Source organism: Cognatishimia activa (assembly GCF_026016445.1).
Lineage (GTDB): Bacteria > Pseudomonadota > Alphaproteobacteria > Rhodobacterales > Rhodobacteraceae > Cognatishimia > Cognatishimia activa_B.
Map to the genome: position 1 here is coordinate 2501 of NZ_CP096147.1, position 57671 is coordinate 60171.

Here is a 57671-nt window from a genome sequence, read left to right on the forward strand (position 1 = left end):
GCTGAAACGAACAGAGTTGTCCAAGTCAAGTACACTAACCCGAGCAATCGAGAGATTGCTCATTTGTTCTTTGCCTTCCAGGCGGGGCCGACCGACATCGGCAGTCTGGGTTCCAAGGTAAAGAGCGGGAAATTATGTATGACTTTTGGTTCAGATCGAAGATCTTAAGCTTGCCAGCTCAAAGATCACCGTCAGACATGATGAGTTACCAAGCGCTCAAGTAGCGAAGCGGTAGCGCATCAGATTATGTCTTTCTATTTCTGGATCAAATCAAGCGCGAGAAGGGCGTTTGGTGGATGCCTTGGCAGTAAGAGGCGATGAAAGACGTGATACTCTGCGATAAGTCATGGTTAGCTGAGAATAAGCTTTGACCCATGAATTTCTGAATGGGGGAACCCACCTGACAGTTTGTTATAAAATGCTCTGCATTTTATAACTTGCTGAACCAGGTACTTAAGACCTGAATACATAGGGTTTTAAGAGCAAACCCGGGGAACTGAAACATCTAAGTACCGGAGGAAAGGAAATCAATTGATACTCTGCTAGTAGCGGCGAGCGAACGCGGACCAGCCAAGCCTTGAATGTGACTAGAACCTGTTGGGAAGCAGGGCCATAGCGGGTGATAGCCCCGTATAGGAAGCATGATGGGATGTATTAAGTAGGGCGGAACACGTGAAATTCTGTCTGAAGATCGGAGGACCACCTTCGAAGGCTAAGTACTCCTTACTGACCGATAGCGAACCAGTACCGTGAGGGAAAGGTGAAAAGCACCCCGACAAGGGGAGTGAAACAGTACCTGAAACCGAACGCCTACAATCAGTTGGAGGCCCCTTGAGGGCTGACAGCGTACCTTTTGTATAATGGGTCATCGACTTAGTGTATCTAGCAAGCTTAAGCCGTTAGGTGTAGGCGCAGCGAAAGCGAGTCTTAATAGGGCGATTGAGTTAGATGCATTAGACCCGAAACCGAGTGATCTAGGCATGACCAGGATGAAGGTAAGGTAACACTTACTGGAGGTCCGAACCCACACCTGTTGAAAAAGGTCGGGATGAGTTGTGCCTAGGGGTGAAAGGCCAATCAAACTCGGAGATAGCTGGTTCTCTGCGAAATCTATTTAGGTAGAGCGTCATCCGAATACCCCGGGGGGTAGAGCACTGAATGGGTAATGGGGGCCCACAGCCTTACTGATCCTAATCAAACTCCGAATACCCGGGAGTACTAGATGGCAGACACACTGCGGATGCTAACGTCCGTAGTGGAGAGGGAAACAACCCTGACCTACGACTAAGGCCCCTAATTCATGGCTAAGTGGGAAAGCAGGTGGGACGACCAAAACAACCAGGAGGTTGGCTTAGAAGCAGCCATCCTTTAAAGATAGCGTAACAGCTCACTGGTCTAAATAAGTTGTCCTGCGGCGAAGATGTAACGGGGCTCAAGCCATGAGCCGAAGTCTAGGATGCACATAGTGCATGGTAGCAGAGCGTAGTGTGACATAGTTCCAATCCTCTTTAGCATTCTTCGGAATGTCATGGAGGATATGGAGCTTTCGATGAAGCGGGCGCGTGAGCGATCCCGTGGAGAGATCACTAGTGAGAATGATGACATGAGTAGCGACAAAGAGTGTGAGAGACACTCTCGCCGAAAGTCCAAGGGTTCCTGCTTAAAGCTAATCTGAGCAGGGTAAGCCGACCCTAAGGCGAGGCCGAAAGGCGTAGTCGATGGGAACCAGGTTAATATTCCTGGGCCAGATGGAAGTGACGGATCGTGAAGGTTGTTCACCCTTATTGGATTGGGTGGGCCGCTAATCGGTTCCTGGAAATAGCTCCATCATGAGATCGTACCTAAACCGACACAGGTGGACTGGTAGAGCATACCAAGGCGCTTGAGAGAACGATGTTGAAGGAACTCGGCAAAATACCTCCGTAAGTTCGCGAGAAGGAGGCCCAGTTTCTACGCAAGTATTGACTGGGGGCACAAACCAGGGGGTGGCGACTGTTTACTAAAAACACAGGGCTCTGCGAAGTCGCAAGACGACGTATAGGGTCTGACGCCTGCCCGGTGCCTGAAGGTTAAAAGAGGGGTGAGAGCCTCGAATTGAAGCCCAGGTAAACGGCGGCCGTAACTATAACGGTCCTAAGGTAGCGAAATTCCTTGTCGGGTAAGTTCCGACCTGCACGAATGGCGTAACGACTTCCCCGCTGTCTCCAACATCGACTCAGCGAAATTGAATTGCCTGTCAAGATGCAGGCTTCCCGCGGTTAGACGGAAAGACCCCGTGCACCTTTACTACAGCTTCACACTGGCATCAGGCCATGCATGTGCAGGATAGGTGGTGGGCATTGAAACCGGAACGCCAGTTCCGGTGGAGCCTCCCTTGAGATACCACCCTTGCATTGCTTGATGTCTAACCGCGGTCCGTTATCCGGATCCGGGACCCTGTGTGGCGGGTAGTTTGACTGGGGCGGTCGCCTCCTAAAGCGTAACGGAGGCGCGCGAAGGTTGGCTCAGAGCGGTCGGAAATCGCTCGTTGAGTGCAATGGCAGAAGCCAGCCTGACTGCGAGACTGACAAGTCGAGCAGAGTCGAAAGACGGCCATAGTGATCCGGTGGTCCCGAGTGGAAGGGCCATCGCTCAACGGATAAAAGGTACGCCGGGGATAACAGGCTGATACTGCCCAAGAGTCCATATCGACGGCAGTGTTTGGCACCTCGATGTCGGCTCATCTCATCCTGGGGCTGGAGCAGGTCCCAAGGGTACGGCTGTTCGCCGTTTAAAGAGGTACGTGAGCTGGGTTTAGAACGTCGTGAGACAGTTCGGTCCCTATCTGCCGTGGGTGTAGGATACTTGAGAGGAGTTGCCCCTAGTACGAGAGGACCGGGGTGAACGATCCACTGGTGGACCTGTTGTTGCGCCAGCAGCAGTGCAGGGTAGCTATGATCGGACAGGATAACCGCTGAAGGCATCTAAGCGGGAAGCCCCCCTCAAAACAAGGTATCCCTGCAGGCCGTGGTAGACCACCACGTCGATAGGCCGGAGATGTAAGTGCAGTAATGCATTCAGTTGACCGGTACTAATGGCCCGATAGCTTGATTTGATCCAGTAATAGACAGACATCACTGGAACCAAACAAGTCATACACAACACAATCAGTAATACTGACTTGGACAACACCGAATAAGTTTGAATTGGCTAAAGCCAATATCAAACTGCTTATCTATTTACTCGGTTTGGTGATCATAGCACGAGTGAAACACCCGGTCCCATTCCGAACCCGGCCGTTAAGCACCGTTGCGCCGATGGTACTGCATCTTAAGGTGTGGGAGAGTAGGGCATCGCCAAACCTAGTAAATAGATAAACAAAAATATGTATCTCTCATAAACGATGATACATCTATTCGACCTTGACGCGGGATGGAGCAGCCCGGTAGCTCGTCAGGCTCATAACCTGAAGGTCGTAGGTTCAAATCCTACTCCCGCAACCAGGTCGAATATCCAATACACAGCCCGTTAAGACTACAATTGACCCCCCAGATGTTCCGGCGGACATTGGTCCTCCTGACCAACTCCTAATCGCCTACACTGCTTAACGCCTTCACCTCCTCAGGCGCATAACCTGAAGGTCGTAGGGTTGAGCAGCCTCATCTGACTGGTCCAGTTTGATTGTTAGTGCATGATCGGCCTCTGATCCATCGGTATGATGGTTTCTCGCCAGCTATGTTTACCGGAAACGAGATTTCAACTTCTCCGACTGCTAAGGACGCGTGGGATTGCGAATTCCGCGCAAGTGCTGGAGGAACTTGATCGCTTGCGATCGAGAGTTCGGAGAAAGTTGGCTTCGGAGCGACGACCGTTTCTCCACGCTCTCACCTAGCCGCCACGCACCATTTTCGAACGAGGCATTCATCGCCCCAATCTCAGCGGCGATGGTTCCGATGTGTTGGTCTTCATCCAGAATCCGCCCTACCACCTCTCTATTTAGGTCATATGGCCAGATATATTTTCCATTGGGTGAGGTCTCGACCTCAAATCCCCAGATCGTGCGCTGTGTCATGATACCATCCTTTTGGGGCAAGGTATCAGGTGCTGGTTTTCCACATTAGTCAGAATGATAGGTATCTTTTGCAACGCTTACCTCAAAACAACAAATGCAACTAATGAAAATCGCGGTGTGAGGTCTTTTGTGGCTCGAAGAGGATTAATCGAAAGGCAGTTGGCGCGGTTTAGCTCTACGCAACAAAATCAAATCTTTAATTCTACCCTTCAGGCTTCTCGGTGGCAGAATTTCGGTGTTCATTTCAAATGTTGTACCGGTCAAATTGCGTTGCTTTTGCAGAGCCAGATCAACGCCCCACTCAGCTGCGATTTCAGGAGATAACCCTTGTGGTATTCCCATTTGAGTGTTGAGCATTCCAGGCATCCACTCATTGATTACGATATCTGGAAAGCGGTCTTTTAGATCAGCAATCATCGCCTTCGTGAAAAGGCGTGAAGCGCCTTTGGACACGGAGTATGCAGAAGCTCCGGGCAGGGGGTGCTCTCCTGCAAATGTTGAGACATTCAATATGCGCCCTTTACCACTTGCCTTCATGTTTTCCAAAGCAGCAAGCGAACAGGAAACAACTCCACCAAAGTTCACGTTGCAGGTGCTGAAATAGCTTTCAGCCGTTTCATCCAGAAGATCACGCTGCGGATAGATGGCAGCGTTATTGATCAGAAGGGAAATGTTGCCGTGTTGATCGATGATTTGTCTGAAAACCTGTCGTACAGCTTCAGGGTCGGCGACATCCAATTGGTAAGCAAAGGCTCGATCCTCCGAGAGTGAGACTGTTTCATCCAATCGCTCTTTTTGACGTCCAATTGCCACACAGCGATAGCCCTTTTCACTGAGCTTCAGCACCATTGCGCGGCCCAATCCCGAGCCTCCGCCAGTGACGATGACGATACCTTCATCAGGCTGGATCATCATAGTTCCTCCTTTCCTGCATCCACAATTTTTGAGGCAACGCGCAGGGCGTTCGCAGCGATGGTTAGGCTCGGATTCACGCCCATCGATGTGGGCATGAACGACGCGTCTGTAACCCAAAGGTTCCTTAGACTATGACCCCGGCAGTTTTCATTGATGACCGACGTCTTGGGATCAAATCCAGAGCGCAGCGAACCGCATGGATGTCCAAAATTTAGTTGGGGCGAAAGGTTGAGGGGAAGTCGCTTCAAACCCTTGGTTCCCTTCCAAATAGCACGTCTGAATGCCTTGCGGCGGGCGTGAAATTCATCGTGATAATGGTATTCGATTTGAATGCGGTCCGGGTCAGAAGGATCATGAAGCACGCGGTTTTCCCGATAGGGCAGGTCTTCAAGCAAACCGACAAAGATTTGCGCATCGCCAAACAGCTTTTCCGAGATGACAGCAGGTAGGCGTAAAAAATCACGACCCATCCGCCAATTCTTCAGGCGGGATCGCGACATCATCTGGCAAAGATAGTGATGAATTTCGCCATAAGAGGCCTTCACCCCCATTGATTGGAAGCTGCCCTGTCTACGGTTGCCCGACAAATAGAAATCTCGCAACGCGATTGCTTTGGTAGGCATTTGACCGTGCAGCTTTTGTTTTGGCCAGAGTGCATAGAGCTCATTGGCATGAAACATGATGTGCCGGCCAACCAAATCCATCTCATTACATGGTCCTGCTGGCCATAGTTCGCACGCAGAATTCAAAAGAATTTTAGGGGAGCCATAGGCACCAGCAGCGAGCACGAAATGATCTGCGGTGAGCTGCAGCGCTTCGCCATGCAAGTTGATTTCTATGGCCTGAACAGAAGAATCCAACCCTATAAGACGAGTGACCCTCGCTTCGGACAGCAGAAATGCATTGCCTGTTGCCAAAGCAGGCTCTACGCCAGCTGAGCGCGCATCTAGTTTCGGGTGATCAGAGAGGCAGGACGTATTGTCGGTTGGATCAGGAGAGCCTGCAGTGTGCGCGTGATAGGGGTGAAGCCCTGCGCTTTTTAAGCTCTTAATGAGGTTAGCTTCGCCCTCCGTAAATGATGGGGCATTTTCTAGGTTTGATTGGCTTTCGGGCGATAACGGGTCTTGAGAACCATAAACCTCAAATTGACGTGTGGCGCGATCAAACCACGGGCGCATCTCATTATATGAAGTCGGCCAGCCATTGGTCGGGTGGGGAATATCTTCTGAATGGTCGAGGTCATTCCGCGTAGGGCGCTCTAATGTACCCGCATAAAAGGTTGATGAGCCACCGACGCTTGCACCGACCGGGCCGAAGAACTCTGATGTTTCGCCATCAATCTTGGCTGAAATTGGTTGGGGCCAAAGCCCACGCGCAAGCCTTGCTGCTGGAAGAATGGCGTCTGACAGTTGGTTGGTTTGCGCTCTTGGAAGGGATTTTCCATATTCAATAAACAGAACCTTTTTCCCAGCCTCAGCGAGCGCACGTCCAGCTGAGCCGCCGCCAATTCCTGCGCCGATTACAATGACATCCCAATGTGTGTCTGCGTATGGATGGCTCATTTTCCATCCCCCCCAAAGATCGGGTCAAACACGGACCTTACGCGAATTGCAGCACTATTGGTGAGGTGGTTGTTGTCAAAGTACTGTCCTACGTTTTCATGTACGGCAGAGCAAAGCCCGTCATCACAGAGTTCATCCCAAATACTTATCAACTGAAGCTTTCCTTGGGTCTCAAGCATTTCCCATACGCGATTGGGTTCGGTTTGGCGCGCTTCAGTAATTGGGACTGGAATGGTCGGATTTGCACGTTCGATGCGTGCGAGTGGTTGATCCTTCAGAGCCAAAGATCGAGCGGCGATGCGACTGTCGTAGTCTGCGATTTCGGGTGGCTGCTGCATCACATAGATGTTCAGCCCTAGAGCGTTTAATTTGGTCACCGTGGCATCAGCAGCGAATGTCAACGTGTCCGCTTGTTCGTTTTCTGGATGCTCGGGAGCCCAGACACGGATCTTATTGTGTTGGTCGAGCCCTGTTCCGGTACCGGTCCAGTAATAGGACCAGCGGCCAATGAGCAAAACGCGTTTCAGACCGGGCATTTCTGCAATGGCAGCCTCGATCTGCTGATTAGACACGCCACATTCCGCGTTTTGACTTGGTGTCGCTGCGGTTTCTTCTTTTTCGATCCCAAAGAATGGAGCGCAGCCGGCACGCCAAATGATGACGCCTGGTACCTTGGCCTCAAGGCTCGCAAGATCCAATCCTTCGCGCATGGCGCGCACATGGCTGTCGCCCCAGACCAGAATCTCTGGATCGCCTTCCGGGCCGATGGGGCAGAGCTCAATGCCTTCCAGCGCCCCATTTTCTGCGATGTAGCAACGGCTCCAATCTTGTAAGAAGTCCGCAGTGGCGTTGATGTGAATCTGCGCTTGGTCAGAGAAACGCGTGACGATGCCGTCGCGTTTGAAAATCACGCCTGACGCAGCAAGTGCGAGCACCGAGAGTGCGGCAGTGCCCAGGAATATCTTGCGACCACTGATGCGAGTGTTTTGACGAACGGGAGTTTCAATATAGCGCCAGCTTAGAGTGGCGATAAGGATGCTTATGAGCAGCCAAAGTGAAAGCTCAAATAGGCCCAGCTCGTCGCCACGCAGGTAGAGAGCCAATACGAGGATCGGCCAATGCCAGAGATAGAGCGAATAAGAAATACGCCCGAAGAAAGTCGCAAGTTTTCCTGAAAGGGCGGTGTTAACGACGTTATTGGCGTTACCATTGAGGAGCAACAAAACCGTGCCGACTACTGGGAGCAGGGCGAAGTAGCCGGGAAAATATGCCCCGGCCGGGATGATCAGAAATCCTAAGCAGATACTCAAAAGACCAATCAGTGAAACACTGGCATGCAATGTCGGAGCTGAAGAGCGCTCAGCAAAAAAGATTGCAAGCAGGACGCCAGAGAGCAGTTCCCACGCACGGAAGGGAAAAAGGAAGAATGCAGCAGTAGGGTAGCTCGGAGTTAGCAATACACATGCTAGAAGTGATATGATCCATAGAAGAACGAGCGTCGCGAGGAAGCTTCTTCTCGCCCATGCCAGACCCAAAAAGAGCAACGGAAGAACGATGTAGAATTGTTCTTCAACCGCCAAAGACCAGGTGTGCAATAGGGGTTTTTCTTCAGAAGCGGTGTCGAAGTAGCCAGCGCTTCTGAAGAAAAGGACATTGGAAAGATAAACCGTTGTGGCGATCGCAGATTTTGCGAATTCTCGATATTCGAATGGTAAAAGGATCAGCCAACCGATCGCCATTGTCACAAACAGCATCGCGAAAAACGCCGGGGCTAGCCGTCGAAAACGGCGGATGTAAAACGCGAAGATATCGATCCGGCCAGTTGCGCGATGTTCTCGCAAGAGGATGCCTCCGATCAGGAATCCTGAAATAACAAAGAACACGTCAACGCCGGTAAAACCGCCCTGAATTGGTGCGCCATAATGGTAGAGCACGACCGACAAGACCGCGATGGCGCGCAAGCCATCAATCTCCGGTCGATATGGCAAATGGGGTTGCTCTGTCATCACTCACTCGAACGCCTCAAAATCATCGCCCTCATGGGCATGTGTTTGACGCTTAGATTTCTTATTTCGCTAGAGATTAGCTGGATGCAGCTCTACAAATCAATTGAGACGAAGATAAGTCAAGAAACTGCGATTTCTGCAGCCGAGAGCGAGGAGCTTGGATGTTCTAATTGGAAACGAAAACGGACCCCCGATGAGGGAGCCCGTAAAGTACTCATTCAGATGGCTTAGTGGCCTGCAATCTGCTTGGCTTTTTCCACCAAAACTTCGGCCTGGCGAATGGATGCGTAATCGATCAGGCGGCCGTCCAAAGATACCGCACCTTTGCCTGCTGCTTCGGCTTCCGCCATGGCTTCCAGAATACGCTGCGCCTTGGTGATTTCCGCGTCAGATGGGCTCATGACTTCGTTGGCCAGAGCGATCTGGCTTGGGTGAATTGCCCATTTGCCTTCACAACCCAGAACTGCTGCGCGTTTCGCTGCAGCGCGGTAGCCGTCTGCGTCTTGGAAGTCACCGAATGGACCGTCGATTGGGCGCAGACCGTTCGCACGTGCCGCCACAACCATACGTGCCAGAGCGTAGTGCCACATGTCGCCCCAGTGGGTTTCACGAGAGCCGTCATCTGCAGGATCGGTCAAGACGGAGTAGTCTTTGTTTACGCCGCCGATGATGGTGGTACGTGCGCGTGTTGATGCCGCGTAGTCTGCAACACCAAAGTGCAGGGACTCGTTGCGTTTGGAGGCTGCAGCGATCTCGTGAACGTTCTGCATGCCAAGCGCAGTCTCGATAATGTGCTCAAAACCAATGCGCTTATTGTAGCCTTTTGCGTCTTCGATCTGAGTAACCATCATGTCGACCGCATAGACGTCGGCAGCTGTACCAACCTTCGGGATCATAATCAGGTCAAGGCGTTCGCCTGCCTGTTCAACCACATCAACAACGTCGCGATACATGTAATGGGTGTCCAAGCCGTTGATACGCACGGACATGGATTTGTTGCCCCAGTCAATCTCGTTCAGCGCTTGGATGATGTTTTTGCGAGCCTGTTCTTTTTCGTCCGGCGCAACTGCGTCTTCCAGGTCGAGGAAGATCACGTCCACATCGGACTCAGCCGCTTTTTGGAACATGCCTGGCTGGCTGCCTGGTACGGCCAGTTCGCTGCGGTTTAGACGCCCTGGCGCCTGTTCAATTGGGTGAAAACTCATGGACCTAACTCCTCCGACAATTCGGTGTTGCTCTCGCACGGTGCATTCCGGCTGGTCACGGAAAGTAGGTGTGATTCTCATTTTAGAAGTATCAAAAAGCGTACCACGATACCGCGTCTGCGACAGATAACGTTAACGCTGAGGGTGATCTTGTATGATTATTTCCTGTCGGAAACAACGTGCACAAATGCATACAAAAAAGGGCGGATGCGAGGTCCGCCCTTAGGGTCAATTTGTGATTCCTTATGCCTCGAGTTTTTCGAGGTGACAGGCCTTTTGACGATCCCCGAAGTAGGCTGGCTCCGGGCGCACCTCCAAGCAGCGATCAAACCGTTTTGGGCAGCGTGATTGGAACAGGCAGCCAGTAGGCAGGTTCAATGGACTTGGAAGGTCGCCGTCCAGAATTTCTGGATCAAGCTTGGCATCTGGGTCGGGGACTGGGACTGCTGACAGAAGCGCACGCGTGTAAGGGTGCTGTGGGTTTTGTACTAAGACATCCGCCTGCGCCTTTTCCATCATGCCACCCAGATACATCACAAGGATTTCGTCAGAGATATGGCGCACGACACCAAGATCATGTGCGACAAAAATCAAAGTGAGCCCCATGTCTTGCTGCAAGTCCTGAAGCAGGTTCACCACTTGCGCCTGGATGGATACGTCCAAAGCAGAGACAGGTTCGTCACAGAGCAGCACCTTGGGTTCTGCCGCTAAGGCGCGTGCGATACCGATCCGTTGGCACTGGCCACCAGAAAACTCATGCGGATAGCGGTTGGCATTGCGGCGCGGAATGCCGACGCGGTCGAGCAGGGCATGCACACGGGTCGCGCGTGCGGCTGCATTCATCTCTGGAAAGAACATGACCAGCGGTTCGGCTATAATCTCACGGATAGTCATGCGCGGGTTCAGGGAGGCTACAGGATCTTGAAAGATCATCTGTACCTGACGCCGCAGGGCCTGCACATCTTTGCGAGAATTGTAGTCGACCTGTTTACCTTCCAAATGCACGGTGCCGCCGGAAGGTTTCACCAGACCGGCAATGGATCGAATAAGCGTGGACTTGCCACATCCACTTTCGCCGACAACACCCAAAGTCTGCCCTTTTTCGACAGAGAAGGTCACACCATTGACCGCTTTCAGAACCGAAGCGGTGGACCACGGCCATTTTTTGGATTGCAGCAGTTGAAACTGGACCGAAAGATCCTGAACAGAGAGCATTTCAGTCATCAGTTCAACTCCTCAACTGGGCGCAAGCACGCGCGTTGGTGGCGGCCGATATTCAGTTCCGGCAATTTATCAAAGCAAGGTTCACGAGAATCCGAACAACGATCCGCAAAAGGACATCCTGTTGGCGGCGTTAGCTGATTGGGTGGCTGACCTGGGATGCTCTGTAGCTTGGCGTCATGTGCATTGATGTTTGGAACGGCCCGCATCAGACCACGGGTATAGGGATGGCTTGGCGCGGCAAAGATTTCACGCGTGTCAGCGCGCTCCATTACGCGACCGCCATATAGAACTAGCGTCTCATCGCAGAAGCCTGCGACCACGCCCAGGTCGTGGGTGATCAACATGATCGAGCTGCCATATTCCTTTTGAATGTCATCAAGCAGCCGCATGATTTGAGCCTGTACGGTCACATCCAGAGCCGTTGTCGGCTCATCTGCAAGGATTAGCTTCGGACGGCAGAGCAGAGCCATTGCAATTACGATCCGCTGACGCATGCCGCCGGAAAACTCATGCGGGTAGCTTTGCAGACGGTTTTTTGCGTCTGGGATTTGCACCGCATCCATGGCTTCCAGCACGCGCGCGCGTGCAGCGCGACCGCGCAAACCTTCGTGCAGCTCCAGAACCTCATTTAGCTGGCGCTCAACCGTCATGTAAGGATTGAGCGAGCTCATCGGGTCTTGGAAGATAATCCCAATTTCCTTGGCGCGGATTTTGTTGATCCGCGACACCGGCATATCCAGCAGGTTCTGGTCGTTGAACAGGATGCGACCGCGAGTTTCGGCGTTTTTCGCAAGCAAACCAAGGATCGACAGGGCGATCTGTGATTTGCCTGACCCACTTTCCCCCACGATGGCCAGCTTCTGCCCCGCCTCGATGTCAAAGCTGACATCATTTACAGCGTGCACAAAGCCATCGGGTGTACGGAAACGGATCGATAGATCTTGGACAGAGAGCATGGTCTTAACGCTCCTTCGGATCAAGCGCGTCCCGAAGGCCGTCGCCGATGTAGTAAAGTGAGACCTGCGCCACCACAAAGAAGGCCGCCGGGAAGGCAAGCTGCCAGAGTGTGCCGAAGGTCATGGTTTTTGCACCCTCAGAAATCAACGCACCCCAGCTGGTGTTCGGTTCTTGAATACCAACACCCAGGAAGGACACGAGGCTTTCCATCATGATCATCTCTGGGATCGAAATCGACATGTAGATCACAATCACCCACAGCATGTTGGGCAGGATGTGTTTGAAGATGATCCGTGCATCGCTCATGCCGAGCATACGGGCTGCGTCTACGAACTCTTTGTTTTTCAGAGTCTGCACTTGACCACGCACGATCAACAGACCCGCGGTCCAGTTGATAATGATCATAACGATAATCATCTGCTCAATGGAACGACCAAAGAAGGCCTGCCAGACGACGAAGAAAATGATGTATGGGATCGACAGGGTGATGTTGAAGGCACCCATAATAATCTGGTCAATACGACCGCCATAATAGCCTGCGATTGCACCCATGGTGGAGCCAATACAAACCGCTACAATGGCAGCGACAAAGCCGACAAGCAAGGATACGCGGGAGCCCTGAGCCACGCGGGCATATAGGTCGCGTCCCAGTTCATCCACGCCAAAGTAGTGGCCGTTTTCCCAGTTCGGGCCGCCCTGTTCTTTGACTTTGCCCAGAACAGACCAGTCGATCTCTTCATAGGTCCACTGTGCGAAGTATTGCCCGAAGGTCGCAAACAGAGCCAAAAGGATTAGCATGGCCATAGAGACCACTGCCATTCTATTTTTGAAGAAACGCATCCTTGCGTCAGCCCAGAAAGACCGGCTATTGATCATTTCTTCGGCCGCAGCGTTGGCAAACGCCGGGCTGTTCATGACTTTTTTAGTTCTCATTTCAAGCCGCTCCGGACTTTTGGATCAATCCATGCGTAGATCAGGTCGACGATGAGCGTCAGAGCGAACGTCAGCACGGAATAGAGAATGGCGAGGCCGAGGATCACCGAGTAATCTCGGGTATATGCGGCATCGATGAAGTTTTGCCCGATACCACCGGTCGAGAAGAAGATGTCGATGAAAACCGATCCGGTGATCATGTAAACAAAGACCGGCCCCATGTAGGAAATCACGGGCAACAAGGCAGGCTTCAGTGCGTGGCGGATCAGAATGGTCCGCTCTGGCAGGCCTTTGGCGCGTGCGGTTCGAATGTATGGAGCGGAAAGTGTTTCAAGCAAGCCACCGCGTGTCAGACGCGCGACAGAGGCCATGTAGGATGTACCCAAAGCCACGGCCGGCATAATCACGTATTGCCATTGCCCTCCGTTCCAACCGCCGCCCGGTAACAAGCCCCAAGCCAGAGTGAACAATAGCACCATCAGCGGTGCGAGAACAAAGTTCGGGAAGATTTGCGAAAAGATCGCAAGGCCGGTCATCACATAGTCCCAGAAGGAGTTATGTCGTAGCGCTGCCACGACGCCAAGCGGAATGCCAAGCACCAGAACAAAGACAGCTGAGAAGAAACCGTAAGTCAGCGTCACAGGGAAACCCTGTGAGATCAGATCGTTCACGGTGCGATCTTTTTGCGAGAAACTTGGACCGAAGTCGAAGTAAAACACGATGTTTTTAATGTAAGTCCACAGCTGCACGTAAAGCGGCTCATCAAGACCGTAACGTTCCAGAACGTTTTTCATCACAGCAGGGGGCAGGGGGCGTTCTGATGTGAATGGTCCACCCGGCGCGAGGCGCATCAGGAAGAAACAAATCACAATCAAGATTAGAACAATTGGGACAACCGCAATCAGGCGGCGGAGTGTGTAGCTAAGCATGGAAACCTCAAGACCCCGCCGCTTAAAACTGCGGCGGGGATTGGCTGCACAATTTACGAAGGATTACTTCGCGACTTTGTACATATCTTTCGAGTAGTACTTTTGCTGAACGTTGTTCACTGGCCAGCCTTTAACGTCAGCTTTCAGCATCATGTTCGCAGAATAGTGGTAGATCGGAATAACCGGCATTTCGTCGGCCAGGATCTGTTCTACTTCTGTGTACAGAGGTGTTGTGTCGCTGGAAGACTTCGCTTCAGCCAACAGCTCGTCTACACGTGCGTTGTTATCCTTCGCATCGTTGTAGCCAGAGTCAGACTGCAGCAGGTCCAAGAATGTGGAGGCTTCGTTATAGTCGCCACACCATGCACCACGTGCCATTTCAAAGTTCTGCGCGCCTCGGTTTTCCAGGAACACTTTCCATTCCTGGTTTTCCAGGCTCACATCCACACCCAGTTTTTGCTTCCACATTTGGGTCGCAACAATCGCCACCTGCTGGTGAGATTCAGAAGTGTTGTAGAGGTATGTGAAGGACAGAGGCTCGCCGCCTTTGCCGTAGCCCGCTTCCGCCATGAGCTCCATCGCCTTCGCATCACGCTCGGACTGAGACATACCGGCATATGCGATTTCTGGGGATTCAAAGCCCGCTGTCGCCGCTGGAGTGAAGTTATACGCTGGGAACTGGCCACCCTGAAGCACCTGATCCACGATCACATTACGATCAACCGCCAGAGCCAACGCTTGACGTACACGCACGTCTTGGAAGGCTTCAGGGCCGGATGCCAGGTTGAAGGAGAAGTAATAGTTACACAGACGTGGCACCGCGATGGCCTCATCAGGCAGTTCAGCCTTCAGAGTTGGGTACTGACCCGCTGGAGTATCAGTCTTGTCCAGTTCGCCCGCACGGTAACGTGTCAGAGCTTGGTTTTCATCACCAATCACCAGCGCAACAACAGTGTCCAGAACAGTGTTCTCGTTGTTCCAGTACATTTCGTTGCGCACGCGCGTGGAGCGCTCTTTCAGAACGTGCTCGGTCAGCTTGTAAGCGCCGTTGCCCACGATGTTTTCTGGCAAAGTCCACTTGTCGCCATGCGCTTCGATCGCCCATTTTGGCGCAGGGAAGGTGGTGGAGTGTGCAACCATATCCGCGAAGTAAGGCAGTGGCTGGGACAGTTCGACTACCAGAGTGTAGTCGTCAGACGCGGATACACCCAGATCTTCAGGCTGTGCGTTGCCCGCGATGATTTCTGCACCGTTTTTGATGGACATCAGTTCCATGTACCATGCGTAAGGGGATGCCAGTTCTGGGGTAACCGCGCGCTTCCATGCATAAACGAAGTCATGCGCTGTCACTGGGTTGCCGTCAGACCACTTTGCGTCGTTGCGCAGAGTGAAAGTGTAAGTCATGTTGTCTGCAGAAACGGTGTGGCTCAGCGCTACACCTGGTGCCAGCTTGCCGTTGCCGTCCTGGTTATACAAACCTTCAAACAGGTCGCGTACGATGCCGGAACCATCTGTGTCTTCAACCAGCTGCGGGTCAAAGGAAGAGCTTTCGTCAAGCAGACGATATGTATATGTCTGATCGTCGGCCAGCTGAGTGCCAGCTGGTACGTCAGCGGCAAATGCCTGAGTCGACAAAGCTGTCGTCAGTGTTAATGCCAATGCAAAGGTTGTTTTTTTCATCATAATCTCCCCGTCAGAGTTACTGATTGATGACCCGCTAAACACAGAAACCAGATCCCTCGCCTAAATGTCGGGATCTGCGTGCCGCTCGGATCTGGCGGTTGCAATTTGGAAGGCGGAATTGCCTCCCTTGTTCTTGGCAGTGCAGCAGCACTTAAGAAGCGGAGCGTCGGGTCTTATTGTCACTCACTGCACAAGACCCACCCCTCAATGTATCTCGCACAGACCCAATGCATCCGCTTCCATGGCAAAAGTATTCAAAGAGTAGCGAAATCTTGCAAATGCCGGTTTTGCATAGGGTCATGTGAAGCAGGCATAGGCGCTGATGCGTAAATCGACTGCGCGCTTAAGTCATTGCAATCAAGTCTAAAATACGAGTTGTCACTCGTGGAATGGCGATCAAGCCCAGCGTTAGCCTATGATGCTAAATTTGTCGCTGGGCTTCTGACGCGTAAAAATGGGCCTATTGCGAGCAATTTCTGCGCAAAAGGGGTGCTCAATTTGTAGAGCTAAACCTATGGAATCAGGTTTCAGACTTGGGCTTTGGTCTGCGGCGCAGGTGAGTCGAAATACGAAACCCGCCAGGTGCAATCGCGCGCGTCCGGTTTCTCAAAACAGGGGTGTTGGCAGAGTTGCCCGCCGCGGCTTCGCGGACCACGATGTAGATGCCGCTCAGGATGATCACGCCAGCGCCAATAAGGGTCTGCTCGTCCGGAAATTCGTCAAAGAACATGGCCCCATAAATGGTTGCCCAAACGATCTGACTGTACTGCATTGGCGCAACGATGGCCGCTTCACCTGATCGATAGGCCCCTACCAATAGGAATGCAGCAATGAAGCCCATGACGGCAACAGCGCCAATCGCTGCGAAATCGAAAAGCGGCATTGGCTTATAATTAAATGCGAGGGCGATGCTCATCGTGATAAAGATCGCGGCAAAAGGGTAGAGCATCATCACGACCTGACTTTCCTCATTGCCAATCCGGCGTGCGATGACTGATTGTGTTGCGACGCACAATGCCGCGCAGAGCCCGGCGATGTGGCCAAGTGAAAGCGGTTCTGCTCCGGGGCGAACGACGATCAACACCCCCACGAGTCCCAGCACCACGGCACCAGCTCGATGGATGCCAACGCGTTCTCCCAGGACCGGAATAGCGATCAGAGTGATCAATAGTGGAACAGTAAACAGGATTGAATAGACCTGTGCCATCGGCAGCGCAGAGAAGGCGTAAAACCCACAAATGCCACCTAAAACCATTGTCAAAGATCGCGCAGCGACCCACCAAGGGTGGATGGGGCGCAAACGCGCCTGTTCATCGGAGGTGATCATCATAAGTGTGAGAAGCGGGAATGACAGCAGACTTGCAAAGAACAAGACCTGCATCGGTGCGTAAATACCGCCGAGGTACCGGATGATCACATCGTGTGATGCGTAAACCGTGAAGGCAGCGAGCGAGAGCAGGGCGCCTTTGAGATTATTCGTGGGGGTCATTGCGAATCCAGTGCAAGCGGGAGCGCTAACATCTGGATTATCACATATCGGGAATGTGGCAAGCCGCAGGGTATCGAAGTTTGGCTTGCGGGAGGAAAAAAGGGCTGGCGCGTTATCGGCCAGCCCAATTTTATATCACTTACAGAGATGCATCCAGCGCGGCCAAGATCGCATCACCCATTTGGGATGTGCTCACGGGCTGCGCATCTTCTGCCTGCATCAGGTCGCCCGTGCGCACGCCGTCTGCCAGAACTTGCTCAACCGCTTTTTCAAGACGGGTCGCTTCTTCGCCCTGATCAAAGCTGTAGCGCAGTGCCATTGCGAAGCTCAGGATACATGCGCATGGGTTTGCTTTGCCTTCACCCGCAATGTCTGGTGCGGAACCGTGAACCGGCTCGTAAAGCGCTTTCGGACGACCGTTTTCCATCGGTGCACCCAAGGATGCGGATGGCAGCATGCCCAGAGAACCTGTCAGCATCGCCGCGCAATCAGATAGAATGTCGCCAAAGAGGTTATCGGTCAGGATGACGTCAAACTGCTTAGGTGCACGTACCAGCTGCATCGCGCCGTTGTCGGCATACATGTGGGAGAGTTCGACATCAGAGTAGGACTCTTGATGCACGCGCTCAACAACCTCACGCCACAGAATGCCAGATTCCATAACGTTGGCTTTTTCCATGGACACAACTTTGTTGTTGCGACGGCGTGCCAGTTCAAAGGCAGAGCGTGCAACGCGGTCAATTTCCGCTTCGGTGTAACGCTGGGTGTTAATGCCGACGCGCTGACCGTTTTCTTCGAAGATGCCGCGTGGCTCACCAAAGTAAGACCCGGATGTCAGCTCGCGCACGATCATGATGTCGAGGCCGGCAACGATGTCTTTTTTCAATGAGGAGAAATCAGCCAAAGCGTCAAAACACTGCGCTGGGCGCAAGTTTGCAAAAAGATCCATCTCTTTACGCAGGCGCAGAAGACCACGCTCTGGTTTCACAGAGAAGTCCAGATTGTCATAAGCAGGACCACCAACAGCACCCAGAAGTACCGCGTCCGCCTCTTGTGCTTTTGCCATGGTGTCGTCGTGCAGAGGGGTGCCGTGCGCGTCATATGCTGCGCCGCCCACCAGATCTTCGCTCACGTCGAATTTCAGACCGCGTTTGTCACCATACCACTCGATGATACGACGCACCTGAGCCATGACTTCTTGTCCAATACCGTCGCCCGGCAGGATCAGCAGAGAGGGGTTGCTCATGTTGATTCATCCTTCAGAAATTTGCTTGCCGCTGCCTAGCTTTTACAGCCAGAAAGATCAAGAAACCTTGGGGTTTTGCGCAGGAAAGTTGCGAATTATTCCGGCAAAGCGACGTCAATCCAAACCAATCGATGTCGACTACTGTCGGTCTGTCCCTCAAATGGGGGCGACAGGCCTGCGGAGATCACCTCCAGATCAGGAGATGGTAACACATAGCTCACTCGCAAATTGCCGGGGCCTGGGGAGTGATAAGTGACCGTATGGGCATCACTGTGTGGCCAATTTTCAAAGGGATCGTTGAGTAAGTTTGATGTCAGAATGTCGGAGATAACGTGGTGATGCCCCTCACCGAGAAAGGGGTCGACGTTCATTTGCGCAGCAAGCACATAGGGTGCATCGTATCTCTTGGAACTGAGTTCACCTAGCCAAAATAGGTTTTCATCGGCGTTGCGATGCCCATTTCTATCCTCCGGGCCATCAAACACAGGCGGTGTAGCATGGTGGGTCAACACCCAAAGTTTTTTGTCGTTAATTGTGAAAGGGATGGCAGCGTAAGCAACGGAGGCCAAACGCTGAATAGCAATCGCCTCACGAGGAAGAAAGCTCTCAATTTCATCAAACTGCGTCGTCGCTTTCCACAGTAAATGAGAGAAGGTTTCTACTGCATCCTGATCGATCGGATAGCGCGATAAGACCGCGATTCCGGATTGCCCTGGAAAGCGACCATAGCCCTGCGCATCTCTTGGGTCGTTGGTTCGCCCATTCCCGTCAATATCAAAACCTGTTGGAATTCCGGTGTTTGGTCGCGGAGCATAAAGATAGGCGAGGTCCAGCTCTGCGCGATTCAAAAGCACTGCTAGAGCTTTCAGTGCTGCGAACTGAGCGTCGTAATCAAAGCTCTGAATGATTAGAATATCTGGCCGGTACTGAACGATAGTTCGTGAGGTGGACTGAACTTTTGGCGTTTCGCGAAAAATGTCACGCAACAACAGGCCCGGGCCTTTTTGCGAAAGCTCAGTGTTAAAAGTCGCGATGCGGATTGTCTCTGCAGCCGTGGCGAGACTCCAGTTAATCAGACAGGCTGCAAGCCCTGCGCAACGGCATAAGCGCGTTTGCGGTTTTCGTCGATCATCGTTGCGATGCGGGTCATGGCGATGCCACGCATTACCAGGCCTGCCGGGAAGAATGCCCAAATTGCCACCGTCCAGATCAGCGTTTGCGGATTGGTCAACTGTAATGGGTTGGCGATATCCGAAATGGCCTTGAAAAAGGCAGGAAACAAGAATGGCATGAGAATGCCTAACGCAATGTTAAGACGTCCATCGCGGGTAAGGCGCGGTAGAACATCACCGCCAACGGTTGGATCAAACAGGGGCAGGTTGACCCAGACATTGAACGCACCGTTGCGTGCTGGCCAATCTAGGGCGCGCACGAGAAAGAAGAAGATCGCCAAGCTGATCAGCGAAAACGCATAAGCCGTTCCAGCTGCCATGCGGACAAATTCAAGTTCTGCAGCAGAGGCGCCTTGCGGCATAGTCACCGTTACAAGTCGGACAGGTGAGTAAGGGAAATCTAATACATTGCCAGTCAGAGTGGCGATTGTTTTCAGAAGACCATTAAGCGCGTTTGGATCGGACGCGTTGCGATAAACGGACGCGATTGTAAAAACAGTCACCAAGACTGCAACATATCTCAGACGATTGAAGGGCGGCGCATTCCGAAACTCAAGAATACTAGGATAGGTGGCGTAATACTCAATGAAGACGAACAGGCTCGAAAATATCGCAAGTAGCACGACGACCTGAGACGCATCTGAGTTGACTCCCGGCAAAAGAAGCGCCGGTAAAGCCACTAGAAATGCAATCAAAATTGCGCGTGTTATCGCGCTTATAAATTGTGTGAGCACTGCTCTTTCCCTTCAAACTGGACCGCCACGGTTCTATGCCGCGTGCTGTTTCCAACTTGAGATCCCGTCATTCTGACAGGTCTGCCTCATTCTTGCCCCAATCGTGCCGGGATTTGGACAAAGGCTCAACTGTTAGTTTATGAAAGCGCGGAATTCCCTGGGTTCAGAGCAAAAAGTGGTGCGCGAATGCACCAGATTTCTGAAAAAAGTACAGGAAACCATGATGCTATGAGGCGAGGCTCACCTGCATATCTGTGTTGGTCGGCCCCGAAAAAGACTCTGATGCTCTTAAAATCTAGTGCTTAGTTCGCCGCATATTAAAGTCTCTCGGCCGATGCGCCACATTTACGCCACAAAAAAAGCCGCCCGAATTGGGCGGCTTCTTCAATTTGATTAAACGTCTGTTCAAACCCAAGGGCGCGCTGCAGAAGCTTGTGCCTCGAATGCATCGATAGACGCTTTCTTCTGCATGGTTTGACCGATGTCATCCAGACCTTCCAGCAGGCAATGCTTGCGGTGTGCATCCACATCGAACTTGATGACTTCGCCATCGGATGTCGTGATTTCCTGCGCTTCCAGATCAACGGTCATACGCGCGTTTTCGCCTTTTTCCGCATCTGCCATCAGGATGTCGACCTGCTCTTGCGGCAAGACAACCGGCAGAATGCCGTTCTTGAAGCAGTTGTTAAAGAAGATGTCTGCGAAGCTTGTGGAGACTACGCATTTGATGCCGAAGTCTGCGATCGCCCAAGGCGCGTGCTCACGAGAGGAGCCGCAACCGAAGTTGTCGCCTGCGATCAGGATTTCTGCGCTGCGGTACTGTGGTTTGTTCAGCACGAAATCTTCGATTTCTGTGCCGTCGCGGTTGTAGCGCATCTCATCAAAGAGGTTCTTGCCAAAGCCGGTGCGGGCGATGGATTTCAGGAACACCTTTGGGATGATCATATCGGTGTCGATATTTACCAAAGGCATTGGCGCAGCAACGCCGGTCAGTGTTGTAAACTTGTCCATAATATATGTCTCCTTACGAGCGGACGTTTATGGAGTCCGTAATGTGTGGCTCCGGGTCACGCGGTTTTTGCCAATTTGGCGATGTGACCCGAAAGAGGTTCTGGTTTCGGTGTGCCCTGCAGCGCCCAGTCATAGACCTGGCGCAGCTGGCGCGCTTTGGCGGACCATGTGAAATGGTCCTGAATGGTTGAGCGAGCCGCCTGCGCCATCGGCGCAAGCTGGCTTGGTGTCTGACAAATGCTGTCGAGCGTCTCGCGGAACTTGGCGACGATCTGATCTCTTGTGCCCATGGGCACTTTGAAACCAGTCTCATCCGTAACCAGTTCTGCCGGACCTGCATAATCGCAGATCACGGGAACCAGCCCCAAGGCCATGGCTTCTAGAACAACACCGCCACCGAACTCTCGGATCGACGGGAAGGTCAGAAGATGCGATTTGCGCGCAACGTCCTGAACCTTTTGGTGCTCGACCCAGCCATGGAAGGTCACAGCATCTGCAACTCCCAAGGTCTGAGCGAGTTCTTTCAGCGTAGCGAGTTCCGGGCCATCGCCCAGCACATCCAATGTCATGCGACCATCCGCCAGCATCGGCTGGGCGGCTTCAATCAACATGTCGCAGCCTTTGTAAGGCACGAGCCGACCGATGAAACATCCCCGAACGGGGCCGTTTTCATAAGGCACGGCAGGTTGATTGAAACGCTGTGGGTCCACGGCATTTTCCGGGATGAAGATCGTTTTGCCCTGCAGGGCATCAGGGATCTCTGATCCGGTATGACGGGAGCCAACAACGATGGCTTTGGCATTGTTCAGTGTCTGACGACGGAATGGATTAAGCTTATAGACATTGCGCACAAACGACAGGAACTCGCGCTCCTTCACCTGCGCCGCAACGAATTCCTTCGGCCACGGCACACCGCCATTCAGCGGCCCCATGACAAAAGGCACCCCGGCTTTGCGGCATTTACGCGCCAGTAGGCTATTGGCGGTCGGTGACAGAGGTGTCACGCGATGCACCAGATCGTATTTGCCGGTTTTGATATCCGCACCGAACTGTTTCCAGACCGTGCGTTCAAAGATCGGGTAAAGCAGGCTTTCGATCAGGCGCACCGTGGTCCAGCCCCGGTTTGCACCCATGCGCAGGCGTTCTGCCAGCTTATGGCCTGCTTTTGCCGCCCATTCCGTATCGATGGCCGTGAACTCATCCCCCTCGGTCAGTCCGGCACGCAGGATCGCGTCGCGGTTTCTGACCTGAGTGACGAGATGCACTTCAGCAACCTCTCGCAAGGCTTGCGAGAGGGACCAGCCCACCAAAGGCACGCTCACCCACTCGGGGTTTGCCGCCTCGGCGATCACTAAGACACGCGGTCTTTGTTGGCTGGAGCCGTCAGACATTGGGTTAGCTCAGCTCGCGGATGTCAGTCAGCTTGCCGGTCAGCGCTGCCGCCGCCGCCATCGCGGGGGAAACAAGGTGTGTTCGACCTTTGTAGCCCTGGCGACCTTCGAAGTTCCGGTTCGAGGTTGCAGCGCAACGCTCGCCTTCGCTCAGCTGATCTGGGTTCATCGCAAGACACATGGAGCAACCCGCCAGACGCCATTCAAAGCCAGACTCTTGGAAAATTTCCGCGAGGCCTTCTTCTTCTGCCTGCGCACGGACCAGACCAGAGCCCGGAACGATCATTGCACGCATGCCGTCTTTGATCTTCTTGCCTTTGACGACTTCCGCCACGGCACGCAGGTCTTCGATACGACCGTTGGTGCAGGAGCCGATAAAGACGGTGTCGATCTCGATGTCTGTGAGTTTCTGACCCGGTGTCAGACCCATATATTCGATGGAGCGACGTGCCGCTTCGACCTTGCCGCCTTCGAAATCTTCTGGGGAAGGCACAACGCCGGTGATCGGCAGAACGTCCTCAGGAGAGGTGCCCCAAGTCACAACCGGCTGAATGTCTTCGCCTTTCAGGGTCACAACTTTATCAAAGTGTGCACCTTCGTCGGTGAAGAGTGTTTTCCAATACGCCAGAGCTTCTTCGAACTGAGCTGCCTTAGGTGCATGAGGGCGACCTTTGACATATTCGAATGTGGTCTCATCTGGTGCGATCAGACCTGCGCGTGCGCCGCCTTCGATCGCCATGTTACAGACGGTCATACGACCTTCCATAGACAGATCGCGGATCGCTTCGCCGGTGTATTCGATCACGTAGCCAGTACCGCCTGCGGTACCGGTTTCGCCGATGACTGCGAGGGTGATGTCTTTCGCGGTCACACCTGGCTTCAGTTTGCCAGTGATCTCGACTTTCATGTTTTTGGATTTCTTCTGGATCAACGTCTGTGTCGCCAGAACGTGTTCCACCTCAGAAGTACCAATGCCGTGAGCCAATGCACCAAACGCGCCGTGGGTCGCAGTGTGACTGTCACCGCAAACAACGGTCATGCCAGGCAGGGTCCAGCCTTGCTCTGGGCCAACGATGTGCACGATGCCCTGACGGACGTCAGAAACAGGGTAATAGTGCACGCCGAATTCTTTGGCGTTTTTATCGAGCGCTTCAACCTGAATGCGGCTCTCTTCGTTGTCGATGCCTTTGGCACGGTCCAGCGTGGTCGGAACGTTGTGATCCGGAACCGCGATGGTTTTTTCTGGCGCGTGCACTTTGCGACCAGCCATGCGCAGACCTTCGAAGGCCTGCGGGGAGGTCACTTCGTGGACCAGGTGGCGGTCGATATAAAGCAGGCAGGTGCCGTCTTCGGCCTCATGCGCAACATGCGCATCCCAGATTTTGTCATAGAGTGTTTTGGGGGACATGGGTCCTCTCCGTATTGATGAAAATGGCTATGTGGCTGCAATACGGGCGTGCGAATACACGCCGCGCCCTCATAGGGCGGCGATGACAGTTTTGTTCTGACCAAAGAACCGCCAGGGCAAAAAGGCGCGGTCAGCGATGTCATAGATGCGTTTCATGGCATGTCAGATAGCCGGAGTCGCAAAGTGCTGCAAGGGAAATGCCTTGTTTTTCCCACCTAGCCCGTGTCACGATTGTTGAGGGAATAGGGGCAAATGGCAGAACACGAGACTACCTTAGAAGCAACTGAAACGGCGGCGATCACGGAGCCAGCCGCACCAGCAGAATCGACGGCGACTGATCAAGACACGCAAGAGATCGCTCTCAGTCTTTGGGATCAGGTCTTTGCCTTCGCCGAAGGGCTGCTTCGACCTTGGAACGCCTATCAGGTACTCATCGCGATTGGGCTGTTGTTGTTGTCCTTTGGATTGTCACGACTATTCAGCCCGCGGTTGCATCATTGGATGAGGACACGTGAAGGGTGGCCCAAATGGCGCTACCGCTACATGTTGCTTTTGCAGCGGCGTATGGCGTTGATCTTCTTTGTAGTGCTGATCTGGATTGCAGTGCTTGTGATGCGAGATATCACATGGCCCAGCCGGTCCTATTTGCTTGGGATATTCGCTAATCTGGCGAGTGCCTGGCTGATCATCGCTTTGATCACGCGGCTTGTGCACAATAGTTTCCTTCGAAGTCTTCTGAGATACGGCGCTTGGGCTTGGGTCACTTTGGTCTTGATTGGACTGAGCGAAGAATTCCGCCAATTGCTGGATTCTGCGGCACTTAATGTTGGCACCGTCCGACTATCGCTTTGGACGATCCTACAAGCCGCTGTGATGCTTGGGCTGACCTTTGCCGTTGCGCGCTTTGTGTCAGGGTCCACCACAGCCAGCATTAAGAAAAATGACGACATCAGCCCCTCGATGCAGGTGCTTGTGATCAAATTCATGCAGGTTTTGCTTTATGGCGCTGCTTTCTTCATTGGGTTGAAAATCGTTGGCGTCGATTTGACCGGTCTCGCGGTTCTGTCTGGTGCCATCGGTGTCGGCCTTGGTTTTGGCCTGCAGAAAGTTGTCTCAAACCTTGTCTCAGGCATCATCATCCTGCTGGATAAATCGATCAAACCTGGTGACGTGATCTCACTTGGAGAGACCTTTGGTTGGATCAACTCACTGGGTGCGCGCTACGTCTCTGTCGTAACCCGTGACGGTAAGGAATATCTGATCCCCAACGAGGATTTGATTACGGGGCAGGTGGTCAATTGGTCCCATTCTGATGACTATGTAAGGCTCGATATCTTTTTTGGCACCGCTTATGGCGATGATCCACATGTGGTGCGAAAAGTTGCGATTGATGCGGCCATGTCTGTGGATCGAGTGCTGCGCAATCCAAAAACGCCGGTCTGTCATATCGTGGGGTTCGGCGACAGTTCCGTGGACTATATTCTGCGCTTCTGGATCGAAGACCCTACAGGAGGGCTGACCAATATCCGCGGCAATGTGTATCTCGCGCTCTGGGACGCTTTTCAAGAAGCTGGGATCAATTTCCCATTCCCACAACGCGAAATTCGAATGCTTGCGGACGACAAATATCCAGAAAAGTAAGGCCCTTTGGCCTCACCTATCGGCAAATTTACCGCGCTGGGCGTTATCCGCTTGCGTTTCACTGGAATTTCATAGAACCGGTGTTATCTTGAATTTAGGCCCAGCGCCGGGGCAATGCGGCGCGTTGCAAGGAGGGCAGACTTCTGTCTTTGAACGTAGACGTGGCAAATGCCACAAATGGTGACCAGATGCCTGAAGCGGCGATCGCCTCTCAAGGCACCGAGCTCCTGGAGCTCATACTTAACTCTCTAGAAAACGACAAAGCCGAAGATATCGTGCACGTTGACCTGCGCGGGCGTTCTTCGATTGGCGATTTCATGGTGATCTGCTCTGGTCGCAGCTCCCGCCAAGTGGTGGCGATGTCAGAAAAACTGGTGGAACGCGTGAAAGCTGAAACTGGACGTGTCAGCAAAATCGAAGGTAAAGATACCGGCGATTGGGTGCTGATTGATACGGGTGATGTGATCATCCATGTCTTCCGTCCGGAAGTACGTGAGTTCTACCAGCTCGAAAAAATGTGGGTGCAGGGCGGCAACGCCTGATCATGTGACTTGGGCGCCAGCTGGGGCGCTCGGAGGATAGAGCATGGCAATGCGCGTGCACATTTGCGCGGTGGGCCGACTGAGGTCAGGCCCAGAACGCGATTTACTTGACGACTACCTTTCCCGTTTTGTCAAAACCGGCCGGGGGCTGGGCCTTGGGCCTGTAAAGGTGCATGAAGTCGAGGACCGCAAAGGCGGCGGTATGACGGCAGAGGCAAAGTTGCTGGAAGGCGCGCTTCCCAAAGGCGCGGTGATCTGCACTATGGATGAACGCGGAAAGGTGATGAGCTCCCCTGAGTTTTCCCAAAACCTCGCGCGTCGCAGGGACAGTGGCGTGTCGGATTTGGCCTTTATCATTGGTGGCGCTGATGGCATTGATCCAAGTCTGCGCGCGCAGGCGGATTTTTCGATCAGTTTTGGGCATATGGTCTGGCCGCATATGCTTGTGCGGGTGATGCTAGCTGAACAGCTCTATCGAGCGGCCTCTATCTTGTCTGGGTCACCCTATCACCGGGCGTAACTTGGGTCTGCGAGATCGAGGGTGACAAGTTCTCCCGCCCATCCTTCAAGGTTATCCCGGGCTTGGATTTGCACCTGCTGGGTACCCGACGGAATGACGACGCCACCGAGCGATCTTGTGAAGGGCTGCTCGTTCACATGTGGATGATGCAAAATACGTGTTCCCAACACCTCTCCGCTCAAGTCCAAAACGCGCCAACCGTCCGCGTAGTGATCCCATCCAGTGTCAGGGTGGCTAAGTGTCACGTCAAAGCGCCAGCTATCGCCGTTTTGGCGCGCCTCCACAGCTTCGATCGTCGCGGGGTCAGCGAAGGCGGGACCAGCTACTGCTAAGAGAACAATCAGAATCCTTTTCATATCAGTCTCCTATCGGGGTTCGCGCAGCAAAGAGAGGCGGGAGTGGCTCGCAAATTCGCGGCGCCAAACAATGAAATTCGTTAAAATGCAGGCGAGCATCAGCACAAATCCTCCGCCCAGCCATGCACAGGCGGCGAGGCCGAAGTAAATGGACCGAAGCCCCCTGTTATAGCTTCGTGCAGCGGAGATACCGATCTCTGCGGCTTTCTCGGCTCGCGGAATGCAATGAGGGTCATTTGGGTCGACAGGGACTGCAGACATGATCACCGCGGCGTAGCCAAACAGGCGGTGAGACCAGACGAATTTCAAGAACGCGTTTGCCACAAAAAACACCATCAGGATCAGCTTGATCTCCCAAACGATTGTAGGCGCGCTCATCAATGTCAGCTCGGACGCAACTCCGGTAAGTTGCTCCGCGTTGCCAATCAACGCCAACCCGCCACCGATGGCGATCATAGTTGCTGAGGCGAAAAAGGCCGTCCCTTGGCGGAGGTTCCCGAGAATTTGCGCATCAAAGATCCGCGGGTCACGGAAGATGAACTGTCGCATCCATTCTCTGCGATAAAACGTCATGAGATATGACACGCTTGGGCGCTTTGCCGGAGGGTTTTCGATAAACCAACCAATTACCAGCCAACTTGCAAATAGCAACGCTAGGCCAACGAAGTCAGGTGTCGAAAAAAGTGAAAGGCGATCGATCCATTGCATGCGGCACCTTAGGCATGGGCGTTGGGGTTTGTCATTCGGAAATCGCGCCTCACAGGTATCGCAATCAGGCGAAATCTGGGCATCTGACGATGAGTTGAACCGCAAAAGGCCTTAGTCCCGTCGAACTCTTTCCTTGCCGCTCCCGCAATATCTGGCGGACTTTGTTAGGAGAGACCATGCTGCGCACTCTAGTTGCTGCCCTATGCCTTGTTGCAAATATTGGGGCAGCTCAAGACATCGCTTCTCATGCCGGATTGCGAGATGCAGTCGGGCGTTTGGATATGGGCGAAACCGGATTTTGCACTGGCGCTTTGGTGTCTGAAGATGTGGTCCTGACTGCTGCGCACTGCCTTTTTGATAAGAGCACGGGGCGCAGGTTTCATTTAGATGAGCTAAACTATCACGCGGGTCTTACTGAAGGCACTAATTCGGCAAGTAGCAGTGTTGCTGCCGTGTTCATCCATCCTCAGTATCAGTCATCCAAAAAGGGTGAACTGAGCAATTTGCCCTTTGACCTCGCGCTCGTGAAGTTGAGTCAACCGCTTTTGACACTTACCACAAGAACCATTCAGGTGGCTTATCCAAATTTGAGTGGCGTGCCTGCAAGTGTATTGTCCTATGGGAAAGGCCGCTCTGGCTCTGCTAAGCTACAGAATGGCTGCAGCTTATCACCACACGCACAGGGTATTATCCTGACAACTTGCCAAGCAAGCTCCGGGACGAGTGGGGCGCCAGTATTTCAAATCCGCAATGGACGACCTGCCATCGTTTCGATTGTCTCCGCTATGGCGAAAGCGGACGGCACACCGGTATCGCTTGTGGTGCCCGTGGCCGAGGCGATCGGCGCCATGCAGCGGGGACTGGCATCTGAAGTTACCCCAGCATTCTATCGGTCACAGTAAAGATGCGGCGTTTCCTGACATACCTCTTTTTCCTCTGCTCCGTTCTTCCTGCCGGAGCTGGCTCAAAGCTTGAAGTCATGGATACACGCGGAGACATGCTGGGCTGGGAAGCGGTTGGGCGGATAGATTTGGCAGGACAGGGATTTTGCACAGGTGTGTTAATCGCTTCTGATCAAGTTCTCACGGCAGCACATTGTCTTTTTGATCAAAAGACTGCGCAGCCATTGCCTGCAGACCAGATTGTGTTTCGCAGTGGCTATCTAAAAGGCTCTGCTCTTTCAGAGCGGCGCGGCACAAAACTTGTGGTTGCGGATGGCTTTGTTCCGGGCGGTAGCACCATGGACATTGAAAATGTAAAACGGGATGTGGCTATTTTGCGGCTGGAACAGCCGATTTTCGGATCAGAAGCCGATCCGTTTCGGATCGCGGAAGGCGGTGGGGATGGCTCCGTTCAAGTCATGTCCTATGGTCGTGGTCGAGCTGAAGCAATGAGTTGGCAGCGACGTTGCGAGCTGACGCGGGAAGGTCGCGATCTGAAGTTTTTCGATTGCGATATCACCTTTGGATCATCTGGCGCTCCTGTGTTTGTAAAAACAGGGTCGCGCGTTCGTATTTTTTCTCTGGTCTCAGGAACTGCACGGCTGAAGGATGGAACAACGATCGGTGTGGGAATGGATTTGCCCAACGTCGTCTCTGACCTTCGCGCTAAACTGCGCAATGGGGATGCACCGACAGCCAAAGTGTCCACCGGAGCACGTCGGATAAAGATCGGCGGCGGCAAGTCCGGTAGCGGTGCGAAATTTGTGCGCGCGAATTAAGTCAAACGCCACTTGAAACCCCCAAATGGGTTACCATCTCAATGTCATCAGGCGCCGCTTTCGGGTCTGAGAAATGAAACGCCTGTCCCATGTGGGAAGGCAAACATAGTTGTTGCTCTAGATGGAGGATAACCCATGCGCACATATGATTTTGCACCGCTTTACCGTGCATCCGTTGGTTTTGATCAGATCGCAGACATGATGGATCGTGTACTGTCCGATAATGTCCCAACATCCAGCTACCCACCCTACAACATCGAAAAAACCGCCGAAGATGCCTATCGCATCTCGATCGCTGTGGCTGGTTTTTCTGCAGATGACCTTGGCATCGAAGTCAAAGAAAACGCGTTGGTTGTGACCGCGCGTAAGTCTGATGCGAAAGATGAGAAATCCTATCTGCATCGCGGCATCGCAACCCGTGCCTTTGAACGCCGCTTCCAGCTGGCAGACCACGTTCGCGTGAATGGTGCAAGCCACGAAGACGGCATGCTGCACATTGATCTGGTGCGCGAAGTGCCAGAGGCATTGAAGCCACGGCGCATCGAAATTGCACGTGGCGGCAAGCCGATTGAGGCTGATGTCGTTGACGCTAAGGCTGTGAATTAAGCCTTAAAGTACATCAAAAATGGGCCTTCGCTAGTGCGAGGGCCCTTATCTTTGCGTGGCCAAAGCAAGCCCTTTGACCACAGCTGTGAAGACCTCGGTGAAGACATGTTCTGCATTTGGAAGAGTCGTCTTCATGGCGTCAGAGACAAAGCCCATCAGGCTTGACCCTCCCACATAGATCACCTGATCGATTTGGTCCGGTGACTTTTGTGCGAGAGCCAAAGTCTCCATCGCGCCGGTTTTCAGTTTATCCGATTGGTTGATCAGAACGTCGTCCATTGCCGCGCGCGTGAGGCACGCTTGTAGCCCCTTTTCTATGACGAATAGGTCAATAACGCCGCCACTGCTGCCTGAATTTGCAGATACCTTTCCAGCTTCGACGGCGAAGGCGAGGTCGTGCCCCAACTCATCTTCAAGCACCGTTTCAAGTCGGTTGATTTTTTGACCGTCTACAGCCAATTGCGCCATATCAGAGACCTTGCGACGGGTCTGTGCGGTATAAAGAAAGGGTATCTTCTCCCATGTTGCCAAATCGTGGAATATATTGATTGGGACCGGTGTTGTGCCCGGACCGAACTCACGCCGAAGTTCTGTACCTTTGCCAAGCAGAGGCATCACATTTGCAATGCTGAGCAGCTGGTCAAAGTCGGTGCCTCCGATACGAACACCATGGTTGGCAAGCACAGTATGTTCACCATTTGCACCTTGATGGAAAACTGTGAAGTCAGATGTACCGCCGCCAATATCAACGATCAGACCCAGCCCTGGTTTGGCTCCGCTTGCAAGAGCCGCTGCCTGTGGTTCAGCCATGAAGCGGACATCCTTGAAACCAGCGGCCTCATAGCAAAGACGAAGGTCATCTTCGGCCTGTTGCTCACGCGGATCACCCAAGCCGTGAAACACCACAGGTCGACCTGAGACCACGCGATCAAATGCTTGCCCAGTTGCAGCCTCGGCCTGTGTTTTCAGGCGCTTGAGAAAATCTCCAATAATATCGACGAAGGTCAGGCGCTTGTTCAAAAGCTGCCGCTTTTCATGCATAAGGCCTGTCCCCAGCACGCGTTTGAGCGCGCGCATATAGCGGCCTTCATCGCCATTGAGAAGCGCCCGGTCCGCGGGGTGTCCGATCAACGTCTCGCGACTTTCGAAATCAAAGAAGAAACTTGTCGGCAGAGTGTTCGACCCCGGAGCCATCTCCACGAAACGCACTTCTCCATCCTGCACGAAGGCTGCCGCAGAGTTGGAGGTGCCAAAGTCAATGCCAAGGGTCTGAGATGCTTTCGACATGATACGCTCCGAAACAAAGAAAGACGCGCTTGCTATGCGTTTGGCCGAGACAGGTCAAGCTGGAACAAAAAACGCGCGGAGCTTTCGCCCCGCGCGTTGTGATCGTCAGCGATGAACTCTTAGGAGTTCTGGTCGGAGATTTTGCCGATTGAGAAGAACATTGTCTCGCCGGAGTGATCGTCCACGCCGTCGTTGTCGGTGGACACAAAGGCTGTGCCGTCTTCGAAGATCGCGAGGCCTTCAACCTTGTCCAGAACGTAACCACCAGTGGAGGTCAGGTCCGGCAGCAGGTCGCGGACCAACTCTTTGGAGACCACTGGGAGCTCGCCACCCAGTGCCGCTGGCACCATCTCAGCCGCCGGGATGCGGTAGATTTTCTTAGTGACGGCGCGGGTGTCATGCTGGTTGTCACGTTCTACAACGTAGACGTAATCACCGTGTGCCACGATTTCAGAGAGACCAACCCAGCCCTTTGCAGGTTCGGCTTTTGGATAGTGCACCGCGCCCCACTCTTTGGATTTCAGGTTGTATGCCACTAGTTTCACGTGGTTCTTCGGGTCGTCTTTCCACTCACGCTGAACAGCCATCCACAGGGTGTCGCCGATCTTGGTGATGCCTTCAAAGCCAAAGCGTTTTTCAACCGCGGCCAGCTCTGCTGGGATGCCGATTTCGCCCTTCAGGTTCTTGATTTTACCCTCGGAGGACACGTGGTAGATCGCGTGCGGGATCAGGCGTTCTGTGCGGCCTTCAGAAGCCACGTAGAAGCCACCTTTGCCGTCCAGTGTGATGCCCTCCAGATCAAGCTTTTGCGCTGGGCCTGAGGTGCGCTCGATACGGATCACATCGGTGATGGTCGCGGGAGTGGTCTTGGTGTCGATCTTGAAGATAGATGGTTGGAAGCCGTAGAAGCTGTCGTTCACAGCCCACACGATCCCGTCTTTGTCTGCCACCATGCCAGAGATAGCGCCCCAGCCGATCAGCTCATCCGCGCCTGCAGATGTCAGGTGCGGGTAGGTCGCAGGCGCATCTTGCAGTTCATACAGCATGACATGTGCACGTGCGCCTTTGTCTTCGATCAAGTCTTTTTCGTTCGCGGATACCAGCAATTTACGCTCTGGGATGGTCACGTAGCCTTCTGGGCCAACACCAGATGGCAGCAACTGTTTCAGAACAGGCGCAGCAGGGTTTGTGACGTCGTAAACACCAACAACGGAGGCACGTTCGGCGCCAACAAACACGTAAGGTGTGCCGTTGAAAACGTCGAAGGTCACGGACTCAGGCTCAACACCTTTGGAATCCGAACGTTTGTCTGGGTAGTGGCCGATTTGAACGATGGCATGTTCGAATTCGACACCGCTCTCGTACACAACAGAGCCGTTTTTGTTAAAGATCGTCCAACCGCGGGAGCCGCCGTTGTAATCCCCTTCGTTGGCTGTTGCAAAATGGTTGTCGTCGATCCAAGTCACCGCGTCAGGCTCGCGCAGGCGGCCTTCTTGAGACTCGGTAAAGATCAGCGCGCCGCGCTCGTCGGTCGCGTCGATGTTATGCAGATCTACAGCGCCCGCAGAGAAGTGATTCACAACTTCGCCTGCTGCTGAGACAACAACCAGGTGGTTGTTTTCTTGCAGAGTGATGACGGTTTCGCCGAGGTTGTTGATAGACACATATTCTGGCTCTGGGTCGGAACCCGCGATCTCCGCCAGACCTGTCAGATCAACCATTTTCAGGGAAGAACAATCCAGCCCAGCTTCGGTGGTGTTCACCAGCACGAGGTTACCGGCTGGCAGCTGTGGGATGATGCCGTCGTTCAGGTCTTCATCGCGCTCGTTTTCGATCGCAACAGCAATGAATTTGCCGTCTTTGGACGCTGCGATGGAGTCAGGTTGACCGCCCAGATCACAGGAGGCCACGGTCGCGCCGGATGCAACGTCGATGGCTGCCAAGTGGCCGGAAGGGGCTGTGTAGGATTCAGATGTGTTCACGCCTGCGTAGGCAGTGGCACCGATGATCGCGACTGAGGTTGGCTCGCCGTCCAGCGCGATGTTGCCCAGAGGCTTTGGGTTCGCAGGGTCGGTGATGTCCACACGGCCAAGCGCGCCCAGTGGGCTGTCGGTGTAGACCAGAGTCATGCCATCGGCAGTCGCTGCGATGATTTCTGGGGAGGTTTCACGAGACGTGTCTTCGCCAGCCGCCATGTTCAGCGGAGTTGCGAAAGACGCGATACGGTTGAAGTTCATTTCGGCGTGGGCCAGACCAGCGGTCAGGGCAAAAGCCGACGTCAGGCAAAGAAGACGCGCAGACATCCTAAGCTCCTTATTGAATAGGTGCTGGGGGATTGGCCTCTGCAGGTGACGTGGATGTGACGGTTGCGTTTCGGTTTTGTAACGGTTGCCGTGTTATGGTGATTTCTTGTGGATATCACCGTAGGTCGGAACCAGATCGCCGGGTTTTGATGTCGCTTCATAGACGCCCCGCCCGATGGCCCGGGCGAGGCATGTTGCAGCTGCATGGCCTAGAAGGATCGGGTCTTGCAATGGATCAGTCAGCGGCTTGGCGTTGGTGGACACGCCAAAGACCAGATCTCCGTCCATAGGCGTGTGGCTCGGCACGAGTGCGCGGGCCATCCCGTCATGAGAAGCGGTTGCCATTCGGGTGCATTGAGCTTGGGTCAGGTCCGCATCAGTCGCGACAATTGCAATTGTAGTATTCTGCGCACTGAGTTTGGTCTTGGGCCAGTTTTTAGGGGCAGTAGGAGCAGGGCCGTGACCACCGAATTCTGCGTTCAGCTCCCAAGGGCCTGCCCAGAAGTGAGAACCGTCTGGAACGACAGCGTCTCCGAGCGCGTTCACAGCCACAAGGGCAGCAACGGTATGCCCGCTCGGCGTGATGATAGATGCAGACCCAAGACCACCTTTGAAAGAAGCAGTCGTGGCGCCGGTCCCCGCGCCAATGGTTCCGAGATCGAAATCCCCTGAGGCATTCAGGAGAGCCTGTTTGCCCAAGTCTCGATAGGGATTAGCATCCCAGCCTTTGTCACCGCCGTTGATCAGGTCAAACAGGATCGCGGAAGGCACAATCGGAACCGTTTGATCGGCAACCTGAAAGCCACGACCTTGGGACCTTAGCAAATCAGCAACTCCAGAGGCCGCATCCAGACCAAAGGCAGACCCGCCAGACAGCACAAGCGCATCCACCTGTTGTACGGTTTTATCCGGCGCCAGCAGATCGGTCTCGCGTGTCCCCGGCGCCCCGCCCATGACGTGCACCGCGGCGGTGAAAGGTGCGTCGGCCGTCAGGATCGTGGTCCCGGATTTCAGCCTTTCATCTGTGGCATTGCCAACCTTCAGGCCAGCAATGTCTGTGATCAGGTTTTTCGGGCCGGTTTTCATCTGCATCATAATGAGGACTGTAGGGCGCTTAGGATTTGGCGTCGAGCTTTGCTTCTATGGCTTCCAAACGTGTCAGCACCTCGTCACGGTAGGTATCTGTTTTGGCGACGTCTTCTTCGTGATGCGCATCCTGCATTGAGTTCACGATCAGACCCACGAGCAGGTTCACCACGGCGAAGGTGGTGACCATGATGAATGGCACAAAGAAAGCCCAGGCCAGTGGGTAGACCTCCATCACCGGGCGCACGATGCCCATGGACCAGCTTTCCAGCGTCATAATTTGGAAGAGGCTATAGGCGGACAGGCCGAGATTGCCAAACCAGTGGGGAAACTCTGAGGCGAAGAGCTTTGTCGCCATGACAGAGCCGATGTAGAAGATCAAAGTCATCAGCAGGAATACGGAGGCCATGCCGGGCAGGGCGGTGATAAACCCTTCGACCACGCGACGCAGACGTGGTGCCACAGAGATCACGCGCAGGACGCGAAGAATACGCAGGGCGCGCAGAACACTGAACCCGGAGGAGCCTGGAACCAAGGCGACGCCGACGATCACCAGATCAAAGACGGCCCACCCATTGCGGAAGAAAGCCAGTCGGCGCGCAAAGAGTTTGAGGGCGATTTCAAACACAAAGATCGCGAGACAGATATTGTCTAAGAGATGGATCAGGCCTCCGACGCGTGCCATCACAAATTGCGAGGTTTCAAGGCCCAGAATAACGGCGTTGAAAACAATGATGCCAAAAATGAAATTCTGAAATCTGCTGTTATCAACAAAGGCGTTGATGCGATTGCGCTCTGACATGCTGGCCTCAGACATGACGATCTCCTCAAGGTTCCTGCTTGCGGCCTCATATGGCGCGCCGAAGCGGATGAGACAAGTGGGTCAAATTTCCCCTGTCCGAAACACAGCCGAGGAGTTGAGAAGGCGCCTGTGATCGCCTATGTCAGAGTCTAGTATTTAAGGGGGCCAAGATGGCGTACTTCAAATGGTTGTTCCGCGGGTTGGTTGTATTACTGACCTTTGCGTTTTTTCACTACACGCTTGCGCAGCACGATGTTGTGCGGATTGTGAATACCTACGAAGAGCGTCAGGAGCTGAACGATTGGACGCGCGTGTTTTGGTCTTCGCCAGATGCGCAGTCGACCAATCTGACAAACCGTGACGTTCAATTTATCCAAGCGGTGCGCCCCAATGGGGATGCGATTGTCTATCGCAACGAAGATACCGGTTGGAGCTGGCCGCCCTATTTCAAGTTTGACACGGCGAACCTTTACACCGAGGCTAATGACGCCGTTTCGATCAAGGATGCACCTGAATGGGTTGCGATCCGTCACTATGGCTGGCGCAACGAGTTCCTGTCGATCTTCCCAAATGCGGTGTCGATCAAACCGGTGGATGGCCCGGATGCTTCCTTCATTCCATGGTGGAACATTTTCATCCTGACCGTCTTGTTTGGTGTTTTCTGGGGCATTCGCGTGCGTTGGGTGCGCTTCCGAGAGGCGCGGATTGATCCGGTGCTGGAAGATGTCGGCGATAGTTTTGCCGATGCAGGAGACAGCATTTCAAAACAGCGTGGGCGTCTGAGCGGATTGTTCCGTCGAGGATCGAAAAACTAAATCGAATTTATATGACGATGCTAGCCTAACGGCACTCCTCTGCTACGTAGGCGTTGTATTTGATCAGCGGTTTGTTCTGGCCCGAAGGGTATGATCGACCCAGATATACGTGAGGTTGGTCATTGCGCTTGCCTGACCAATACTCGATCAAATAAGACTGGTCGCCTTTTGACAGATATTTGCTTGCAGCCTTCAGTTTGCATGAGCATTCGGCTTGTGAAACGCGCGAGGACGCCTTGATCTCTGGTGTCGAGCACGTCTCATCGTTGGAACGACAGGCAGCCATTGTAACGGTTACAGCGAGTAGGGTGACGGTTGCCGCGAGCTTCATGTCGGCCTCCATTCTAAGTTCCGAAGGCTACTATACCATGGCGCGATTTCAAAAGTGTGAAAGCACCCAAAGTTGCATAGACATAGAAAAAGCGGGCCCGAAGGACCCGCTCTCTTTGTCTCTATTAGGTGGTGCTTAACGCATGCCGTAGTAGATGCCGACGGTGTGTTCTGCTTCAGCAAAGAAGAGCCAGCGCGAGGCCGCGACGCCTGCGATGTGGCTTAGAACGGCCAGCAGTGCGATAAAGTGGCTGACCGGGAAGAGTGCCAGAAGAACCACAGGAACCCCTGCCATCAAGATCAGCGAGATCACACGCAATTTCTGTGCGTGTTTCCGACCCACGATGTGGATGAACTCGCGCATCAGGTAGTTCGGTGATGTGTGTGGGTGCGCCAAGGAGCGCACTTCACCACGGTCACCCAGACCTGTCGCTGTGCCCAGGTTTGAGCCGCGGTCGGCAAAAGCAGTGTCACCTTTTTTCCACCAGATCACCTGCACGAAGGCTGCGGCAACCAGCAGAACAAGCGCGATGGTGACTTTACCAGTCAGCAATGCACCGCCTGCGATGGCGAATGTCAGGTAGAGCAGAGAGGTCAGCGGCGTGTTCCAACGTGGGATCGTCGCCAGTTGGCCGTAGATCATGGATGTGGTGTAGACCGTGCCAAGGCTGAGGATCGCGCCGATCCAACCAAGGATGGAATAGGCTTCACCAAGGAAGATCAAGCCCGCTGCGTAGAGGCCCATCACGGACAGCGCCAATACTGCGCAGACACCCTCACGAGACAGCCAGCTGGTCCGCCACTGGGTAAAGGCTTTCATCGCCCGCTCAGGATGGCCGAGGTGGAATGTTGAAGAGATCAGGCCACCTACTGCCAATGCAAAGGCAATGAAGTAATAACCAAATGCGCCCCAACCTGTGGATGGGGTGCTATCGATGCCGAGCCACGCCAACATGCCAAACCCGGCACCGGAAAGCGTGGTAAAGACAATAACAGATGCCGCTGGATGCATTATTCTGCTCCTTCTGTCTGTTTGGCGTCGCCCGGTAGGCGAGAGAGTTGTTTATCGAGCCAGCCCATGAAGCCTTGGGTCTCTTCGGCCACAGGTTCCAGGAAGGGCGCAAGCACGCTTTCGTCGTCCCAGCTGTCTTTCAGACGCGGTGGCAGGTATTTGTTCACTGGCGCTGTGTCGAGTTCTGGCATCAGGTCCATGCCACCGCGCTCTGCGGTCAGTTTGGACACGTTGCTTTCTGGGTCTGCGAAGTCACCGAAGTGACGAGCGCCCGCAGGACAGGTGCGCACACAGGCGGGAACGCGGTCCACTTCTGGCAGGTTCTCGTTGTAGATACGGTCCACGCAAAGCGTACATTTTTTCATGACGCCTTCAGCTTGGTCCAGTTCCCGCGCGCCGTAAGGGCAGGCCCATGCGCAAAGACCGCAGCCAATGCAGCTTTGCTCGTTCACAAGAACAATGCCGTCTTCCTTACGCTTATAGCTCGCGCCAGTTGGGCAAACGGTCACGCAAGGTGCGTTTTCGCAGTGCAGGCAGGATTTTGGGAAGTGAACGGTTTGTGCTGCCTGGCCTTCGGCCTTCACTTCATAGCTGTGCACGCGGTTCAGGAACGTCCCCATCGGCTCTTCGCCGTAAGGGCGTTGATCGGACAGTGGTGCACCATAGTTTTCAGTGTTCCAGCCTTTACAGGAGATCACACAGGCGTGGCAGCCCACGCAGGTGTCTAGGTCGATGACAAGGCCGAGTTTCTTCTCGGTGCTGGTTGGGAGGTCAGTCATTGTTGGCTAACTCCATATGTGAGGAGGTGGCTGGACTGGGGATTTACCCCAGACCCCAGAGTATTTGGGCAAAGAAGAAGGGAAGTGTTGGTCATTATTTGCCGACCTTCCATTCCAGGTTATCCGGACCTTGGCCGACCGGAGACTTGATCTCAGGGAAGGCTGGCTGGGACTGCTCACCCGCTGGGGCGTCAGCCTTTTCGATTTTTACGCGCAGATCAAACCATGCCGCCTGACCGGTGATCGGGTCAGAGTTGGCCACCCGCATGCCGTCGCCTTTGGCAGGCAGCAGTTCGTGGATCAGGTGGTTCAGCAGGAAACCCTGTTTGGCTTCTGGTGCATCTTTATCAAGCGCCCAGGCCCCTTTGCGTTTGCCAATCGCGTTCCAGGTCCAAACGGTGTTGTCGTTCAGCGCTTCTTGCAGAGCAACGGGTACGGTGATGGTGCCGTGGGTCGAGGTGACTTTGGCCCAATCGCCTTCTTTGAAGCCGTATTTTTCCCAAATCTTGGTGGGCAGATAGAGCGGGTTGGTGCCATGCAGCTGACGCAGCCAGGCGTTTTGCGTACCCCAAGAGTGATACATTGCCATTGGGCGCTGGGTCAGGGCGTGGATTGGGTATTCATCCAGATCAACCGCTGTGTCTTCAAACGGCTCATACCAAAACGGCAGCGGATCCATTACGGTTTTTACGCGCTCACGCAGGTTCTCTGGTGGCTGGCGGTCGCCATGGCCTTCAGCTGCGCGTTGAAATTTGCGCATTGGCTCAGAGTAGAGCTGGAACAGGTATGGTGATGGTGCATCATAGATGCCCATGCCAACGGCCCAATCTTGGTAGGCGCTATTCCAAGGCTTGTAGTAATCCGCACCCTCAGGGATGTGGGCCACGTAGAAGCCACCGTTTTCGATGTAACGATTCAGCTGATCAGGGTTGACCTCACCACGACCTACTTTGTCACCATTCTCGCCACGGAAGCCTGCCAACGGGCCAATGCCCGGCTTGCGCTCGTGGTTCACGATGTAATCCGCGTAGTCTTCCCACTTGGCTGAACCGTCTTCGTTCACAAAGCCCTGCATGCCCAGTCGGTTTGCCAGATGGATCAGCGTGGATTGGAAGCCACGCACATCGCGATCTGGCTCAATCACAGGCCAGCGGATCGCGTCTGCCGCTGCATCTGCTTCACAGATCGGGCGATCTAGCAGTGAGATACAGTCGTGACGCTCCAAATAAGTTGTGTCAGGCAGGATCAGGTCTGCGTAGGCGACCATCTCAGAGCTATAGGCATCCGAGTAGATCAGATACGGGATCACATAGTCGCCGTTCTCATCCTTGTCGGTCAGCATCTCGATGACACCGCGGGTGTTCATCGAAGAGTTCCAGGACATGTTCGCCATATACATGAAAAGCGTATCGATCTTGTAGGGATCACCCGCGTGTGCGTTGGAAATCACCATGTGCATCAGGCCGTGGCTCGACATTGGGTTTTCCCAAGTGAATGCCTTGTCGATGCGGATCGGAGAGCCGTCTTCGTGCAGCATCAGATCCTCTGGGCCACGGGTGAAGCCCAGGTGCGGACCGTCCAGTGGCGCGCTTTTGGAGACTTTGCCGTGTGGCTTTGGGTGCTGTTCGATTGGCTTTGGATACGGCGGCTTAAAGCGAAAGCCACCCGGGACTTCGACGGTGCCCAGAACGATCTGCAGCACGTGAAGCGCGCGGCAGGTCTGGAAACCGTTTGAGTGGGCAGAGATGCCGCGCATCGCATGCATCGCGACAGGGCGCCCCACCATATGATCGTGTTTGTCGCCACGGAAATCGGTCCACACATGATCCAGTGTGAAGCTTTCTTCAAAGGCCACGCGCGCCAGTTCTGCAGCGATGGTTTTGATCTTCTTCGCGGAAACACCGGTTTTGTCAGCCACGTTCTCAGGCGCGTATTGTGGGTCGAGATACTTCTCGGCCATTTTTGCCATAACGGTGGTATAGGTCTTGCCGTCAGCTTCGTAAGTCGCGCCGAGGTTTGGACGCACACCTTTTTGGTCGAACGGGGTCAGATCGCCTGTCACGCTGTCGATGACCATGACTTTGTCATCGCCGTTGCGCAGCAGAAGGCCAGTTTCTGGATCAATCAGACCCGGCGCGTTGGTGAACTGCGCGAGGTACTCCAGATCAATTTTGCCTGCTTTCATCAACTCGTGCACGAGCGAAAGAATGAAGAGACCGTCGGTGCCCGGTGTGATGCCAACCCATTCGTCCGCAACAGCGTTATAACCAGAACGCACTGGGTTCACGCCGATGACTTTGCCGCCACGGCCTTTGATTTTGCCGATACCCATTTTGATTGGGTTCGAGTCGTGGTCTTCGGCAACACCGAAAATCATAAAGAGTTTGGTGCGATCCCAGTCAGGCTGGCCGAATTCCCAGAAAGCACCGCCCATGGTGTAGATGCCACCTGCTGCCATGTTCACCGAGCAGAAGCCGCCATGTGCTGCGAAGTTCGGTGTGCCGAAGTTCTGCGCCCAGAAACCGGTGAAAGATTGGGATTGATCGCGGCCTGTGAAAAAGGCCAATTTCTCAGGCGAGTTTTCACGAAGCGGCTTCAGACGCGCAACCGCAATGTCCAGAGCCTCGTCCCAGCTGATTTCTTCAAATTCCCCGGAGCCACGTGGGCCTACGCGTTTCATCGGCGCCTTCAGACGCGATGGCGCGTTAACTTGCATGATACCTGCAGAGCCTTTTGCGCAAAGAACACCCTGGTTCACAGGGTGATCTCGATTGCCTTCGATATAGGCTACTTTGCCGTCTTTCATGTGCACGTTGATGCCGCAACGGCACGCGCACATATAGCACGTCGTTTTACGAATCTCGTCTGATACCTTCGGCGATGTATCAATCTTGGGCTGCTGGAATGTCATCTGGCGTCCTTTTGAAGCGGGGACTCGGGGGATTTGCGCTGAGAACCAGCGGCATTTGAAGCGAAGCACGTCGCGCTAAACCGACCACCCATATTCATGGAATGCAGATCAATTTTTGCGAATGATTCTCTCATGAAGAATTTGGTTCCTGTTTCCTGCCAAGAAGGAGGTAAATTCTCCTTATCGCAAGTGAAATCTACGTTTAGTCGTTTAAAGCCTGCAGCGCGGTCACTGCGATCATTTGGGTCACATCTTCTGCGGAGCAGCCTCGCGACAAATCATTGGCTGGTTTCGCCAACCCCTGCATGACCGGACCGATTGCCATATACCCACCCAAACGTTGGGTGATTTTGTAGCCAATGTTGCCCGCATCGAGGTTTGGAAAAATCATGACGTTGGCTTTGCCAGCGACAGAGGACTCAGGAGCTTTGCGTTCACCAACTGATGGCACGAAAGCTGAGTCAAACTGCAGTTCGCCATCTGCCTCCAGCTCTGGCGCGGCGTCCTTGAATAGCGCAAGGCCGTCAGAAACCTTGGATACCGCTGCATGACGCGCGCTGCCCATGGTTGAGAAGCTCAGGAAGGCAATCTTAGGATCGGTTTCCAAAAGCGCTTTGCAGGATTTAGCGGAGGCCTTGGCGATTTCGCACAATTCCTGCGAGGATGGGTCGATCACAAGGCCGCAATCGGAGTAAAGCATCGCCCGTCCACCTTCGGTGGCGTTTTCGGGCGGGTACATTAAGAAAAAGCTGGAAACCATGGCAGCATCTTTGTCGACGCCAATCACTTGGATCGCACTGCGAACAATTTCACCAGTTGTCAAAACAGCACCACCAAGCGTGCCAGTTGCGTGACCCAAGCGCACGAGCATCGCTGCATAGACTGCAGGGCTCTGTACAGTGGCCAATGCCTTGGCCTCATCCACGCCTTTGTGTTTGCGCAGGTTGTAGTACTCTGCAGCAAAAGATGCAGTCAGTTCAGATGTCAGCGGGTCGTGGACTTCAACGCCTTCGCTTTCAGACGCGCCTTGATTTGCAAGTTCAGCGCGGACAGCGTCGGCATCTCCAACGAGAATAACATTGGCCAGTTCGGCCTGATGGGCGGCGAGCGCCCCCGCGACGATGCGGGGGTCACTGCCTTCACATAGGGAAATAACCGGGCGAGTGGACGGAGCCTTTGCTTTCAGCAGCTCCTGAGGGAGTAAAGTCATTGGATCCGTCCTCTCTTGATCCGATTATTGTGCGCGCATGTCGTCGCGATTGATGCCAGCCACAGACACTGGCTTCTTCATCGCGTCGCGGCGGAATGGCTCACCAAGCTCTTGGTTCAGCAGGATTTCGATAAAGGTTGTTTCTTTATCTTCCATCTGACGCTTAACCGCTTTGTTCAGCTCGTCTGTCAGCTGTTCCATGGTGGTAACCGCAACACCGTGTACGCCACATGCCTTCGCGATGCCTGCGTAGGACACTTCTTGAGACAGCTCGGTGCCCACGAAGTTGTCGTCGAACCACAGTGTGGTGTTACGCTTCTCGGCACCCCACTGGAAGTTGCGGAAGATCACCATGGTGATTGGTGGCCAGTCGTCACGGTTCACAGACACCATCTCGTTCATGGAGATACCGAATGCGCCGTCGCCTGCGAAGCCAACCACTGGTGTGTCTGGGCAGCCAACTTTTGCACCACAGATCGCCGGGAAGCCGTAGCCACATGGGCCGAAGAGGCCAGGTGCCAGGTACTTACGGCCATCTTCGAAGGATGGGTAAGCGTTACCGATCGCACAGTTGTTGCCGATGTCAGAAGAGATGATCGCTTCTTTAGGCAGAGCAGCTTGGATTGCGCGCCATGCCATACGTGGAGACATCTTTTCTGGCTCACGACCGCGTGCACGCTCGTTCCAAGTTGTGCCCGGATCGTCGTCTTCGTGGTCCATGGAAGTCAGTTGCTGTGCCCAGGAAGATTTGGCATCGGCGATAGAGTTCTTACGTGCGTCGCGACCTTCGTCACCTGCAGTGTCAGAGAGCTGCGCCAGGATGCCCTGAGCCACTTTCTTCGCGTCACCCACGATACCAACGGAAACTGGCTTGGTCAGACCGATACGATCAGGGTTGATGTCAACCTGGATGATCTTCGCGTCGCGTGGCCAGTAGTCGATGCCGTAGCCTGGCAGTGTGGAGAATGGGTTCAGACGGGTACCCAGAGCCAGAACAACGTCCGCTTTCGCGATCAGTTCCATACCTGCTTTGGAGCCGTTATAGCCCAGAGGACCAGCGAACAGTGGGTGAGAACCTGGGAAAGCGTCATTGTGCTGGTAGCCAACACATACTGGCGCGGTCAGACGCTCTGCCAGCTCTGCGGAGTCTCCAATCGCGTCCGCCAGAACAACGCCTGCGCCGTTCAGGATCACTGGGAATTTCGCAGAGGACAGCAGTTCTGCAGCTTGTTTAACCGCTTCTTCACCACCCTGTGGACGTTCGAACTCAACAACAGCTGGCAGCTCGATGTCGATAACCTGTGTCCAGAAGTCACGTGGGATGTTGATCTGTGCAGGAGCAGAAGCGCGCTTCGCTTGCAGGATCACGCGGTTCAGTGTTTCTGCCATACGGGATGGGTCACGAACTTCTTCCTGGTAAGCAACCATGTCTTCCAGAAGAGCCATTTGCTCAACTTCCTGGAAGCCACCTTGGCCCAGAGTTTTGTTCGCAGCCTGTGGCGTTACAACCAGAAGTGGTGTGTGATTCCAGTAAGCTGTTTTGATTGGTGTCACCAAAGAGGTGATGCCTGGGCCGTTTTGCGCGACCATCATGGACATCTTGCCAGTCGCACGGGTGTAACCGTCCGCCATCATACCTGCGTTACACTCGTGTGCGCAGTCAAAGAATTTGATACCAGCCGCTGGGAACAGGTCGGAAATTGGCATCATAGCAGAACCGATAATGCCGAAAGCATTGTCGATACCGTGCATCTGAAGCACTTTTACAAAGGCTTCTTCGGTTGTCATTTTCATGGGTCGTCTCCTGAGAACGAGAAAAGAGCGAGCAGAGCTCGGGCTGGGTTAGATTAGAATTTGCGGGATAGGGCCAGTAGCCCCAAATATCGTCCGGAATAAGTCCAGTTGAAATGCATACAGGTATTCCTCCGATTCCCCGCACAGGCATGCTTTTTGTTATTTTTGAGAATAAATGACACTTTTAGTCTCAAAAGTCAACAATACTGCGTAAGCTAATTTGATTGGCAGGCTATGAAAATTGCGAGAACCGCGCTGCTAATTGTAACAATATGTTGGCGCTATTGCCGCAGCGTGTCCGCAATTATCTGGATTCCTTTCGGAATTCGTTCACTTGGAATGGATGAATAGGCCAATCGGTAGTATTCGCGCGGTCGATTTTGCCCAAAGAAAAACGGGCGTCCGGGCTCTATATAGACCCCTTTCGATTTGAGCTCTTCAGCTAAGGTTTCCGTATCTGTGCCTGTTGGCGCACGCATCCAAAATGAGCTTCCGCCATGCGCGCCTTGGCCTGCAATTGAAAGGCCCGTTTCCTGAATTGCTTCCTGCATCGCTTCGCGGCGTTCTTTAAGGGCGATTCTCTGACGGCGAATCGAGGCGTCGTAGTGACCAAGCGACAGGAAATAAGCCGCTGTTCTCATCGTGTGTCCGGGAGGGTGGCGCAAAACCGATGCCCTTAGCGCGCGCGCTTCGCGGATGAAGCTCTCTGCCCCAACGAGATAGCCTAGCCGCAAACCGGGAAAGATCGATTTTGAGAAACTGCCGACATAAATAACGCGCCCGTCCTTGTCCAAAGACTTCAAAGCAGGTGACGGGGCATTGAGGAATGACATTTCAAATTCGTAGTCATCCTCAACGATCAGAGCATCCAGTTCTTTTGCTCGGGCCAAAAGTGCTTCGCGCCGGGCCATGGGCATAGTGGCGGTCGTCGGGCATTGATGGCTTGGTGTCGTGAAAATCACGTCAGTTTCAGCTGGAATGGCATGCGGTGGAAGCCCATCTCGATCAACGGGCAAAGGCACCAAGTGGCAGCGTGACTGCATCAGAATATCGCGCAGAGCATGGTAGCAAGGGTCTTCGATAGCCGCTGTTCTGCGCTGGGTTAGGAGAACTTGCGCAGTCAACCACAATGCATTTTGCGCGCCAACCGTGATCAAAACCTCTTCTGGCCTCGCGACAATCCCGCGCCGAGGAAGCGTGTGACGCACGATAAACTCGACGAGGCGCTCATCTTCTAGATCGCAATAATCGGTTGTGAGTGCAGCAAAGTCCTTTTGACCAAGAGCCTGAATCGCGCAGAGGCGCCAATTGGCATGATCAAAGAGACTGATGTCTGTCTGTCCGTACACAAAGGGGTAGCGATATTGCGCCCAGTCCAGGGGTTTTCTTGGAGTATCTCCTCCCGAAAACTTTCGTCCAATCGCGCGACTCCAATCTACTGTGTCGCCGCTTTGACGCACGGCTTCAAAGGGAGGGGGCTCGGGTGCGTTTTCGGACACGTAATAGCCAGAACGACCGCGTGAACTGAGGTAATCATTTGCCAATAGCTCTGTGTAGGCCAGAGTCACTGTGATGCGGCTGACGCCAAGATGCATTGCCAGCTTCCGAGTCGAGGGTAGTTTTTCTCCCTGCCGGAATCGGCCCGACAAGATCCCTTCCGCAATCATCTGTTGGATTTGCGATTGCAGCGTTCCCTGGAACTGCGGGTTCAAAAAGAACGTATCTACGGAAATGGACATGCCTTGCGTGCTCGCTGGACTGGTCGTGGTGGAATTCTGGCGCTATCAAAGCGCGATTTCATATTCAGAGCAAATTCACGGATTTGCAATCCGTATGAGAATTCGGCCCGTCCTTGTCTCGAAAAACCGAGAAATTGTATCGAGTGTCATTGTAGAAGCGACACTAACAACTCTGATTTCTTGGGCCATTCCGACTTGATGAACGAATAGATAGCGACATCTTGCGGCTGGCTATCTTTGCCGAGTTTCTCGCCACGTAGGGTGCCGTCGAGAGAGGCGCCAAGCGCTTCAATACGTCGACGGTGCGCTGCTTTGCTGGCGAGGCAGGGAAGTTGCACGGTGTTTGCACCTGCCACTTCGAAACCATATGTCATCAGCATGACCATCATCTCGATGAACACTCCCGACTCATCCGTGTTCATCCAGAGGTTGTCCATGACAAGTTTCTTATGGGCACGGTCAATTTGGGAGAAGCCAACCCAGCCCAACAATCGAGCATCCTGAGATTGAATGGAATAGGTGAGAGATTGACCATCAGCCTGCCGCTCCAGCCAATAGGATATTTCATCCTGCATGGCGTGCCGAACGGGGAGGCGGCAACCTTCTGGGATGTGGGATCCACTGCAGGTTGCTTGCGCGAGTTGCGCCGCGTGTCCATGGGACAACGGCAAAAGGGTCAATCGAGACCCGCACAGTTTACGCGGACTTGGCCACATATTGAATAACTCGCAAATAAAAACGGCCCGCAGCAGAACCGCGGGCCGGATTGAACGATGTCTTAGCCAAAGACTTTGGTCAGTGCTTTATCAACGGCATCTGTGATGGCGTCGATCTCGGCTTCGGTGGAGATCAGGGCTGGGCTGAAGCAAAGTGTGTTATTGCGGCCAGGCAAAGAACGGTTGGTCGCACCGATCAGAACGCCTTCGTTCGCACATTCTGCGATGACTGCACCAACTTTGGACTCATGCACTGGTTCTTTGGTTTCACGATCTTCAACCAGTTCTGCGCCCTGGAACAAGCCACGACCGCGAACGTCACCAATGATGGAATGCTTTTCCATCAGTGCTTTGAGGTTTGCGTTCAGACGCTCACCCATCTTGGTGGTGTTTTCCAACAAGCTTTCATCTTCGATGATACGCATGTTTTCAAGCGCCGCCGCAGGGCCCGCCGTGCAGCCACCGAATGTAGAGATATCGCGGAAGTAGTTCAGCGGATCAGAGGCATCGTCTTTGAACATGTCGAAGACTTCTTCAGTGGTAACCATAACAGCAATCGCCGCGTAGCCAGATGCAACGCCCTTCGCCATTGTTACGAAGTCAGGTTTGATGCCAAAGTGCTGATAGCCGAACCACTCAGTGCCAGTACGACCGACACCACAAACAACTTCGTCGATGTGCAGCAATACATCGTACTTTTTGCAGATTTCTTGAACGCGTGGCCAGTAGCCTTCAGGCGCCTCAATAACGCCGCCACCGGCAGTGATTGGCTCTAGGCAAAGCAGGCCTACAGTTTCTGGACCTTCACGCAGGATGACATCTTCAATCAGGTTTGCTGCAGCAATGCCGAATTCCTCGCCAGACAGATGCTCCAGACCGAGCTCGTGCTTACGGTACTCCATGCAGTGTGGAACTTTCACGAAGTCAGGGGCGAATGGACCGTATTGTGCGTTGCGCTGCTCGTGGCCACCAGCAGACATCGTTGCCAGTGTGGAGCCGTGATAGTCGCGGTCGCGATACAGGATCTTAGTCTTCTTGCCGCCGTACTTCTTGTGTGCGAGCTGGCGCACCATTTTGAACACCTTCTCGTTCGCTTCGGAACCAGAGTTGGTGTAGTAGGCGCGGGACATGCCTGGCATCTTGTCGATCAGCTTTTCAGCGAACAAAGCACCAGGGATAGAACCAGCGGTTTGAGCGAAATAGCAGATTTGCATCAGCTGGTCGCGGACGGCATTCGCGATTTCTTCGCGGCCGTAGCCTACGTTAACAGTCCAGACACCGCCAGACACGGCATCAATATACTCTTTGCCATTCTGGTCCCATACGCGCATACCTTTGCCTTCAACGATGATACGAGGATCACCGGTTTCATATGGTTTATGTTGGCTCAGGTGGTGCCAAACATTTGCCTTATCAGCAGCGACAACCTTGCTGAGGTCATTGTCTTTAAAAGCGCCGTCCATTTTGAACACCCTTAGAAATAGGCGTCATCGTGACGCCAAACGTGAAATTGAGACCAGAGACTCCGATCAGTTGATTTCAGTATTCTGCTTGGAATCTAGGCGCCCACAATAGGGCCAGATGACTCTGTGTTTATGTCCAAAAAAATCGATCAAGGCACCGTAGATTTTCTGAATCGTGAAGTAACTCAATGAAAATAAAAGTGTTTTATTCGTGTCCGTAAATTTATTCGAAAACTCAGAAATTCTCATTTATCGCGTTTTGGTCGAAAAAAAAGTTGATCGTAGAGCGTTTTTCCGTTCCGATCAGACTCATTGGGGACAAAAGTCCGCAATTCTAGAGATAAGGCCACTCATAAGGTCACCTAGATTCCAAGGTCGCTGGTTTACATGGCGATCCAATCACACGGGAGAAATATAAAGATGACTTTCAAAACCAAATTCGCTGCTTTAGCGACCTCTGTTGCGATGCTCACAGGTGCTCAGGCCGCGATGGCAGAGGAAATCACCGTGGCGTACTTCCTGGAATGGCCAATGCCTTTCCAATACGCCAAGGAAACTGGCATGTATGACGAAGCGCTTGGCGTGAAAGTCAACTGGGTGTCCTTTGACACTGGTACGGCGATGAGTGCTGCTATGGCAGCGGGTGACGTTCAACTGTCTGTCAGCCAAGGTATCCCACCGTTCGTTGTGGCAACCTCCGCTGGCCAAGACCTGCAAGTTCTTGATGTTGCTGTGTCCTATGCGGACAACGACAACTGTGTCGTACGCGCGGACCTTGAAATCGACAAAGACAGCGCCGGCGAACTGGCGGGCAAAAAAGTCGCGGTTCCTTTGGGTACAGCTGCGCACTATGGCTTCCTGAAGCAGATGGAGCACTTCGGCGTGTCTCTGGACAGCCTTGAAATCGTAGACATGGCGCCTGCAGAAGGCGAAGCTGCGCTGAGCCAAGGCTCTGTCGACATGGCTTGCGGCTGGGGCGGGGCTCTGCGTCGTATGTTTGACTCCGGTAACGTCCTGCTGACAGGTGCAGAAAAGACAGCACTCGGCATCCTGGTATTTGACGCAACGACTGCGCCGACTTCCTATGTTGCTGAAAACAGCGACCAGGCTGCGGCATTCCTAGCCGTGACTGCAGCTGCAAACGCAATGTGGGCTGACGAAGCCAACCGCGCGAAAATGCTGCCAGTCATCGCGAAAGACGCAGGTATGAGCGAAGATGATGCTGCATCTACATTGGCAACTTTTGAGTTCCCAACAGTTGAAGCACAGCTGAGCCAGTCTTGGCTGGGTGGCAACGCGGCATCCTTCATGAAAGGTGTTGCAGACGTATTTGTGGCATCCGGTTCCATCGATGCGGCGAAAGCTTCCTATACTGACAACGTGAACGCTGATCCGCTGTCTGCGGCTCAATAATCACCCTTTAATGGGGCGCAACGCTGCGCCCCGCATCTACGTCGCCCGGTCTGCCGGGCGACTCACCTTTTTACGAAGGGAATTCGGGTGTCTGAATTACTAATCGATAACATCTCAATGCGATTTGACCTGCCCAACGGCGGTCATGTTCAAGCGTTGCAGAATGTCACGCTGGATATCAAATCCGGCGAACTCATGAGCGTACTTGGCCCATCAGGTTGTGGTAAAACAACGTTGCTCAACATCGTTGCGGGTTTTCTGGCCCCAACGGAAGGCCAGATTAAGCTAAACGACCAAGTGGTGACCGGCCCAAGCCCAGAACGCGGTATGGTCTTTCAGCAGGGTGCGCTGTTTGAATGGATGAACGTGCGCGATAACGTCTCTTTTGGCCCTGACATGAAGGGTGTGAGCCGCGCTGAAAGCAAAGAAAAGGTTGAACACCTGCTAGAGGTCGTTGGCCTGCAGGACTTCAAAGAAAAAGCGATTTACGAGTTGTCAGGTGGTATGCAGCAGCGTGTTGCGCTGGCGCGTTGCTTGGCGAATGACCCAGACGTCATCCTGATGGACGAACCTTTGGGTGCACTTGATGCGTTGACCCGCGAAAAGATGCAGAGCCTTGTTCTGGATCTGTGGAAAGACACCGGTAAGACGATCATTCTGATCACCCACTCTGTTGAAGAAGCTCTGCTGCTTGGTGAACGCCTGTTGGTTATGGCTCCGCGTCCAGGCCGTGTACATAAAGAGTACCGCCTGCCGTTTGCGGATCTTGGTGTTGGTAATGATTTGCGCGAAGTGAAGAAACACAAGGATTACGCCGGAACGCGTGAAGAAATCCTAGAAATGATCTGGAACATGGAAGAAGAAATCATGGGCCGGACGGAGGAAAACGCATGACCGGTTTACTCGTACTTCTCCTATATGTTGCTGCCTTCTTTGGGTCCTTTGTTATCGCAAAGCGGGTCTACAAAAGCGCCTTTGAAAAGAAAGGCTTCAACAAGCTGAAAACCGTGACTTTCGGCGACGAAAGCGCGATCACAGCCAACCGCGTTGCGTCGGTTGTATCGGTAATCACTGTCTTCTGGCTTTGGGTTGCTTTCACCAACTCTGCAATTCCTTTGCCAAAATTCCCAGGCCCATTCTCTGGCGATATGACGTTTACCTACACAGCGCAGCTGGAAGATGGCACCAAGGATGATGCCACCGTGACAGTGCGGGTCTATCGCGAAGACATTCAGCAAACCGTTGATGCAGACGGAAATCCTGGTCGCGAGCCAGCTCCGGCTGAAGTTGAGCTAGGTGATGGTTTTGCGAAGAATGATACGCTAACCGTCGCGCGTTATGGCTTTAAGGTTGTGAACGTCTGGTCAAATGACGAAGTCTCCAAGAAAGACGGATCAACTATCGTTGCAATCAACGGCGAGCCTATCCAACCGGGTGAGAAAATCACCGTGGATGAAGGTACGCTTGGTCTGACAGACAAAGGTTCTCCGACCTTTGCACCTGCAACTGGGTTCCGTATGGCGCGTCTATACCTGCCAGCCCCGGAAGTCGTGTTCCAGCGTTTCATCTGGCTGAATAAAGAAGGCTATCAAGGTTATACGCTGCTAGAGCACACTCGTTACTCGCTTCAGCGTGTTCTGCTGGGCTTCCTTCTTGGTGCGTTGATCGGGGTTCCGATTGGCTATGCCATGGGCTTGACCGGATGGGCACGCGGTTGGTTCGACCCAATTGTCGAATTCATGCGTCCAATTCCACCTCTGGCGCTGATCCCTCTGATCATCATCTGGTTTGGTATTGGTGAGACAGGCAAGATCGTTCTGCTCTTCCTCGCTGCCTTGTGGATTATGATTATTGCAGCACGATCGGGTGTGTCCGGCGTTGCGATCTCCAAAGTGCATGCGGCCTACTCGCTGGGCGCATCCAAATGGCAGATCCTGTCTAAGGTCATCGTTCCAAACTCGCTACCTGACATCTTCACCGGTGCGCGTGTGGCCATGGGTGTTTGTTGGGGTACTGTTGTTGCGGCTGAACTGGTTGCGGCAAACGTGGGCCTCGGCAAGATGATCGTCACCGCGTCCAAGTTCCAGCTGACCGATATCATCATCGTCGGTATCATCGTGATCGGTGTGATCGGCTTTGCGATCGAAGTTGGCATGCGAGCTCTGGAAAACTGGCTCATCCCTTGGAAAGGTAAAGTCTGATCCAAAGGGTCATAAGAATTGCGAAGGGCGGTCCAATGGGCCGCCCTTTTCGTTAATGCATTTGTGGGAGTAATTATTTGGTAAGAATAAGTTTTCCAGCGCGTGTAATGCGCAGTGTGTACATCTGATCGTTCAGGACGATGCGTGCCAGACCGTTTTCGCCAGTGATTTGCTGAGCGTCCAAAACAGGGGTGTCGTTAAATAGTTGGGAAATTGGCGTCTGAATGTTCATTTTTGAATCCTCTCGCTGACTTGATTTATTTCTGACTAAATTAGTCAGGTGAGTCAATACCTGATTTTATTAGTCGGAAATAAAGAGGCCAGCAAAAACCCAGCCGGGAGGGCAGGGTCGTTTGCTTTGAAATTTAGCTGACTATCATCGATAGAGCAGAGACTGCCCGTTGCTGAATAGATGAACCTTGGATGGATCCGCTGTCAGTGTCAGCTCTTTGCCGCGCAGATCACGATGGATGCCTGGGAGTTTCGCAATCACTGTATCCGTATTCTGGCTAGAGCTCGGTGCTTCGAAGTAAAGTTGGGTCACCTCACCCAGAGCTTCAACAATCGAGACCGTATCTTTGAAGGCGTAGTTATCATCATCAGTCGCGACCAAATCTTCGGGTCGAATTCCAACATTCACCTTGCGGCCTTTGTCTTCTGGGAGGGTCGGGATGTTAGAAGTGAATGTTCCATTACCGTCTTCTGTCTTAACGGTTGTGACGTCACCTGTTTCAATGATTTCACCGGCCAGGAGGTTCATTGACGGCGATCCAATGAACTGCGCCACAAACTCGTTTTCCGGGCGCTCATAGAGATCAAGCGGTGTGCCAACCTGCGCAATGCCTTTGTTGGCCAGGACTACGATGCGAGTTGCCAGCGTCATGGCTTCAACCTGATCGTGAGTCACGTAGATCATTGTGCTCTCTGGCATCGCCTCCTTCAGCTGTGCGATCTCGATCCGAGTGGCTACGCGTAGCGCAGCGTCGAGGTTGGAGAGCGGCTCGTCAAACAGATAAACCTTTGGATCGCGTACAATTGCGCGACCAATGGCGACCCGCTGGCGTTGCCCCCCTGAAAGCGCCTTTGGCAGGCGATCAAGATATTCATCCAGCTGCAGAACTTTCGCTGCCTTGGTCACTGCCTCGTCGATCTCGGCAGCGGATTTCTTCGCAAGTTTCAGGGCGAAAGCCATGTTGTCGCGCACCGTCATATGCGGGTAGAGCGCATAGGACTGGAACACCATCGCGATGCCGCGCTGGGCGGGCGGCATGTCGTTGACATACTGCCCGTCGATTTCCAGTGAGCCGCCGGTGATCTGCTCAAGCCCCGCAATCATGCGCAGCAAAGTGGATTTGCCGCAGCCTGATGGGCCGACAAACACCACCAGCTCTCCGGGTTCGATGTCGAGATTGATGTTGTTCAGAACATTGACGTTGCCGCCGTAGGTCTTCTCAACATTTGTAAGTTTCAAACCAGCCATGCTGCCCTCCCTAGTCCTTCATCGCAACAAGCGGTTGCCATGCTTCCAGTGTCGCTTGACCAGTCACAACAGACGCACCGCCCAGCTCTTGTGCAATGGACGTCCAATTGCCGTGAGGCAGCGAAACCTCAGCAGGTGCATCGCTCAGGTTGAATGCACAGAAAATCTGAGTGTCTCCGTCGCTGCGGACAAAAGACAGTACATTCCCTGTTGCTTTTGGTGGCGTGTGTGCCCCTGTCCGCAAAGTCGCGTGGGTCTGACGCAATGCAATCGCGTGGCGATAGAAATGCAGCAAGGACGCTGGGTCCTCTTCCTGATTGGCGACGGCGTTACTCAGATGCTCTGGGCTTACCGGCAACCAAGGCTGGGACTGTGTGAAGCCCGCAGTGTCATTGGATTTCTCCCACACCATTGGTGTACGGCAGCCATCGCGTCCTTTGAATTCGGGCCAGAACTCGATCCCATATGGGTCTTGCAGGTCTTCAAAGGCAACGTCTGCCTCTGGCAGGCCAAGTTCTTCACCCTGATAGATGCAAGCGGACCCCCGCAGACACATCATCAAAGTGATCATCATTTTCAGGCCATCTTCGTTGAGCTCCCAGCGTGAGGCGTGGCGTTGCACGTCATGGTTTGAGAATGCCCAGCAAGCCCAGCCATCAGCGGCCACGCCATCAACTTTGTTCAGCACCTCTGCAATTTCAGTGGCTGTTGGGCGGTTGTTGGCGAGGAATTCGAAGGCATAACACATCTGCATCAGGTCATTGCCCGCAGTGTATTCGCCGAGAATTTCCAAGCCACGCTGCGCGTCACCCACTTCTCCAACTGCTGCCGCGCCATAAGGGTCCATGACCGCACGCAGCTTGCGTAGGAACTCGAGGTTTTCGGGTTGGTTTTTGTCGTAGAGGTGTTCTTGGTGATTGTACGGGTTCACCTGCGGCGCAATCGTTGAATTGCGATCCTCCTCTGCGAGTGGAGGGTTGCTGCGCAAGCGCGCATCGTGGACGTAGAAGTTGATCGTATCGAGACGGAAGCCGTTCACACCGCGTTCCAGCCAGAAACGTGCCACGTCCAGCAGGGCGTTTTGCACATCCGGGCAGTGGAAGTTCAGATCAGGCTGAGACGCAAGGAAGTTATGCAGATAGTACTGCTGGCGACGCCCGTCCCATTGCCACGCCGGGCCACCAAAGATCGACAACCAGTTGTTTGGCGGGTTCCCATCTGGCTTTGGATCAGCCCAAACGTACCAATCAGATTTGGCATTGTCTTTGGACACGCGGCTTTCACCAAACCAAGGGTGCTGGTCACTTGTGTGGCTCAGCACGAGGTCAATCATCACCCGCAGACCCAGATCGTGGGCGCGCGCAACGAGCGCGTCAAAATCGGCGAGCGTGCCAAACATCGGATCGACATCGCAGTAATCACTGACGTCATAGCCGAAGTCTTTCATCGGAGAGGTGAAGAAGGGCGAAATCCAGATGGCGTCGACGCCAAGGCTTGCAACGTGAGGTAAGCGTTCGGTGATACCTTTTAGATCGCCGATGCCATCGCCATTACTGTCCTGAAAACTACGCGGATAGATTTGATAAATCACCGCTCCGCGCCACCAGTCGGCGTCTGCTTTCAGGGATGCAATGTTGGACACATTGGACATGATGTTCATTCTCTAACCTTGTTATTTTACGGAGCCGGCGAGCATGCCGCGCACCAGATATTTCTGCATTGCGAAGAAGACGATCAGCGGGACGATGATCGAGACAAAGGCCGCTGTTGCGAGGATTTCCCAATTGCCGCCACGGGTGCCTAGCAGTTCGATAATCTGCTTGGTCATCACGGTGGTTTCCCCGGTCGAGTCGATCAGGAACACAAGAGAAACAAGCAGGTCGTTCCACGTCCAGAGGAACTGGAAGATCGCGAAGCTCGCCAGCGCTGGGAAGCTTAGGGGGAGGATAATCTTAATAAAGATCTGGAATTCAGTGGCGCCATCGACACGCGCATTCTCGATGATGTCGCGCGGAAGCCCGACCATGTAATTGCGCAGGAGATAGATCGCCATGGGCATGCCGAACCCGGTATGGGCCAGCCAGACGCCAATGTAGCCTTTCCCGATGCCAATATCATTGTGCAGCTTCAAAAGCGGGATCAGCGCGAGTTGCAAGGGCACAACCAGTAGGCCAACAACGGCGGCGATCAACAGCGCACGTCCCGGGAAGTCCATCCATGCCAGCGCGTAGGCCGCAAAGGCCGCGACAAGAATTGGGATGATCGTCGCGGGAATGGTCACCGTCAGCGTGTTGATAAACGCCTTTGCCATACCGTCGATATTGTTCGGGTCAAAAACCACCGTGTAGTAGTTGTCGAAGGTGAACTCTGGCGGAACTTCGGCAGTGATGAAGATACGCTGACCGCGGCTGCCACCAAACTCTTCGGTATTTTCCATGCGATATGTGCCGTCCGCATTCAGCGTAACCGTGCCCCCACGGCGCAGTTCAGCAACCTCGCCTGGAACGAAGGCATCCACAGCTCGGGAAGAAATGCCCCAAGTTTGGATTGCGGGACGTTCATCGCCTTCAAAAATCTGTCCTTCGATGACGTATAGCCCGTCGATTTGCACCTGTGTATCAGGCGCAGCGGCGCGCTGGGTGAAGGTCTGCTCTTGCGCAAAGAGAGACTTCCACCAGCCGCTGGTTGCGATCTGGTCCGCGGTGCGGAAGGAGGAGACAAAGAGCCCGATGGTTGGCAGTAACCACGCGATCACCAAGACCGCGACGGAGATGTGTACCGCCCAGACCAGCGAGGATTTTGTGCCAGCTATATTATTCATTAGCGCATCTCCTTGCGGGCGTTGCGGATGTTCCAAACAAGGATCGGTGTCACGAGCAGCATGATGATCATCGCGCTGGCTGACCCGACGCCCCAGTCATTGGCGCGGAACATTTTGTCGTACATGTAGTTGGCAAGAACCTGCGTCTCCCATTGGCCGTTGGTCATTGCAAACACGATGTCAAAGACCTTGAGGACAATGATGGTGATAGTTGTCCATACCACCACGATGGTTCCCATGATCTGCGGGACCTTTATCTTGAAGAAAACCTGGAAGGGGTTTGCGCCATCCACGATTGCGGCCTCTACCGTCTCTTCCGGGATGCCGCGCAGGGCCGCGGATAGGATCACCATGGCAAACCCAGTTTGAATCCAAATCAGGACAGCCATCAGAAAGAAGTTATTCCAGAACGGAAGCGTCAGCCATGTCTGCGGCGCGTCTCCCCCAAAGAAGAGGTAGATGGCATTCAGAAGGCCAATCTGATCGGAACCTTCTGGACGTGTGTCGTAGATCAATTTCCAGATCACAGCCGCGCCGACGAATGAGATGGCCATCGGCATAAAGATCAAGGATTTAGCGATATTTCCCCAGCTGATCCGGTCGGTGAGCTGCGCGGCCAACAGACCAAATCCGGTCGAAGCTGCAGGCACAACAATCAGCCAAAGCATGTTGTTCCGCATGGCTTCCCAGAATTTCTCTTCGCCCAGCATTTGAGTGTAGTTTTCAAATCCAACCCAGATGTTGCCGCTTGAGGTGCGTTCGGTCACGGATAGCCAAAGCGTCGCGAACACCGGGTAGGCCAGGTAAAGGCCTAGAACGAATAGGGCAGGGAAAAGGAACAGCCACGGGCGGATGAGGTTCGCACGGTTGATATTGCGACCTGCGTTTGGCCCGCGTGGCGGAAAGAGCACTTTGTCCAAGAACAGGTTCGATAGGAAAAAGTAGCCGATACAGGCGCCAACGCCGAGGGCGATGGTCAGAATGCCCAGAATTGCTGGATGCATGGTGATGCCTCTCGAAGGGGTATGGCCTAAGCGGCCTAGGGGTGTGCGACCCAACTCTAGGGTCGGGTCGCACGTGCGGGCAACGCTTGGTTGCCCGCTGGAAGGGTTACTTCAATGCGTCCCAGCTCTCTTGGATTGCGGTTGCAGTTTCTGCAGCGGTCTTTGTGCCTGCAGAATAATCCACCATACCTGTCCAGAAGCTGCCAGCACCCACACCGCCTGGCATCAGGTCTGAGCCATCAAAGCGGAAAGTGGTCGCGCCCAGCAGGATTTCACCAAGACCACGCAGAGTGTCGTCTTTGTACGCGTCCAGATTCACGCCGTTGTGTGGTGTCAGGAAGCCGGTCTGCGCCATCATGATTTCATGCGCGAGAGGCTGTTTGAAGAAGTCCATCAGGGCTGAAGTCGCATCAGATGGATCAGTGATCGCCATCAGGGTGCCGCCACCCAGAACCGGGTTGCCGAGGTCTTTGCTTTCGTAAGATGGCATGTAGAA

48 protein-coding genes, 1 tRNA gene and 2 rRNA genes (1 of these 51 cut by a window edge) are annotated in these 57671 nt (G+C 53.7%); 13 read left to right on the plus strand and 38 right to left on the minus strand.

Translation table 11 applies throughout. From position 1 onward, the window contains the following. Positions 1-268: 268 nt before the first annotated feature. The 3 genes from M0D42_RS00020 to M0D42_RS00030 all read left to right on the plus strand — a co-directional run bounded on the left by M0D42_RS00020 (position 269) and on the right by M0D42_RS00030 (position 3482). Positions 269-3094 (plus strand): 23S ribosomal RNA (locus M0D42_RS00020). Between the two features lie 132 nt (positions 3095-3226). Then, positions 3227-3341, plus strand: a 5S ribosomal RNA gene (rrf, locus tag M0D42_RS00025). Between the two features lie 64 nt (positions 3342-3405). Beyond that, positions 3406-3482, plus strand: a tRNA-Met gene (locus M0D42_RS00030). A gap of 269 nt (positions 3483-3751) precedes the next feature. Here the strand turns inward: M0D42_RS00030 and M0D42_RS00035 are convergent. From M0D42_RS00035 to leuC, 17 genes are all read right to left on the minus strand, one after another. Next, on the minus strand, positions 3752-4051 hold the full coding sequence (locus M0D42_RS00035) for a hypothetical protein (RefSeq protein ID WP_265019586.1): 300 nt from the start codon (positions 4049-4051) through the stop codon (positions 3752-3754). Between the two features lie 144 nt (positions 4052-4195). Next, the gene (locus tag M0D42_RS00040; RefSeq protein WP_330221179.1) at positions 4196-4966 is read right to left on the minus strand and encodes an SDR family oxidoreductase; all 771 of its coding nucleotides are present in this window, start codon (positions 4964-4966) and stop codon (positions 4196-4198) included. Further along, positions 4963-6528, minus strand: coding sequence for a GMC oxidoreductase (locus tag M0D42_RS00045; RefSeq protein WP_265019587.1), 1566 nt, complete (start codon positions 6526-6528; stop codon positions 4963-4965). Before M0D42_RS00045 ends, M0D42_RS00040 begins: the two co-directional genes overlap by 4 nt. Beyond that, the gene (locus tag M0D42_RS00050) at positions 6525-8534 is read right to left on the minus strand and encodes an acyltransferase family protein (RefSeq protein ID WP_265019588.1); all 2010 of its coding nucleotides are present in this window, start codon (positions 8532-8534) and stop codon (positions 6525-6527) included. The genes M0D42_RS00045 and M0D42_RS00050 overlap by 4 nt, the downstream gene beginning before the upstream one ends. Positions 8535-8761: 227 nt before the next feature. Continuing rightward, a complete protein-coding gene (locus tag M0D42_RS00055) occupies positions 8762-9739 on the minus strand; it encodes an HpcH/HpaI aldolase/citrate lyase family protein (RefSeq protein WP_265019589.1) in 978 nt (325 codons plus the stop codon). A gap of 243 nt (positions 9740-9982) precedes the next feature. Beyond that, the gene (locus M0D42_RS00060) at positions 9983-10963 is read right to left on the minus strand and encodes an ABC transporter ATP-binding protein (protein WP_265019590.1); all 981 of its coding nucleotides are present in this window, start codon (positions 10961-10963) and stop codon (positions 9983-9985) included. Further along, positions 10963-11919 carry an ABC transporter ATP-binding protein gene (locus M0D42_RS00065; protein WP_265019591.1) on the minus strand — a complete coding sequence of 319 codons (957 nt, stop codon included), beginning with the start codon at positions 11917-11919 and terminating at the stop codon, positions 10963-10965. The genes M0D42_RS00060 and M0D42_RS00065 overlap by 1 nt, the downstream gene beginning before the upstream one ends. Positions 11920-11923: 4 nt before the next feature. Continuing rightward, complete coding sequence (locus tag M0D42_RS00070) at positions 11924-12853, minus strand: ABC transporter permease (RefSeq protein WP_265019592.1); 930 nt, start codon at positions 12851-12853, stop codon at positions 11924-11926. Continuing rightward, positions 12850-13782 (minus strand): ABC transporter permease subunit, encoded by a 933-nt coding sequence (locus tag M0D42_RS00075; protein ID WP_265019593.1) that lies wholly within the window; start codon positions 13780-13782, stop codon positions 12850-12852. The genes M0D42_RS00070 and M0D42_RS00075 overlap by 4 nt, the downstream gene beginning before the upstream one ends. Before the next feature lie 63 nt (positions 13783-13845). After that, a complete protein-coding gene (locus M0D42_RS00080; RefSeq protein WP_419195952.1) occupies positions 13846-15465 on the minus strand; it encodes a peptide ABC transporter substrate-binding protein in 1620 nt (539 codons plus the stop codon). 520 nt (positions 15466-15985) lie between these two features. Next, the gene (locus tag M0D42_RS00085) at positions 15986-16954 is read right to left on the minus strand and encodes a DMT family transporter (RefSeq protein ID WP_265019595.1); all 969 of its coding nucleotides are present in this window, start codon (positions 16952-16954) and stop codon (positions 15986-15988) included. 139 nt (positions 16955-17093) lie between these two features. Next, the gene (leuB, locus tag M0D42_RS00090) at positions 17094-18200 is read right to left on the minus strand and encodes a 3-isopropylmalate dehydrogenase (RefSeq protein WP_265019596.1); all 1107 of its coding nucleotides are present in this window, start codon (positions 18198-18200) and stop codon (positions 17094-17096) included. A 95-nt stretch (positions 18201-18295) separates the two neighbouring features. Continuing rightward, positions 18296-19186, minus strand: a complete 891-nt coding sequence (locus M0D42_RS00095; protein ID WP_265019597.1) for an endonuclease/exonuclease/phosphatase family protein — start codon at positions 19184-19186, stop codon at positions 18296-18298. Between the two features lie 86 nt (positions 19187-19272). Beyond that, positions 19273-19875 (minus strand): hypothetical protein, encoded by a 603-nt coding sequence (locus M0D42_RS00100; RefSeq protein WP_330221180.1) that lies wholly within the window; start codon positions 19873-19875, stop codon positions 19273-19275. A gap of 636 nt (positions 19876-20511) precedes the next feature. After that, complete coding sequence (leuD, locus tag M0D42_RS00105; protein ID WP_265019599.1) at positions 20512-21117, minus strand: 3-isopropylmalate dehydratase small subunit; 606 nt, start codon at positions 21115-21117, stop codon at positions 20512-20514. A gap of 56 nt (positions 21118-21173) precedes the next feature. Then, positions 21174-22508, minus strand: coding sequence for a glycosyltransferase family 4 protein (locus M0D42_RS00110; RefSeq protein ID WP_265019600.1), 1335 nt, complete (start codon positions 22506-22508; stop codon positions 21174-21176). Between the two features lie 4 nt (positions 22509-22512). Then, positions 22513-23916, minus strand: coding sequence for a 3-isopropylmalate dehydratase large subunit (gene leuC / locus M0D42_RS00115; RefSeq protein WP_265019601.1), 1404 nt, complete (start codon positions 23914-23916; stop codon positions 22513-22515). Between the two features lie 252 nt (positions 23917-24168). Here leuC and M0D42_RS00120 point away from each other — a divergent pair, with 252 nt between their 5' ends. The 3 genes from M0D42_RS00120 to rlmH all read left to right on the plus strand — a co-directional run bounded on the left by M0D42_RS00120 (position 24169) and on the right by rlmH (position 26619). Continuing rightward, positions 24169-25557 (plus strand): mechanosensitive ion channel family protein, encoded by a 1389-nt coding sequence (locus M0D42_RS00120; protein ID WP_265019602.1) that lies wholly within the window; start codon positions 24169-24171, stop codon positions 25555-25557. Between the two features lie 188 nt (positions 25558-25745). Continuing rightward, a complete protein-coding gene (gene rsfS / locus M0D42_RS00125) occupies positions 25746-26099 on the plus strand; it encodes a ribosome silencing factor (protein ID WP_265021064.1) in 354 nt (117 codons plus the stop codon). Positions 26100-26148: 49 nt separating this feature from the next. Continuing rightward, positions 26149-26619, plus strand: a complete 471-nt coding sequence (gene rlmH / locus M0D42_RS00130; protein ID WP_265021065.1) for a 23S rRNA (pseudouridine(1915)-N(3))-methyltransferase RlmH — start codon at positions 26149-26151, stop codon at positions 26617-26619. Here the strand turns inward: rlmH and M0D42_RS00135 are convergent. Further along, the gene (locus M0D42_RS00135) at positions 26607-26975 is read right to left on the minus strand and encodes a hypothetical protein (protein WP_265019603.1); all 369 of its coding nucleotides are present in this window, start codon (positions 26973-26975) and stop codon (positions 26607-26609) included. The two genes, rlmH and M0D42_RS00135, sit on opposite strands and share 13 nt — an antisense overlap. 9 nt (positions 26976-26984) lie before the next feature. Next, complete coding sequence (locus M0D42_RS00140) at positions 26985-27683, minus strand: DUF599 domain-containing protein (protein ID WP_265019604.1); 699 nt, start codon at positions 27681-27683, stop codon at positions 26985-26987. Between the two features lie 176 nt (positions 27684-27859). Between M0D42_RS00140 and M0D42_RS00145 the strand changes: the two genes are divergently transcribed. The 3 genes from M0D42_RS00145 (at position 27860) to M0D42_RS00155 (ending at position 30009) form a co-directional block, all read left to right on the plus strand. Next, a complete protein-coding gene (locus M0D42_RS00145; RefSeq protein ID WP_265019605.1) occupies positions 27860-28585 on the plus strand; it encodes a trypsin-like serine peptidase in 726 nt (241 codons plus the stop codon). Positions 28586-28587: 2 nt separating this feature from the next. Next, entirely contained in the window at positions 28588-29403 is an 816-nt protein-coding gene (locus M0D42_RS00150; protein ID WP_265019606.1) for a trypsin-like serine peptidase, read from the plus strand. A 135-nt stretch (positions 29404-29538) separates the two neighbouring features. Continuing rightward, the gene (locus M0D42_RS00155; RefSeq protein ID WP_265019607.1) at positions 29539-30009 is read left to right on the plus strand and encodes an Hsp20 family protein; all 471 of its coding nucleotides are present in this window, start codon (positions 29539-29541) and stop codon (positions 30007-30009) included. 45 nt (positions 30010-30054) lie between these two features. On the opposite strand, the gene M0D42_RS00160 is transcribed toward M0D42_RS00155, so the two are convergent. The 4 genes from M0D42_RS00160 to M0D42_RS00175 form a co-directional block, all read right to left on the minus strand. Beyond that, the gene (locus tag M0D42_RS00160; RefSeq protein WP_265019608.1) at positions 30055-31296 is read right to left on the minus strand and encodes an Hsp70 family protein; all 1242 of its coding nucleotides are present in this window, start codon (positions 31294-31296) and stop codon (positions 30055-30057) included. Between the two features lie 119 nt (positions 31297-31415). Then, entirely contained in the window at positions 31416-33599 is a 2184-nt protein-coding gene (locus M0D42_RS00165) for an esterase-like activity of phytase family protein (protein ID WP_265019609.1), read from the minus strand. A 93-nt stretch (positions 33600-33692) separates the two neighbouring features. Continuing rightward, entirely contained in the window at positions 33693-34685 is a 993-nt protein-coding gene (locus tag M0D42_RS00170) for a P1 family peptidase (protein ID WP_265021066.1), read from the minus strand. Between the two features lie 28 nt (positions 34686-34713). After that, entirely contained in the window at positions 34714-35487 is a 774-nt protein-coding gene (locus M0D42_RS00175) for an ion transporter (RefSeq protein ID WP_265021067.1), read from the minus strand. A gap of 170 nt (positions 35488-35657) precedes the next feature. Here M0D42_RS00175 and M0D42_RS00180 point away from each other — a divergent pair, with 170 nt between their 5' ends. After that, on the plus strand, positions 35658-36302 hold the full coding sequence (locus M0D42_RS00180; protein ID WP_265019610.1) for a DUF1523 family protein: 645 nt from the start codon (positions 35658-35660) through the stop codon (positions 36300-36302). Positions 36303-36327: 25 nt separating this feature from the next. Here M0D42_RS00180 and M0D42_RS00185 read toward each other — a convergent pair whose 3' ends face one another. The 9 genes from M0D42_RS00185 to M0D42_RS00225 all read right to left on the minus strand — a co-directional run bounded on the left by M0D42_RS00185 (position 36328) and on the right by M0D42_RS00225 (position 48256). Next, positions 36328-36633 (minus strand): hypothetical protein, encoded by a 306-nt coding sequence (locus tag M0D42_RS00185; protein WP_265019611.1) that lies wholly within the window; start codon positions 36631-36633, stop codon positions 36328-36330. 135 nt (positions 36634-36768) lie between these two features. Next, positions 36769-37644 (minus strand): dimethyl sulfoxide reductase anchor subunit family protein, encoded by an 876-nt coding sequence (locus tag M0D42_RS00190; protein ID WP_265019612.1) that lies wholly within the window; start codon positions 37642-37644, stop codon positions 36769-36771. Continuing rightward, a complete protein-coding gene (locus M0D42_RS00195) occupies positions 37644-38423 on the minus strand; it encodes a 4Fe-4S dicluster domain-containing protein (RefSeq protein ID WP_265019613.1) in 780 nt (259 codons plus the stop codon). The genes M0D42_RS00190 and M0D42_RS00195 overlap by 1 nt, the downstream gene beginning before the upstream one ends. A 94-nt stretch (positions 38424-38517) precedes the next feature. Further along, positions 38518-41334: a molybdopterin oxidoreductase family protein gene (locus tag M0D42_RS00200; RefSeq protein ID WP_265019614.1), complete on the minus strand. Its 2817-nt coding sequence runs from the start codon at positions 41332-41334 to the stop codon at positions 38518-38520. Between the two features lie 202 nt (positions 41335-41536). Then, positions 41537-42544 (minus strand): phosphate acetyltransferase, encoded by a 1008-nt coding sequence (pta, locus tag M0D42_RS00205; RefSeq protein WP_265019615.1) that lies wholly within the window; start codon positions 42542-42544, stop codon positions 41537-41539. 24 nt (positions 42545-42568) lie between these two features. Beyond that, on the minus strand, positions 42569-44338 hold the full coding sequence (xsc, locus tag M0D42_RS00210; protein WP_265019616.1) for a sulfoacetaldehyde acetyltransferase: 1770 nt from the start codon (positions 44336-44338) through the stop codon (positions 42569-42571). Between the two features lie 281 nt (positions 44339-44619). Further along, complete coding sequence (locus tag M0D42_RS00215; protein ID WP_265019617.1) at positions 44620-46077, minus strand: PLP-dependent aminotransferase family protein; 1458 nt, start codon at positions 46075-46077, stop codon at positions 44620-44622. A 146-nt stretch (positions 46078-46223) separates the two neighbouring features. Continuing rightward, positions 46224-46793, minus strand: coding sequence for a GNAT family N-acetyltransferase (locus M0D42_RS00220; protein ID WP_265019618.1), 570 nt, complete (start codon positions 46791-46793; stop codon positions 46224-46226). A gap of 62 nt (positions 46794-46855) precedes the next feature. Continuing rightward, on the minus strand, positions 46856-48256 hold the full coding sequence (locus M0D42_RS00225; RefSeq protein ID WP_265019619.1) for an aspartate aminotransferase family protein: 1401 nt from the start codon (positions 48254-48256) through the stop codon (positions 46856-46858). A 420-nt stretch (positions 48257-48676) separates the two neighbouring features. On the opposite strand from M0D42_RS00225, the gene M0D42_RS00230 reads away from it, so the two are divergent. The 3 genes from M0D42_RS00230 to M0D42_RS00240 all read left to right on the plus strand — a co-directional run bounded on the left by M0D42_RS00230 (position 48677) and on the right by M0D42_RS00240 (position 51870). Beyond that, entirely contained in the window at positions 48677-49669 is a 993-nt protein-coding gene (locus M0D42_RS00230) for an ABC transporter substrate-binding protein (protein WP_265019620.1), read from the plus strand. A 117-nt stretch (positions 49670-49786) separates the two neighbouring features. Then, positions 49787-50563: an ATP-binding cassette domain-containing protein gene (locus M0D42_RS00235; protein WP_419195966.1), complete on the plus strand. Its 777-nt coding sequence runs from the start codon at positions 49787-49789 to the stop codon at positions 50561-50563. Further along, on the plus strand, positions 50560-51870 hold the full coding sequence (locus M0D42_RS00240; RefSeq protein ID WP_265019622.1) for an ABC transporter permease: 1311 nt from the start codon (positions 50560-50562) through the stop codon (positions 51868-51870). Before M0D42_RS00235 ends, M0D42_RS00240 begins: the two co-directional genes overlap by 4 nt. Positions 51871-51943: 73 nt before the next feature. On the opposite strand, the gene hemP is transcribed toward M0D42_RS00240, so the two are convergent. From hemP to M0D42_RS00270, 6 genes are all read right to left on the minus strand, one after another. Continuing rightward, the gene (gene hemP, locus M0D42_RS00245) at positions 51944-52102 is read right to left on the minus strand and encodes a hemin uptake protein HemP (RefSeq protein WP_265019623.1); all 159 of its coding nucleotides are present in this window, start codon (positions 52100-52102) and stop codon (positions 51944-51946) included. Positions 52103-52246: 144 nt separating this feature from the next. Beyond that, a complete protein-coding gene (locus M0D42_RS00250) occupies positions 52247-53350 on the minus strand; it encodes an ABC transporter ATP-binding protein (RefSeq protein ID WP_265019624.1) in 1104 nt (367 codons plus the stop codon). Positions 53351-53360: 10 nt separating this feature from the next. Next, positions 53361-55010, minus strand: coding sequence for an alpha-glucosidase (locus tag M0D42_RS00255; protein ID WP_265019625.1), 1650 nt, complete (start codon positions 55008-55010; stop codon positions 53361-53363). A gap of 12 nt (positions 55011-55022) precedes the next feature. After that, the gene (locus tag M0D42_RS00260; protein ID WP_265019626.1) at positions 55023-56171 is read right to left on the minus strand and encodes a carbohydrate ABC transporter permease; all 1149 of its coding nucleotides are present in this window, start codon (positions 56169-56171) and stop codon (positions 55023-55025) included. Continuing rightward, positions 56171-57175, minus strand: coding sequence for a carbohydrate ABC transporter permease (locus M0D42_RS00265; protein ID WP_265019627.1), 1005 nt, complete (start codon positions 57173-57175; stop codon positions 56171-56173). The genes M0D42_RS00260 and M0D42_RS00265 overlap by 1 nt, the downstream gene beginning before the upstream one ends. A gap of 106 nt (positions 57176-57281) precedes the next feature. Then, a protein-coding gene (locus M0D42_RS00270) for an ABC transporter substrate-binding protein (RefSeq protein WP_265019628.1) crosses the window boundary here: on the minus strand, positions 57282-57671 show its 3' portion. It continues 969 nt past the right edge of the window; 390 of the gene's 1359 nt are visible here — the last part of the coding sequence; its start codon lies off the right edge, out of view; it ends in the stop codon at positions 57282-57284.

What these genes read in the sequence shown, in the direction of transcription:
- M0D42_RS00035 (WP_265019586.1), bottom strand. Translation starts at nt 4,051, where the DNA reads ATGACACAGCGCACGATCTGGGGATTTGAGGTCGAGACCTCACCCAAT.
- M0D42_RS00040 (WP_330221179.1), bottom strand. Translation starts at nt 4,966, where the DNA reads ATGATGATCCAGCCTGATGAAGGTATCGTCATCGTCACTGGCGGAGGC.
- M0D42_RS00045 (WP_265019587.1), bottom strand. Translation starts at nt 6,528, where the DNA reads ATGAGCCATCCATACGCAGACACACATTGGGATGTCATTGTAATCGGC.
- M0D42_RS00050 (WP_265019588.1), bottom strand. Translation starts at nt 8,534, where the DNA reads ATGACAGAGCAACCCCATTTGCCATATCGACCGGAGATTGATGGCTTG.
- M0D42_RS00055 (WP_265019589.1), bottom strand. Translation starts at nt 9,739, where the DNA reads ATGAGTTTTCACCCAATTGAACAGGCGCCAGGGCGTCTAAACCGCAGC.
- M0D42_RS00060 (WP_265019590.1), bottom strand. Translation starts at nt 10,963, where the DNA reads ATGACTGAAATGCTCTCTGTTCAGGATCTTTCGGTCCAGTTTCAACTG.
- M0D42_RS00065 (WP_265019591.1), bottom strand. Translation starts at nt 11,919, where the DNA reads ATGCTCTCTGTCCAAGATCTATCGATCCGTTTCCGTACACCCGATGGC.
- M0D42_RS00070 (WP_265019592.1), bottom strand. Translation starts at nt 12,853, where the DNA reads ATGAGAACTAAAAAAGTCATGAACAGCCCGGCGTTTGCCAACGCTGCG.
- M0D42_RS00075 (WP_265019593.1), bottom strand. Translation starts at nt 13,782, where the DNA reads ATGCTTAGCTACACACTCCGCCGCCTGATTGCGGTTGTCCCAATTGTT.
- M0D42_RS00080 (WP_419195952.1), bottom strand. Translation starts at nt 15,465, where the DNA reads ATGATGAAAAAAACAACCTTTGCATTGGCATTAACACTGACGACAGCT.
- M0D42_RS00085 (WP_265019595.1), bottom strand. Translation starts at nt 16,954, where the DNA reads ATGACCCCCACGAATAATCTCAAAGGCGCCCTGCTCTCGCTCGCTGCC.
- leuB (WP_265019596.1), bottom strand. Translation starts at nt 18,200, where the DNA reads ATGAGCAACCCCTCTCTGCTGATCCTGCCGGGCGACGGTATTGGACAA.
- leuD (WP_265019599.1), bottom strand. Translation starts at nt 21,117, where the DNA reads ATGGACAAGTTTACAACACTGACCGGCGTTGCTGCGCCAATGCCTTTG.
- M0D42_RS00110 (WP_265019600.1), bottom strand. Translation starts at nt 22,508, where the DNA reads ATGTCTGACGGCTCCAGCCAACAAAGACCGCGTGTCTTAGTGATCGCC.
- leuC (WP_265019601.1), bottom strand. Translation starts at nt 23,916, where the DNA reads ATGTCCCCCAAAACACTCTATGACAAAATCTGGGATGCGCATGTTGCG.
- M0D42_RS00120 (WP_265019602.1), top strand. Translation starts at nt 24,169, where the DNA reads ATGGCAGAACACGAGACTACCTTAGAAGCAACTGAAACGGCGGCGATC.
- rsfS (WP_265021064.1), top strand. Translation starts at nt 25,746, where the DNA reads ATGCCTGAAGCGGCGATCGCCTCTCAAGGCACCGAGCTCCTGGAGCTC.
- rlmH (WP_265021065.1), top strand. Translation starts at nt 26,149, where the DNA reads ATGCGCGTGCACATTTGCGCGGTGGGCCGACTGAGGTCAGGCCCAGAA.
- M0D42_RS00135 (WP_265019603.1), bottom strand. Translation starts at nt 26,975, where the DNA reads ATGAAAAGGATTCTGATTGTTCTCTTAGCAGTAGCTGGTCCCGCCTTC.
- M0D42_RS00140 (WP_265019604.1), bottom strand. Translation starts at nt 27,683, where the DNA reads ATGCAATGGATCGATCGCCTTTCACTTTTTTCGACACCTGACTTCGTT.
- M0D42_RS00145 (WP_265019605.1), top strand. Translation starts at nt 27,860, where the DNA reads ATGCTGCGCACTCTAGTTGCTGCCCTATGCCTTGTTGCAAATATTGGG.
- M0D42_RS00150 (WP_265019606.1), top strand. Translation starts at nt 28,588, where the DNA reads ATGCGGCGTTTCCTGACATACCTCTTTTTCCTCTGCTCCGTTCTTCCT.
- M0D42_RS00155 (WP_265019607.1), top strand. Translation starts at nt 29,539, where the DNA reads ATGCGCACATATGATTTTGCACCGCTTTACCGTGCATCCGTTGGTTTT.
- M0D42_RS00160 (WP_265019608.1), bottom strand. Translation starts at nt 31,296, where the DNA reads ATGTCGAAAGCATCTCAGACCCTTGGCATTGACTTTGGCACCTCCAAC.
- M0D42_RS00165 (WP_265019609.1), bottom strand. Translation starts at nt 33,599, where the DNA reads ATGTCTGCGCGTCTTCTTTGCCTGACGTCGGCTTTTGCCCTGACCGCT.
- M0D42_RS00170 (WP_265021066.1), bottom strand. Translation starts at nt 34,685, where the DNA reads ATGAAAACCGGCCCGAAAAACCTGATCACAGACATTGCTGGCCTGAAG.
- M0D42_RS00175 (WP_265021067.1), bottom strand. Translation starts at nt 35,487, where the DNA reads ATGTCAGAGCGCAATCGCATCAACGCCTTTGTTGATAACAGCAGATTT.
- M0D42_RS00180 (WP_265019610.1), top strand. Translation starts at nt 35,658, where the DNA reads ATGGCGTACTTCAAATGGTTGTTCCGCGGGTTGGTTGTATTACTGACC.
- M0D42_RS00185 (WP_265019611.1), bottom strand. Translation starts at nt 36,633, where the DNA reads ATGAAGCTCGCGGCAACCGTCACCCTACTCGCTGTAACCGTTACAATG.
- M0D42_RS00190 (WP_265019612.1), bottom strand. Translation starts at nt 37,644, where the DNA reads ATGCATCCAGCGGCATCTGTTATTGTCTTTACCACGCTTTCCGGTGCC.
- M0D42_RS00195 (WP_265019613.1), bottom strand. Translation starts at nt 38,423, where the DNA reads ATGACTGACCTCCCAACCAGCACCGAGAAGAAACTCGGCCTTGTCATC.
- M0D42_RS00200 (WP_265019614.1), bottom strand. Translation starts at nt 41,334, where the DNA reads ATGACATTCCAGCAGCCCAAGATTGATACATCGCCGAAGGTATCAGAC.
- pta (WP_265019615.1), bottom strand. Translation starts at nt 42,544, where the DNA reads ATGACTTTACTCCCTCAGGAGCTGCTGAAAGCAAAGGCTCCGTCCACT.
- xsc (WP_265019616.1), bottom strand. Translation starts at nt 44,338, where the DNA reads ATGAAAATGACAACCGAAGAAGCCTTTGTAAAAGTGCTTCAGATGCAC.
- M0D42_RS00215 (WP_265019617.1), bottom strand. Translation starts at nt 46,077, where the DNA reads ATGTCCATTTCCGTAGATACGTTCTTTTTGAACCCGCAGTTCCAGGGA.
- M0D42_RS00220 (WP_265019618.1), bottom strand. Translation starts at nt 46,793, where the DNA reads ATGTGGCCAAGTCCGCGTAAACTGTGCGGGTCTCGATTGACCCTTTTG.
- M0D42_RS00225 (WP_265019619.1), bottom strand. Translation starts at nt 48,256, where the DNA reads ATGGACGGCGCTTTTAAAGACAATGACCTCAGCAAGGTTGTCGCTGCT.
- M0D42_RS00230 (WP_265019620.1), top strand. Translation starts at nt 48,677, where the DNA reads ATGACTTTCAAAACCAAATTCGCTGCTTTAGCGACCTCTGTTGCGATG.
- M0D42_RS00235 (WP_419195966.1), top strand. Translation starts at nt 49,787, where the DNA reads ATGCGATTTGACCTGCCCAACGGCGGTCATGTTCAAGCGTTGCAGAAT.
- M0D42_RS00240 (WP_265019622.1), top strand. Translation starts at nt 50,560, where the DNA reads ATGACCGGTTTACTCGTACTTCTCCTATATGTTGCTGCCTTCTTTGGG.
- hemP (WP_265019623.1), bottom strand. Translation starts at nt 52,102, where the DNA reads ATGAACATTCAGACGCCAATTTCCCAACTATTTAACGACACCCCTGTT.
- M0D42_RS00250 (WP_265019624.1), bottom strand. Translation starts at nt 53,350, where the DNA reads ATGGCTGGTTTGAAACTTACAAATGTTGAGAAGACCTACGGCGGCAAC.
- M0D42_RS00255 (WP_265019625.1), bottom strand. Translation starts at nt 55,010, where the DNA reads ATGAACATCATGTCCAATGTGTCCAACATTGCATCCCTGAAAGCAGAC.
- M0D42_RS00260 (WP_265019626.1), bottom strand. Translation starts at nt 56,171, where the DNA reads ATGAATAATATAGCTGGCACAAAATCCTCGCTGGTCTGGGCGGTACAC.
- M0D42_RS00265 (WP_265019627.1), bottom strand. Translation starts at nt 57,175, where the DNA reads ATGCATCCAGCAATTCTGGGCATTCTGACCATCGCCCTCGGCGTTGGC.